Raw genomic sequence first — 55,904 nt, 5'->3', positions numbered from 1 at the left:
GCGATTCGCTCTCCGTCGGCTCGATCATGAGCGCGCCGGGAACGATGAGCGGGAACGATGTGGTGTAGGGGTGAAAGCCATAGTCGATGAGGCGCTTGGCGATGTCGCCGGTCTTTATGCCGTTTTTTGTCTGGCGTTTGTCGCTGAAGACAACCTCGTGCATCGAAGGCGTGGGATAGGGCAGCTCGTAGAGGTCTTCGAGCTTTTTGCGGATGTAGTTCGCATTGAGCACGGCGTCTTCCGTGGTCTGGCGCAGACCGTCGGGGCCGTTCGCGAGAATGTAGGCCAGCGCACGGACAAACATGCCGAAGTTGCCGTAGAACATGCGGACGCGGCCGACGGAGTCCGGGCGGTCGTAGTTGAAGTGGAGCACACCGTCGCCGTCCTGCTCAACGACAGGAACGGGCAGGAAAGGCTCGAGGATTTTTTTGCACGCGACCGGGCCGGAGCCGGGACCTCCGCCGCCGTGGGGCGTGGAGAAGGTCTTGTGCAGATTGAGGTGCATGACATCGACACCGAAGTCGCCGGGGCGGGTCTTGCCGCAGAGGGCGTTCATGTTGGCGCCGTCCATATAGAGGAGCGCGCCTTTGGCGTGGAGGATGTCGGCGATTTTGTGGATCTGATGCTCGAAGACACCGATGGTCGATGGGTTGGTGAGCATCAGCACGGCGGTCTCTTCGGTGACGAGCTGTTCGAGCGCGGCGACGTCGACGCCGCCCTGCGCATTCGATTTGATATTGATGACTTCATAGCCGCAGACGGCGGCTGTGGCAGGATTGGTGCCATGCGCGGAGTCGGGGATGAGGACATGTTTGCGCGGATTGCCCTTCGACTGATGGTAAGCGCGGGCGAGCAGGATGCCGGTGAATTCGCCGTGCGCGCCGGCGGCGGGCTGGAGCGTGATTGCGTCCATGCCGGTGATTTCGAGGAGGCAGTCCTGTAACTGGCGGATGATGGCGAGCGAGCCCTGCGAGAGTGATTCCGGCTGGTACGGATGGGCTTCGGCGATGCCCTCAAGACGCGAGACGAATTCGTTGACGCGCGGGTTGTACTTCATGGTGCAGCTGCCGAGCGGATACATGCCGAGATCGATGGCGTAGTTCCAGGTGGAGAGACGCGTGAAGTGGCGGATGATCTCGATCTCGCTTAACTCAGGCAACACGCCGGTATCTTCGCGCGCGGCTTCGCCCAACAGAGACGCGGGGTCGACTTCGGGCACGTCGAGCGGGGGCAGCCTGTACGCCTTCTTGCCGGGTGAGGATTTTTCGAAGCTGAGCGCTTCGTTCTGCGTGAGGTGCGCGGTGACTTTGCGCGGCGTTCCGATGAATCCGTTTGCCATGGTTCCAGTCTCTTCAGGAAACTTCACCACAGAGCACAGAGGACACAGAGAAAACGTGCTGCTGCGGGGAAAAGCTTTTATCGCGCGGCTGCAGTCACGGGAGCGTTTGCCAGGACTGAAGCTGCAGTGTCGATCTGATCTTTTGTGGTGAGCTCGGTGGCGCACCAGAGCGTAGCGTTGCCCAATTCGGGGTACCACTTCTTCAGCGCGACGCCGGCGATGATTTTGCTTTCAAGCAGACGCGCACTGAGCTGCTCCGGAGCCTCGCCGGTTTCGAGAATGAACTCGTTGAAGCGCGGCGTTTCCGCGAAGAGCAGTCTGCCGCCACCGTTGAGGCTTCCGCTGAGCGTCTTCGCGGCATACTGCGCTTTGGCCAGGTTCTGCAGGGCCAGCTCTTTGATGCCCTCTTTACCGTAGACGGTCATGAAAATGGTCGCCATCAGTGCAACGAGCGCCTGGTTGGTGCAGATGTTGGAGGTCGCCTTCTCGCGGCGGATATGCTGCTCGCGCGTGGAGAGCGTGAGGACGAAGCCGCGGCGTCCCTGCGTGTCTTTCGTTTCGCCGACGAGGCGTCCCGGCATCTGGCGGAGATATTTTTCTTTTGCCGCAAGGACGCCGCAGTAAGGTCCACCGTAGCTGAGGGCGACTCCAAACGATTGCGCTTCGAGCGAGACGATGTCGGCCTCTTTCGGTGGCCGTACGATGCCGAGCGAGACGGCTTCGGCGATGGAGACGATGAGCAGCGCGCCCTTTTTATGGGCGATGCCGGCGATAGCCGGGATGTCCTCGACGATGCCGAAGAAGTTCGGCGACTGGACGAGGATGCAGGCGGTTTCGCCGGTCAGGGACTGCTCCAGCGCGGCCAGATCGAGCCGTCCGTCGGGCCCGTAGTTCACTTCGCGCGCGGTGTGCCCCTGATGCTGCGCGTAGGTGTGCATGACCTCGCGGTATTCCGGATGCGTGGTGCGGGCGACGAGAACGTCGTCGCGGCCGGTGATGCGGATGGCCATCATCACGGCTTCGGCTGCGCCGGTCGAGCCGTCGTACATGGAGGCATTGGCGATGTCCATGCCGGTGAGCTCGCAGATCATGGTCTGGAACTCGAAGATGGCCTGGAGGGTGCCCTGGGTGATCTCCGCCTGATAGGGCGTGTAGGAGGTGAGGAATTCGCCGCGCTGTACGAGCGAGTCGATGACCACCGGCCGATAGTGTTTGTAGACGCCTGCGCCGAGGAAGCTGGTGTAGCCGTTGGCGTTCTTCAGGGAGGCAGCTTTGAAGTGGTCGACAATCTCGGATTCGCCCATCTGCCGTGGAATGTCGAGGTCGCGCTGCAGGCGGTACTCTTCGGGAATGATGGCGAAGAGGTCGTCGATCGACGATGCGCCGATGTCGCGCAGCATCTCCGTTCGTTCGGCGGGCGATTTGGGTAGATAGCGCATGTCTGATCCTTACTGCATGAAAAGATGAAAAGCTGACCGCAAAAGATGCGGAGAGCGCAGAAGCGCGCGGGGAGTCACTCCAGAGGACCCAGGCGCTGAACGGGGAATCACCACAGAGAACACGGAGGGCACAGAGGAAGGATGACTGGTTCCCTTCCGCGCAAGTGAGACAGCTTTAATGACCCGTCTCCTCTTTGATGAACTTCTCGTAGTCTTCGACGCTGAGAAGTGAGTCAACTTCAGACGGATCGCTCAGCTCGATCTTCATGATCCATGCCGTATGCGCGTCGGTGTTGATCTTCTCGGGCGAGCCGGCGAGCTCCTCATTGATGGCGGTGACGGTGCCGGAGACGGGCGCGAAGAGGTCCGATACAGCTTTTACGGACTCGACGCTGCCGAAGACCTTGCCCTTTTCGACTTTGTCGCCGACTTTGGGGGATTCGACGAAGACGATGTCGCCGAGGGAGTTCTGGGCATAGTCGGTGATGCCGACGGTGCCGGCGGAGCCGTTGACTTCGATCCACTCATGCTCGCGGGTGTAGCGATAATTTGCAGGGTAAGCCATGGTGCGGTGATCTCCCTTTCAGTGTGCGGGCAAATGGTTTTACATCCTGCCGGTTGTCAGGCCTGCTTTTTCGGTTTGCGGTAAAACGGAATCGGAACGACGCGTGCTTTTACAGGGCTGTTTCGGATTTCAACGGAGACTTCGCGGCCGGGCACATCATATTCGCGGGGAACGTAAGCGAGCGCAATGTTCTTTTTGAGGAACGGCGCGGGCGAGCCGCTGGTGACATAGCCGATGGGGCTGCGGCCTTCGAGGTCGAGGACGCGGTAGCCGTCGCGGGCGATGCCGCGCTCGATGACTTCGAGGCCGACAAGTCTTTTCTGCGGGCCGCCCTCGGCGAGGACCTTCTGCAGCGCGCCGGAGCCGATGAATGGACCCTTGTCCAGCTTGCAGAAGCGGTCGAGTCCGGCTTCAAAGACATTCAGGGATTCCGAGATTTCGTGGCCGTAAAGGGAGAGCGCGGATTCAAGGCGCAGGGTATTGCGCGCACCGAGGCCGCAGGGCAGAATGCCGAACTCTTTACCGGCCTCGATGACTTCGTTCCAGACGCGCTCACTGGTGGCTTCGTCGGAGGGGATGTAGATTTCGAAGCCGTCTTCGCCGGTGTAGCCGGTGCGGGCAATGAGGGTATTGGGCAGGCCGCAGACGGTTCCCCATCTGAACCAGTAGAACTTTATCGTCGAGAGGTCGATGCTGGTGAGCTTCTGCAGGGTTTCGGCGGCCCTCGGTCCCTGGATGGCGAGCTGCGTGTAGTAGTCGCTGTAGTCGCTGACGTGAGAACGGAACTTCGAGACGCCGGCGCGAATCCAGTCGTAGTCCTTTTCGCGGGTTCCGGCGTTGATGACGATGAGGTAGTCGTTTTCACCGAGCTTATGGACGATGACGTCATCGACGAAGGTGCCTTCGGGATACAGCATGGCCGAGTACTGCGCCTGGCCGACCTGGAGGCGTGAAGCGTCGTTCATGCAGAGGTGCTGGATGGCGTCGAGCGAGCCGGGGCCGCGGAGCTGCATGTCGCCCATGTGGCTGACATCGAAGAGTCCGACGCTGTTGCGGACGGTGAGGTGCTCGGCGATGAGGCCGGAGTATTCGACGGGCATATCCCAGCCGCCGAAGTCGACCATCTTCGCGCCGAGGCGGCGGTGAAGGGCATTGAGCGGGGTCTTGCGCAGCGCGAGGGAAGCGGCCGGGGTCGACACGATAAATCCTTTACGGAAATGCGAAAAAATGGCTGCCACTTTAAATTACGAAAATGGCTGCAACTACAGCATACCGAAGAGTGGCTGCAACCCCTTTACGGTACAACCAGCCTGGGTGGGGGTCAATCGGCGGCCTGGCGGCGCACAGTAGCTGAAGCCGCTGTGTTTTTGGCTGATGACGGCACGGCCGAAGCCGCGCCCTGATATGAAGGGAAAAAGATAGAGCGCGAAAGGAGGTGTTCCCCACATATGCCAAAGAGGGTTGTGGAGAACACCTCTGCCGGGATGGCTACGGGCGCAGCTGTACGTCGTGTTTCATGCGGTAGACGATGCCGACCGAGAGGGCGAACTGCTCGCGGATGCTGCCGCCGAAGTTGACCAGGGTGGCATCGGGCGAGATGCGGAAGACGAGGCGTGGCGAGCGGTTGAGATCGATGGAACCGCCGATGGCGCTGCCGAAGGTGAGCTGATTGGAATAGAGGCCGAGGTTGCCGGGCGGGATATCGCCGATGGCGTGCTGGAAGTTGCCGTAGGCTCCGCCGAAGAGGGCATGGAACATCATGGAGACATGCTGGTTCGAGGGGCCGCGGTATTCGGGGCCACCGAGGAACATGTGCTCGCTGACGAAGGGGCCTTTGATGCCGTCAGAATTGGCGACGACACCGCTGGTGCCGTAGTAGCCGCGGACATTGGCGGCGGCGGCCCAGCGCTTGGTGAAGAAGTAGGCAGCCTGCGCGTCAAATCCGCCGAGGTTGGCGCCCTGGAGAAGGTTCGGGCCGGCATCGAAGTGCGAATAGGCGGGACCGCCGTAGATCTCCCAGCGATAGTCGTAGCGTACGCCGGCGAGCGGAGCGGGGGCAGGCAGGCGAGGATTGGGCGGAGGACTTTGTACCTGGGCGAGAGCCGCGGGGCTGAGTGTGCAAAGAAGAGCGGCAAGGGCCGCCAGTCCAAACCAGAAACAACGCTTGCCGTTCAACAGATCAAACCTCCGAAACAGACAAAACAGGAAGCTCCGCGGGACAAAGCTCCACAACCTTTCAAGATACATGGTGGGGCGGGTTCCTGTCCTGAGCGATGGCCGGCAGCCGGTCGGGAACAGGTGAGGCATGCCGGGGTTCCGGTAAGCTGGAGGGGATGAGCGGAAGAGATGTAACGGCGGGGCGCACCTTCAATTCTCTGGGAGCGATGATGCAGGCGTGGGCCGATGAGGCGGTGCGCGTGGCCCAGGAAGAGTACGGGATGGAGCTGGACTACGCGGAGGAGTCGGTTGCAAAGCTGGATACGGTGCTGGCTGCGCGGATTCCTGTGGCGGCCGACAGGCTGGACCGCGAAACGCGGATGTGGGGCGGCTATTTCGGAGAGATCTTCCGGCGGCGATACGACGCGGAATGGATCATGGCGATGTATCCGAACAAAGAAGGCCGGAACGAGATGGCGATGCCGGCGCTCGATGTGGATGGGTCCCAGGTGTATCCGCTGCTGAAGGTGGACCGCAGGCTTACTATGGGGCCGGCGGAGGAGCTGAACGGCTTTTTTGTGCGGGTGACGAAGGCTCTGGACGGCCGGACACAAAAGAGCTAAATGCACAGGGAGTGCGGCATAAAGATGTAAAAATTTCATGCCCATAAAACCGGTGATTCTGTAACTCCCCTGTTTTCCTGGGGGATTCCGGCATGCGTTTTGGCATACGGCTTGCGATTCGGGAAGATATGACGAAGCCGATGGCAAAGCTAGAACGTTGGGCGGTCGTGGACAGCATAGCCTCGCAGAGCTTCCGGGAGTTACAGCCGGGGCAGCATCTTACGGGCTATATCCCTGGCGGTGCGAATCTTCCGAACGCAAAGTTCATTTACACCTCTGTGATCATCCATGCCGATGTGGTTCGGGGCGTGGTGGAAACGCTGAATACGCTGTATGAACTGGGCAAGCCAAGCGAGGAGTACAGGGTCTGGGACGAGGAGCGGCGGCGATCGACTGCAGCGTAAGAGGTCGAACCGATCGTCGAAGCAATGGTGGAAGTACGAACGGTGATGGGAGTGACAGGCGTCACGGCGATGGATTCGCCGAAGCGGTTCTGTTCTTTAGGCCGGCTGGCAGGGTAGATAGAGTAGATTGTGGGTGGAAGGCCGGTATGCCGAAGGCAAATGAAGGACGGGCAGCAGGCAGCGGAATTCATGGCGGTGTGCAGTCGCTTCCGCCACGCAAAATCAGACTGATTGGAGTACCGCTCGATCTGGGAGCTTCGCGCCGCGGCGTGGATATGGGACCGTCGGCGGTGCGGGTGGCGGGCCTTGAAAAGCGGCTGGAAGCGCTGGGGCACGAGGTCACCGACGGCGGCAACATCCTGGTTGCCCTTGCCGAAACGAAGCAGGCCGGTGAGCTGACGGCCAAATATCTGAACGAAATTACGGAGACATGCACCCGCGCGGCGGAGATGGTGGAAGAGGTCCTCGAAGAGGGGATGACGCCGGTGATCCTGGGCGGTGACCACTCGGTTGCGGCGGGGTCGGTTTCGGGTGTGGCGGAGTTTTACCGGCGCCGGCAGCAGAAGGTCGGCCTGATCTGGATCGATGCGCACTCGGATATGAATACGCCGGAGACTTCGCCGAGCGGCAATGTGCACGGCATGCCGCTGGCGGCGCTGCTGGGGCTGGGGCCGGAGGCGCTGACGCATATCTTCGGGTTCTCGCCGAAGGTTAAGCCGGAGAACGCGGTTCTGGTGGGCGTGCGGGATATCGATGCCACGGAAAAGGCCAATATCAAACGCGCGGGCGTGAGCGAGGTGTACACGATGCGCGACATTGACGAGCGCGGCATGCGTGCGGTGATGGAAGAGGCGCTGCGCGCGGCGGGATGCGGCACGGCGGGCTATCATGTTTCGCTCGATATGGACTGGATCGACCCGGAAGATGCGCCGGGCGTGGGCACGCCGGTGCGCGGCGGGGCGACGTATCGCGAGGCGCACCTGGCGATGGAGATCATCGCCGATCATGGCCGCATGGTGAGCCTGGAGGTAGTCGAGGTGAACCCGGTGATCGATGAGCATAATCGCACGGCGGATCTGGCGGTGGAGCTGATCTCGTCTGCGTTCGGGAAGAAGATTCTCTGAGGGGATTCGGGAGAAAATGCACTGACGCGGGTTATGCGCCGGTGCGCTGGCGCGGTCCGAAGATCTCGAGCAGGAGCACGGGAATGACCAGCGCGGCCGGCAGCAGCAGCGCCCGCAGCGCGAAGAGATGGCTGCCGATGGCTCCCACGACGGCTCCGGTGCCGTAGGCGGTCCATGCGATGATGAGCGCGCCGATCTGCAGGCGGCGCTCCCGCTCCTTCTTTACGCCTTCGACGGGTGTGGTGAGGATGCTGCCGAGCTTCTCGATATTGCCGGTGAGAAATGTGGTGTTGAGATTGACGGGGCCGATTTGCTGGAAGGCATCGTTCTGCAGGCCCATGGTCCAGGCAAGGATGAGCAGCAGAGTGACACGCAGGTTGCCTTCGACACCGAGGAAGGCGAGGGTGCAGAGGATAAAGAACTCGATCATGAGACTGGCGACGGCGGGGTTGATGCGGAGGCGGTCGGCCCTGATCCATCGCCGCATGAGGTGGTCGGTGACGACACCGGCAAAGTAGGTCAGGATCAGGCCCATGCGCAGCGCGGCATCGGCCCACTGGCGCTGTTCGGCGTGCCAGGCGAGCAGCACGGTATTGCCGGTGAGATTGGCGACGAAGACGCCGCCCAGACGGATGTAGCCGAGGGTGTCGACGGCTCCGGCGATGGAGCAGAGCAGAGCCACGAGCAGGAAGACGTGCGGCATGGTGCGGTGCCGCGCTGCGGGAACCAGAGTGGTCATTTGTTCTGCCCGGTGCGCATATCTGCGTTCGATGCGGACACGATACACTCGGGTCAGTCGTTATGCCAAAACTTCGCGTGGGTGTACTCTTTGGCGGGCGCAGCGGAGAGCATGAGGTTTCTCTGCTGTCGGCGGCCTCGGTTCTGAAGGCAATTGACCGCAAAAAATATGAGGTGGTGCCGATCGGCATTACCAAAGAAGGCCGCTGGGTGACGGCGGGCGATGCCGAACGTCTGCTGAGCAACGGGGACGCCGGCGGCGTGAAGAAGCATCTGCGGGCGGGCGATCCGGGCGCGACGCCGTCGGCCGCTGTGCTCGCAAAAGGCGAGTCAGTGATTGTGCCGCCGGTGCCGCACACGGGAAAGGCCAGGGGCACGGCCGCGCTGATGCCCTTCGAGAGCGAGGCTAAGGCACTTGATCTTCATGCGAGCGCAGGCGGGAGCCAGGCGCTGCATCTGGATGTGATCTTTCCGGTGCTGCACGGCACGTTCGGAGAGGACGGCACCATTCAGGGGCTACTGGAACTGGCGGGGATTGCATACGTCGGGTCGGGCGTGCTGGGCTCGGCGACGGGCATGGACAAGGATGTGATGAAGCGGCTGTTCGCGTCAGCGAAGCTGCCCATCACGAAGCATGTGACCTTCCTGCGCAGCGAATGGCAGAAGAGCGCGCGGAAGACGGTTGCGAAGATCGAGGCCGCGCTGAAGTATCCGCTGTTTGTGAAGCCAGCGAATCTGGGGTCTTCGGTCGGCATTACGAAGGCGCATGACCGGAAGGAGCTGGCTCCGGCAATCGAAGAGGCGGCGCGGTACGACCGCAGGATTGTCGTGGAGCAGGGCGTGGGCGGCAGGCGCGGCAAGGCGCGCGAGCTGGAGGTCGCGGTGCTGGGCAACGACGATCCGGAAGCGTCGGTGGTAGGCGAGATCATTCCCGGCAAGGAGTTTTACGACTACGAGGCGAAGTATCTGACGGAAGGCTCGGTTCCGGTGATTCCCGCAAAATTAACAAAGCAGCAGTCGAAGCAGGTGCGGGAGATGGCAGTAGCGGCCTTCAGGGCGTGCGACTGCGCGGGACTGGCGCGCGTGGATTTTCTGATGGAGCCGGGGAAGGCGGGAAAGATCTACCTGAACGAGATCAACACACTGCCGGGTTTTACATCGATCAGCATGTATCCGAAGCTGTGGGAGGCATCGGGCGTGGCCTATCCAAAGCTGATCGACCGGCTGATTGCGCTGGCGATGGAGCGCCGCGCGGAGCAGGACAAAAACCGCTACAGCCGCTGAGGGGCTGACTGTCCTGGTGATTGCATCTTCGACGCCGGGAAACCAAAGGGCCTTCGGCGGTGTCAGAATGGGTGAGGGGATTTTGTCTTCTGCCCCGAAAGGAGTCACGCTCAACGATGACCCTGCTGGATGCTCCGAAGTACAATGCGCGGCGTGCCGCGATCATTCGTAACGTTTCAATTACTCTGCTGGTGGTTCTGGTTGTGGGCGCGGTGCTGTCGTGGTTTATGTGGGACTGGCCGGAAGAGCATCGCGTGAACCGCTTCTTCGCCGCCGTGGAAGCCAGCGATATGCAGAAGGCTTACGGTATCTGGAATCACGATGACGACTGGCAGCAGCACCCCGATCGTTACAAGCCCTACGACTTTACCCAGTTTCAGAAAGACTGGGGCATCTCGAGCGACTACGGGAAGATTCACAGCCACAGGATCATCATGGCGAAGACGGTCGGCAACGGCGTGGTGATGGGGCTGGATATCAACGGCGGCAAGACCCCGATTTTTCTTCGCGTGGATCACTCGACGAAGCAGATCGGGTTTTCGCCGGTCGAGCTCTACGTCGGTCCCTGAGGATTACTGACAGCGCATGGCTCTTTTGTGCGTTCACTGGTCCGGCCTGGGGCCGGAGCAGAGCTGAAACGACAACACAACCGAATCTCATGAGGAGAAGCTGATGATGCAGCAGCGCCGCCTGGGCACGCAGGGCCTTTCCGTTTCCTCCATTGGGCTGGGATGCATGGGCATGTCGGAGTTTTACGGACCAGGCGACGAAGCGGAGTCGATTGCGACGCTGCATCGCTCGATCGAGCTGGGCATGACGTTTCTCGATACGTCGGATGTTTATGGTCCGCACACGAACGAGATGCTGCTGGGCCGCGCGCTGCGGGGACGGCGCGATGAGGTGACGATTGCGACCAAGTTCGGCATTGTGCGCGATGCCGACGGCACACGTCACGGCATCAGCGGACGGCCGGAGTATGTTCGCGCTGCCTGCGACGCCAGCTTTGAGCGTCTGGGGATCGAGACGATCGATCTGTACTACCAGCATCGTGTTGATCCGAATACGCCGATTGAAGAGACGGTGGGCGCGATGGCGGAGCTGGTGAAGGCGGGCAAGGTGCGGTATCTGGGGCTGTCCGAGGCGGGACCGGATACGATCCGGAGGGCGCACGCGGTGCATCCGATCAGCGCGCTGCAGACGGAGTATTCGCTGTGGAGCCGCGATCCGGAAGAGGAGATTCTGCCCGTTGTGCGGGAGCTGGGCATTGGATTTGTTGCGTACTCGCCGCTGGGGCGTGGCTTTCTGACGGGACAGATACAGTCGCCGGGCGATCTGGCGGCGGATGACTGGCGGCTGGCGAATCCGCGTTTTCAGGGAGAGAATTTTCAGAAGAACCTGGATCTGGTGGCGAAGATTCGCGAGATTGCAGAGCGGAAGGGCTGCACGCCGTCGCAGCTGGCGCTGGCATGGGTGCTGGCGCAGGGCGAGGAGATAGTACCGATCCCGGGAACGAAGCGGCGAAAGTATCTCGAAGAGAATGCGGGAGCCGTTACGGTTCAGCTCACGGCAGACGATCTGAAGGAGATTGAGGCGATCGCTCCGAAGGGCGCCGTGGCCGGTGAGCGCTACGACGCGGGCGGAATGAGAGCGGTGAATCTGTAAGGACAGGCCGTCCGGGCAACGCGCCCTGCGGCGCTCATTGCATCACGAACCCGGAGTCTGCAATGCGGCCAGCGCCTTTTCCAGGCTGGCTTCGTCTTCAACATTCAAACAGGTCTGGCCGCGGTCGATCTGGCGCATGAGGCCACAGAGCACTTTGCCTGGGCCGACTTCAATGAAGTGCGTCGGCTGCTCGGCGATGAGCAGGCGCATGGATTCGACCCAGCGGACGGCTCCCGTGACCTGACGGATGAGCGCGTTGCGCAGCTGATCTGCGTCCGTGACGAGCGCGGCATCGGCATTGACAGCGACAGGCACGGAAGGCGTGGCGAAGGCGAGCGCGTTCAGCAATGTTGCGAGGCGGTCCTGCGCGGGCTGCATGAGAGCGCAGTGGAAGGGCGCGCTGACCTTCAGCGGCACAGTCTTTTTTGCGCCGGCCTCTTTGCAGAGCGCAACGGCGCGGTCGACACCAGCGGCATCGCCGGAGATGACGGTCTGTTCGGGCGAGTTGAGATTGGCGGGCGAGACGATGGCTCCTGTCTCGGCGGCTGCATCGGCGCAGGCTTTGGTGGCGGCTTCGCTGCTCAATCCCAGGATGGCGGCCATCGCGCCCTGGCCTGCGGGCACGGCCTCCTGCATGTAGAGGCCGCGGTTGCGGACGGTGCGGACGGCGTCGGCGAGCGAGAGGGTTCCGGCGGCGACGTTGGCGGCGTATTCGCCCAGAGAGTGCCCAGCGACAAAGGTGGGCGCGATGCCCTTCTCGGCGAGAATGCGCAGCGCGGCGACGGAGACGGTGCAGATGGCGGGCTGCTGATACTCGGTGAGGCGAAGCTGATCTTCGGGGCCCTCAAAGCAGAGCTTCGAGATGGAGAAGCCGAGAGCGTCGTCGGCTTCCTCGAATGCCTGACGGGCGACGGCGAACTTTTCGGAGAGATCGCGGCCCATGCCGACGGCCTGCGATCCCTGGCCGGGAAAGAGAAAGACGAACCTGTGATTGCTCATGCAGGTTGTATTTCAAATGATTGCAGGGGTGAGGTGCAAGGGAGGGAGCGAGCGGAAAAGCGGTCAGCAGTCAGTGATAAAGCGGTCGGCTGAAAAGCAGTCAGGGATGAAACGGCCAGCAGCAGCAGAATATTTTGCTGTTACTGGCCGTTTCGTTACTGGCCGTCTTTTCGCTGACTGCTGACGTCTGCTGCTTACTTCGTACGCACCTCGAGCACGTTGACGGAGTAGGGCGCGAAGGTGTGGTGAATGGTTGAGCCGAGTCCGGTGATGGGACGGGTGACGGGAACGATGTGATCCGGATCGGTGAGGGTGTTGGTGTCGCTGGTGGTTTTGCCCTTGAGCGTGATGAGGCGGCCGGCAGCGGCGATGGATGCGCCGTCGAGCCTGATCTCAAGCGGCTGCGGCTTCGGCGATGCGTTGACCACCTTGAGATAGAAGAGACCCTTTGCGGCATCACGCGTGGCAGACCAGAAGAGCAGAGGGCCGGCGTCCTGTGCGGAAGAGGCCACGACCTCTTCGCCGCGATACTCGCCGAACATGACCTGCGCGTAATAGCTGGGCGAGCCGTAGCTGTGCATGGCGTCGTAGCCGATGAGGTCGGAGCTCCACTGCATGGCGTCGGGATTGACGTTGACGAAGAGCGGCGCATAGCTGGCCATGACCACGATGTCGCTGTTGCGCTCGAGGCCGGTCATCCAGGCGGCGTCGCCGAGGGCCGCACCCATGTTGGGAGTAGGCGAGCCTTCACGCGTGGCCCATTCGCCGACGAAGATCTTCGGTCCGCTGCGATCGGTGTTGTCGTAGTGATGCGTATCGGAGAAGAACTCGTGCGCGCGGCGATAGAAGTGATCGTCGATGACGTCGGGGCGGATGCTCTTTACCGATGTGGTGGCGATGAGCTGGAGATCGGGATATTGCGCTTTGATGGCCTTATGGAACTGCTCGTAGCGGCCGTCGTAGCTGCCGGAGCGATCGAAGAAGTCTTCATTGCCGATTTCGACGTATTTGAGCGGGAAGGGAGCGGGATGTCCGTCCTTTACGCGCTCGGCTCCCCACTTTGTATCGGGGCCGCCGGTGACGTACTGGATTTCATCGAGGGCGTTCTGGACGTAGGGATCGAGATCGGGGCCGGGGGTTACGTGCTCCTGCGCCATGGAGTAGCCGGCGTAGACAGCGAGCACGGGCTGGATGCGCAGATCTTCACACCATTCGAGGAACTCAAGCAGGCCCATACCGTCGGAGGACTGATAGCGCCAGGGACTGGGATGCGTGGGGCGGTCGACGAGCGGGCCGATGGTCTTCTTCCATTCATAGCGCTCGGGGATGTGGTCGCCCTCGAGGTAGTTGCCGCCGGGCAGCCGCAGAAAGGTGGGGTGCATGGCGGCGAGCTTCTCCATTAGATCGACGCGATTGCCGTTGGCGCGATCGCGATAAGTCGGCGGAAAGAGGGAGACGAGCTGCAGCCAGACGGTTCCGGCGTGGGCGACGGTAAGGACGAGGTGGTTATCGATCGAAGCGGCGATGGCGCCGGTGTGCAGGGTGAAGCGGTACTGCTTCCAGTCCTGCGTGAGCGGCGCGGTGACGGCGCGGGCGGCGACGGCTCCGGTGCGATCGTTGACGAGCTCGACGGTGACGGGGCCGATGGAGGCGTCATCGGCCTTTGCGTAGAGCGAGCCCTGATATGTGGTGTCGGGGTGAAGCGGGTATCCCCAGTAGCCATCGTTTTTGACGCCGGCGGGATCGCCGGTATCGGCCTGAGAGACGGTCAGCTTCAGGCTGAGAGGCAGCGCTTCGCTCGGGCCGGTGGTTTTGTCGATGGCGATGGAGATGCCGTTCGCGCTGTTTTCCACGGAGGTCCAGTTTTCGAGACGGCGCGTGGTGAAGGCGCGGTCGCTGACGAGCTCGGCGTAGAGGCCGCCATCGTAGGAGTGGTTGATCTCCTCGGTCATGAGGCCGTAGAGGGTGGGGCTGATGGCGTGAAGGGGCTTGTCGATCCGGACCTGAAGGACGGGCGTGGTTTGAGCGAAGAGGGGCAGAGCGAGGGTGAGTGAGGCGAGGATAATGTGCCTCAGTCTGGGCGTATACACAGCGATTGGCCTCCGTGCGGAAACGTTTACCGGAGCAAGTATACATGCAGCACAAGACCCGGGAGGCGCTGAAAAAAATTGCGGCAGGAACAGCTTTACAGATGCCAGTCCGGGGCCTGACAGACATTTGCATACGCAGAATGGAAGGAGCGCTCCTGCGCAAAAGATGGCTTGACCGGGGCCAGAGGGTATGTTCTACTGCCGTCCGCAATAGTGTGCGGTGCATCCTTCTCTTTAGAACTTCAGAACACAGGATAAGCATTGAATAGTGCGACCATCGGATTTGTCTACAATGCTCCCTGCCCGCTCGCGTGCAACTTCTGCTGTCACACGCAGGAGGTGGTGGGGCCGGGGCGCGCGGAGCCTGCGAATGTGGGCCCGGCGATGGTGCGCTTCGCCATGCAGGAATCCGTGACAGACTTTGCGTTTACGGGCGGCGATCCGTTTGTCTATTACGCGGAGATCATAAAAATCATGGTCGATGTACGCCGAGCAGGCGTGCGGCAGCCTTTCCGCATGGTGACTTCGGGGTTCTGGGCGAAATCACCGGAGATGGCGCTGGAACGGCTTGCTGCGCTGGCCGGTCTGGGCATGAACAACCTGTGCGTGAGTTATGACCACGAGCATGCGCGCTGGGTGAGTTCGGAACAGATTAGATGGATTGCCGGAGCCTGCCGCGAGACGGGCGTCGAATTTTTAGTTTATGGAGTCTTCTGGTCCGAGGGGGAAAAGCTGGAGGAGATGCTGCCCGCTATGCCGGGTGTGAAGATGCACTCGAACCTTGTGACATCGATCGGCCGGGCTCGCGAGCTGGCGGGCGAGGCGCCGCGCTACCATCTGCCAGAGGAAACGAAGTACACCTGCCGCCAGCCGCGGCACTATGACATTACGGTCTACCCCAATGGGGACACGTATCCCTGCTGCTCGGGAGGTTTCAACAAGGAGGCCGGGCTTGGATGCGGCAATGCGTTTACAGAGCCGGCGGAGGCGATTCTGACCCGTGTGTATACGCTCCTGCATGCGCGGATCGCCAAGGAGATTGGCTTCGACCGACTGTATGCGAAGGTGCGCGAGCAGGATAAGGTGCTTTACGAGCGGCTGCCGCGCTTTGCCGATGTGGATTCGGTCTGCCAGATCTGCCGGAATCTGCGTACGCAGCCGGGGCTGCAGGAGGAGCTGGCCGGTATTTACGAAGAGATGGAGATTGAGTATGTGCTCCGATGTGTCGAAGAGCACGACGAGAAGCTGAACCTGTTCCAGACGCAACCATAAAGGAGCGAGAGCATGACAGAGAAAACAGGCACAATCACCAAAGAAGAGCTGCAGAAGAAGCTGGAAACCGATCCGGAGGCGAGGGCTAAGTTTCTGGCAAGCGCTTCGAAGTTTTATGACGAGCTCGGACTGGGCGCCAGTCATGAAGACATTACTGCGTTGAAGACGACGCTGGGGTCGGGCTCGCATCCGCTTCCGACTCCGTATCCAATCGTCATTCTCCTGCCGATCCGGCGTTAGCCTGTGTTCCCGGTGGGCGTCGCCGGCTTTGTGGCGGGAGCCAAAGGCTTCGGCTCTTACCGGGGAGGCTGGAGCGGTTCTCCCGGAATCAGAAAGAGCGGTCGGAAACGGCAGGATTGCCGCATGAGGAGCGTCCGCTTATGCTGAAGGCGGATTTGCCGTTTGACGGCAAAGGAGAAACGCCGCTTGCAGATTCTGATTGTTCACGCCCATCCTGAGCCGCAGAGCTTTTGTTCCTCGCTCGCACGCACGGCCGCAGAGGTTCTGACGCAGCAGGGGCACAGCGTTGCCGTCTCCGACCTGTATGCGCAGCGCTTCGACCCGGTTTCCTGGCGCAGCAATTTCACCACCGTGAAGAATGCGGAGTACTACAAACAGCAGCAGGAGGAGCTGTACGCTACCGAACAGAACAGCTTTGCGCCGGAGCTGGAGGCGGAGATTCGCAAACTGGAGGCGGCGGACCTGCTGATATTTTCCTTTCCGCTGTGGTGGTTTGGTTTGCCGGCGATTCTGAAGGGCTGGGTGGACCGCGCCTTCCCGATGGGCCGGGTGTATGGTGGAGCGAAGCTGTTTGAAGGCGGTCTGGGATCGCTGCGCGGAGCCAGAGCAATGGCACTGATGACCACGGGCGCGCTTCCGGTGGCGTTCAGCGGGCGCGGAGTGAGCCCGGCGTTTACTGCGGTAATGGCACCAATTCAGCATGGCGTCTTCTGGTTCAATGGCTTTCAGCCGCTGGAGCCTTTTGTGGCGTGGGGCGCCGCGCGAGCCAGCGATGACACGCGCGCCGAATATCTCGAAAAGCTGCGGGCACGGCTGCCGGGCATCTTCGACGAAGCGCCGATCGTGCTCCCGCCGTTTCAGGATTTTCCGCAGTGGGGACCAGATACGAAGAAGCGCTTCCGGGTGGTCCTGCGCCGGAAGAACGGCCCCGATCCGGAGCGGGAGACGCTGCTTCCGGCGGAACGCGCGCAGATGGCGGAATTTCGCCGCACGGGGTTCGTGCTGGATGAGGCGTTCACGGCTTCCGATGCAGCAGAGTGGCGCGGATTTTTGACGGTGCGGGCGGGTTCCGCGGACGAGGTTCAGGAGAAGCTGGCGACGCTGCCGCTGGCGCGCAGCCTGGAATTTGAAGTGTTTGAGGTGGGGTGAGCGGGGAGGGGATCACTTTGGCTGTGCGCGAGCTTAGGATTATATTTAACAGAAAAGGGTTAAATACTTTACACATAAAAATGAAGAACGGTTCTATATCTTAGGATTTACTCTGGTCATTTACTGTATCCGTAGAAATACGCCGAACCATTTCATTCATTGTGTAATGAACGAATTCTTTACCAAGATTCGTTAGCACATAAGGCTTTGTGTCTTCAAAAGCAGATTCCAGTGTTGCGGGAGTAGTTCCCTTCCGCACATGCCTGGTCCTCTTGCGTACAAATCGACCAACCGAATTGATATCTCGTTCTTGCCTAATGACACCGCCTGTGCTCAGTTCACGAATCAAGAACTTATATAGATCGGCTGCTGAAGAGTCTTCTCGTGGAATTTCTCCATAAAGCTCAGTCCAAATATCAAAGCGGGTAGAACCCGGATTCTGATATATCTCGCGAATAACTGCAAAATGCACTTCGTTGTAAATCTTGATCCAATCAAGAAAAAGACGAATCACATCATCTGGGCAGACTCTTGTCCCAGCTGCATTTGTAATTACATTAGAAAGTAGACGGCGTTTCTCCTCTGTATCAGATTCATCCCAGATGCGGAATGCTTTGCGTACAAGTGCTAAGTACTCCTCGCTTTGAACACGTTCGTTAATCTCATCGCCAAGGCCATCTAATCGGTTTGCGATTTCCTCCAATGCCTGGCCTAGAATACCGATCTTCTTTTGATGTTCTTTCAGCCATTCCGTTTGAAGATGATTCAGGCGATTTGTTCCCGCTTCCGCTCGGAAGCTTTCAGCCGCACTAAGAAAACCACCCACCCAGGGGATACTACTCAAAGCAGCGAGTAGAAATTTTTCCAGAATCCTCGCGCGTTTTGAGGGTTCTGCTTTTTCAATCTCAGCGCGCAGACCTTCTATTACCTGCGAGTCCTGAGTCAGCGAGTATTTATCCCCATTGTGCATGGCTGAAATATTTAACCATGAGAATACATATTGGCGATGCGAAAAGCAGATCCTTCGACTGTGCGCTTCGCGCTCCGCTCAGGATGACAAATTCAGATGAGGTAGGAATGAAAAGCCCGGCGCGAGGCCGGGCTTTTCGTTTTTGCGGCGAAGCCGCGTGTGTCTCGATGGCTAATCGCCGATGACGGGTTCTTCGGTGGCCGGGGCTTTTGGGGCCGGGGCGATGGAGTTGATGGAGACGAGTCCTTCGACGGGCTTTTCGCCGAGGACGTGCTCGCGATAGAGCTTGGCCATGCGGGCGTTTTCGGCGTCCTGCTTCAGCTTCGCGTCGCGGGCGCGGATCTTTTCTTCGCGGGAGTTCTTCGCGATGCCCGACTTCTCGAAGGTGTCGTTGGCGGCTGAGTTCACATGGGCCTCGTTGAGGACCAGCGTGTGTTCGGCGTTGCCCATACCGACGTTCTTACCGCCGGCGAAGATCTCGTGACGGCCATGCTCCTCGTACCATTTGGTGAGCGTGGAGGTCATGTGCATCTTCTCGATGATGTTGCGCCAGCCCACGCCCGTGTTGTAGGCGCAGAAGCTGATCTCACCTTCCTGCGTGGCATAGGGGATAATGCACTGCTCGGTGCGGCGGAAGTCGTAGTTGAAGAGGTCCTGGAACCACATGCCGGCGATGAAGAGGAAGTTCCAGCGGTCGGCGCGGCGCTGTTCGATGTCGGCCATGGTGCGGTCGGCCTTCACGGAACCATATTTGCGCTTGGTCGAGCCGGAGAACTTGTCGAACTTCTTCAGCAGGTCGGCGATGCGCATGTGCGTCGGCGCCTGGGTGGGATCGTAGTTGCGGAGCAGCGCCAGGGTGATGCCGACGAGCGAGAGGAACTTGCCGCGGGCAGCGTCGTTCACCTTCGCTACGTCCTTCGCCAGGCGGTCGGCGTTCAGGAACTGGGTGACCGGAACGGCTTCCTTCGTTTCCTTGTCGATCATGATCGCCATGCCGATGCCGCAGTTGGGGTGGCATCCGCAGGAGATCTGGCCCCAGTCACGCTCGGGTCCGTGGACCAGATCGGCAAAGTCGGAGAAGGTGGAGATGAAGCTGATGGGGAACCAGTCGCGGGTCGGCTCGCCAATGCCGAGCTGATCCTTCACGTCGTGCGCCAGGTGGCTCAGCGTGTAGCGCTGGGCGGTACGGCGCTCGTCGCTGACTTCCTCGTCGCGGCCGGTGAACGAAACCGGCTGGAAGCTGAGGAAGTTGATCTTCTTGGGGTTGTCGAGGGCGAACTGGATGATGCGGCCCACCTGCTCGTTGTTGATGCCGTTGACGATGGTGGTCACGGGAACGATATCGACGCCGGCCTCGTGCAGATTGTGGATGGCCTGGAGCTTTACGTCGAACGCGTTGCCGACCTTGCGGTGCGAGTTGGCGGCGTTGCCGATGCCGTCGAACTGAAGGTAAGCATAGCGGAGACCGGCTTCGGCGGCGGCGCGGCTGAACTCCTTCGATTTGGCGAACTCGATGCCGTTGGTCGCGGCCTGGACCGACTCGTATCCAACCTTGCGGGCGTAGGCGACGGCGTCAAGGAAGTAGGGCGAGAGGGTCGGCTCGCCGCCCGAGAACTGGACCGACATCTGGCGCTTCGGCTTGATGGTGATCGCGTTGTCGAGCATGGTTTTGATGTCGTCCCAGGTCAGCTCGTGGACGAAGCCTACCTGATTGGCATCCATGAAGCAGGGGTCGCACATCATGTTGCACCGGTTGGTCAGATCGATGGTAAGGACCGATCCGCGGCCATGGGTCACGGTCGATGTTCCGTGGTTGTGCAGCTTTTCGTCGTTGTGCGCCTTGATGTCGCGGCCGGGGAAGACCTCTTCGAGGTGTTTGAAGAACTGGGTGTCGATCGACATCACGTCTTCAAAGTGGCCGTGCTTCGGGCAGTCCTTGACCATCAGGATTTTGCCGTCGCGCTCGATGATCTGCGCCTTGATCTCGCCCACCTTCTCATTCAGAAGGATCTCGTGGGGCAGCTTGCCATCAATGATCTGCTGGCGAATCTCGGGGATGCACTTCGGGCAGAGCGAGTCTGTGGTGCGGGGCCAGCCGAGGGGCGGCTTTTCTTTCTGATATGACTTGAGCAGCGGCTTGTCCGACCACCTGGGGGTGAAGGACGGGTTCGGGCTGATGCGATTGAGCCGCTCAAAGACGGTCCATGCTCCCTGGGCCGCGATGGTGACCGCTCTCTCTGCGTATTTGACGGCTTTTGACATTCCGAATCTCCTGGTGCCGGTCCCACCCGATTCGGTAATGCATTCCGGGGGGAGGGCTAAGCGTTTCGCCTGCTGTCCTGCGGCAGATAACTGATTGCTCTGCGAGGACTTTACCAGCTTCGAGGATATGCCTCCATGAACCCCGGCGAAACCACAGATGACTGAACGGTAAAATTTGGCATCGGGCGGGGGAATGGTCCTGGCGAATGGAAACGCTACCCAACCCGGAGCCGCAGTCAGCCGACTGACTCAGGCGCTTTTTAACCTGCCGATAACACGATCTATTGTAACGATTTGGCTTCACTTTCCACTTTAGAGCAGGCGATACTGTCGCGAGTCTCAGGCAAGGGTTCGACGAGATGGCCGCAGTGTGCCGCCTGTGAACGAAGGGGCGAGCCAATGGCATTATTCGATCTGGTATTTGAGGGCGGGGGCGCTAAGGGAATGGCCTTCGCAGGAGCGCTGAAGGTATTTACCGCAGCCGGACATACACACCGGCGGCTGGTGGGCACTTCAGCAGGGGCCATCACCGCGACACTGGTAGCCGCGGGCTATACGGCGGATGAGCTGCTGGACGCATGCACGCAGCCTGCGCCGGGCACGAACAATCCGATCTTTACGACGTTCATGGATTCACCGGCCTACGGAACGTTCACCGACGACCAGATTGCCGGGAGCGAAACCATGACCCTGCTGCAGGCCGCGCATGTGCCGACGTTCGTCTCGAAGCCGATTTTGAACGAACTGCTGCATGTGGATCTGTACCGCGAGCTTTTCTCCTTTAATGAATGCGGGGGATTTTATGCGGGCGATGCGGCTCTGCAGTGGATTCGCCAGCGGCTGGCGCAGAAGGGGTTGTCTCCCTCGGTGACGTGGGAGGAGTTCGCGGCGGCAAAGAATGTGGATCTTTCGGTCGTGACCACCAATATCACTCTGAAGGAGAGCACGGTTCTGAATGCGCGCACGGCGCCGCACTGCCCGGTGGCGGAGTCGGTCCGCATGTCGATGAGCATTCCTTTTGTGTGGAAAGAGATGGTCTGGCAGCCGATATGGGGCCAGTATCGCGGGGAGGATCTTTCCGGCGATATCTTTGTCGATGGCGGCGTGCTGTCGAACTTCGCTCTGTGGCTGGTGGATGAGAAGACGCCGGAAGTGATCGAGATTATGGGGAACACCGATCCGGATGGAGCGGAGACGATCGGGCTGTATCTCGATGCGAGCCAGCCGGTGCCGGGGGCCGGGATCTCGGATACGCGCAGGCCGCGTCTGCGCTCTGCCGACCGCGTTACGGCGCTGATGGATACCATGACCGACAGCCGCGACCTGGCGGTGATGCGGCAGCATCAGGAGGAGATCTGCCGTATTCCGGTGGGTGGGTACGGGACGACGGAGTTCCGGATGTCGGCAGAGCGGCAGCAGAAGCTCATTGATTCCGGCACGGCGGCGATGACGGCGTATCTGCAGACGCTTAGGGTTTAGCGCAGCAAAAGAAAAGACCGCGGCTACCGAAATCGGAGCGCGCGCTGTCCATCATGGAGAGCTTTCATTACACTGGAGATGTCTCTGGAGGTTCCGGCGCTCTTTATGGTTGAGATGTTCCTGCGCAGGCAGCGCGCTCTCTCTTTTGTTCTGGCGGTTCTGACTTTTGGCGGTCTGGGCGGCGCGGCTCGCGCGCAGGTGGCACAGCAGGTGCTGCGTAACAGCGACGTATCGCTGAGCGCGTTCGGCCAGTTCTCGTCCGACGTGAGCTCGAACGGGATTCAGCAGACGACGACCAAATCGTTAGGCGGACAGGCGGCCTTCCGGCACAGCTATCACTGGTGGCTGGGGTATGAGGCGTCCTACGGATATACGCGCTACGCGGAGCGTTACACCGGACAGGTGTTCTCTTACCAGCACAACGCGCATGAATTTGGCGGCACCTATCTGGTGCAGGGTCCGCATGCGCTGGGTCTGCAGCCCTTTGGCGGGGTGGGTGTGAGTGCGCTGATCTTTTCGCCTTCACTGAATGGCGGGCAACATGCCGAGTGGCAGGGGCGTACGGCGGTGAACTTTACGGTCGGGATCAATCATCCGCTGCTGACGAACCATATCGGCGTGCGTCTGCAATACCGCGGGCTGTACTACAAGGCTCCCGACTTCGGACAGGTGGCTCTGAAGACGAACAGCTTCCGGATTACGTCGGAGCCGACCGTCGGTGTGTATCTGAAGTTCTGACCGGTCCTTCTGCTTCTTTCCTGCCGCATTATCGCCGGTCACGGAGATTTCCGTGGCCGGCGCGCTGTTTATGGCCGGTCAGGTGGCTCCCGGTTGGGAGTTGGTTCCGCAGGATCGATGACCTGTTCAGGAATCAAAACCATGCCGTTCACTAAGCGGGCGTGAGGATTCGCTCCGTCAGGGAGTGCCCGTGCCGCCTTCCTCGACGGCGACGCGGTTGATGATGCGCTGCACGAAGACCACATTGATATTGATGTGGCGCGCCACGTCGGGCAGAAATTCAGTAATGACGTTGCCGATGGGATCGGTCGCCCAGGCGGTGGTGATGCGCTGAGCCGCCGGTCCCCAGCCGACCTGGCGGTACGGCACATACATATTGCTTACTCCCTCATCGGCTACTGTTCCGAAGATGGTCGCGTAGTTGAACATGCCGCGGCCGGTGTCGCTCTGCGTCCAGACGACCTGCGTGAAGCAGTGCGCGATGCGGCGTTTGAGCGAGGCATTGGGCATGCGATGAAAGTGCGGGTCCTGACGGGCGATGGAGGGGATGAGAAAGGTGCCGAAGAATTCGGCAGTCAGGTCCTGGCTGAAGCTGACTCCGGTGAGCTTGCCGAAGCCTTCAAAGCCGGGGCCGTAGGCAGAGCTGGAGTCGGTGGCGATGGTAAGGGCGGAGGAGCCGACGATGGTAAGCAGGTTGAAGGGATCGATGACATCACGTCCGGCGAGATGGAGCTTCTGCCAGGGGGTGAGCGGGTGATTTCCGGTGGCCTGCAGGTAGCGCTGAAAGGGGTCGAGGTATTGCTCGCAGCATGCGTTGCGCTGCGGCAGCGATGAGCAGGAATCGATGGAGCAGGGCCGGGGCGAAGGCAGCGGATTACGCGCAATGCCGGAGAGCGAGCTGCCTGGAGCGGTGCTGTGAATCTCAGGCGGGAAGGAGTTTTGCCCGCCGGGCGGCGCGGGGTCGGAGAAGGAGACTTCCTGCGGGAGAGGAGCATCGGGCAGAGATCCGGACTGCTGCGCGTGCAGGGTCAGCGCCGCCGCAGAGAGGACGAGCAGGAGGAGGATAAGGCGGCTCCGGTGCGGTTCCGGACAGGTGAAAGGCCCCACATGCGTATGAACACCGGTTCCTGCTGCCGGGATGCGCCGTGAGGAGAGCTGCACTCCGATGTCCGCCCGTCTCTACCGCGAGCTTCCGGAATGCCGGTGACGGAAGCGGGTGATTATATCCGGCCAGAACTCGAGGAAGAGGTTGTCGCCGACCCCGCCGGCGACAGCGGTTCCCCAGGTGCGAAGAACGACTCCGCCATTGGCGCTGCGATGAGGATAGTAAGCCATGGTCAGGGCGCTGCCGAGGAGACGTCCGAAGATGTCGGAGACATCGAAGACGCGGCGGCCGTCATCGTTCTGCGCGATGAACATGCGCTCGGTGGCATGCCAGGCGCGCCTGCCATAGCTGCCGGAGGCGAGGCGGTAATAACGCGGATCTTCGTGCGTGACGGCGGGCAGGACACTGTCGGAGAAGAAGCGCATGCTGGCCTGGCGTGCAAGCGCAGCGCCGAAGCGCTCGCCGAAGGCTTCGCCATTTGTGCCGTATTTCGGATCTGAGTCGGTGATGAGGCCGTATTCGGCGGAGACAAGGGCGGGCAGAGGCGAGGCCGGCTGGATCTCTTCGTGCAGCCAGAAGGCCATCTTGTCCGCAGTGGTGAGACGGGGGACGCGCTCACCGGGATCGACGTATGAAGACCACTTGCGCTTCGCATAGGGAGCATGGGCCATGGGGGTTACGGCCTGGGAGCCGGGCGGAGGCGGCGGAACGGGTGTGGTCTGCGCCTGGGGCGGGTCGTCGATCGATGTAACCGGGTCGATCGATGCAATGGTAAGGGGCTGAGGGGCGTCGGGCAGGGAGGCGATGGTCTGCGAGGCGATGCTTTGGGCCGGGGCGGACATTCCGGAGGCCAGGAAGCAGGCGGCAATGGCAAAGAGGCAGATCGGTTTGGGTCGAATCATGAAGTTTTTCGAACTTATCTCGAACTCAGGGGCACGTGCGGCATGTGTGAAGCAGACCGTAGCTTTCACGATCCCGTAACGATTAGAACGGCAAAAGCGCCGCGGAGATGTATCGGGGATGAGGGTAACTGGCAAAACACCTGCTGTCAGTACGCGATTGACCCTTCAACAGGCGGGATAAATACTGAAAATGCGTGTTTATGCAGTTTGGAGACAGAGGTCTGACTTATGGCAGAGCAATCGGGAACGACTTCCGGCTCAGGACGCTTTGAAAACTTTGGCCGCAGGGTCGATGAGCAGGTAGAGAACGCGGTTCCTCGCATCGAGGAGGATCTGAAGAAGCTGATTGCCTGGCTGAACGACGAGGTGGTTCCGGAGGTTCGCCGGAGCTCTTCGAAGGGGCTGCGCACGGCTGCAGAGCAACTGGAACGACTGGCCGCGCACCTTGACCGCCGCGGCGGAAGCGGAATGTAACCGGAAAACGGAATCAGGAAACCGATACGATGCAGCGACACTCCTCCTTTCTCTCTTCGGCGCTGATCTCGGGCATGGCTTTGGCACTGATAACAGGGTGCGGGCACAAACAGCCGCAGGTCGTATATGCGCCACCGCCGCCGGTGCTGGCGCCTCCTCCGGCATCGGCTCCCGCGCCTTCATCTCTGCCGCCTGCAGTGAGCAGCCCGACGGGGCCGGTGGCGGATTCGCAGATGGACGCCGAGTATGTGGCCACGCACTCGCCGGTGTGGACGGAGAGCGGCATGGCGAGCTGGTATGGACCTCCGTACCACAACCACATGGGCGCGAACGGAAAGATCTTCGATCAGAACATGGTCTCGGCGGCGCATCGCACGCTGCCGATGGGGTCGCTGATCAAAGTGACGAATATGAGCACGGGACAGTCGGCGGTGATGCGCGTGACCGACCGCGGCCCGTTCGTTCCGGGGCGCGTGCTGGACCTTTCAGAGGGTGCGGCGAAGGAAGTTGGCGTATGGCGGCCGGGCACTGCGAATGTGCGCATCGACGTATATGAGACGCCGAAGCCGATGGATGAGGGCGGGCGCTGGTGCGTGCAGATTGGCGCCTTCACCCATGAGAAAGAGGCGCTGCGCCTTGAGGAGCATCTGGAGCGGAAGTACCAGACGGCGAACGTGATTGAATTTACCGGGCCGACGGGGCACTGGGTGCGGATTCGGCCGGCGAATGACGACCGGGAGCGCGCTGTGGAGATTGCGCATGAGCTGAAGCCGGTCGAAGGGGATGCGTATCTGGTGAGGCTGGATTAAGAGCGGCCTGGCGGATGGGAATCCGCCAGGGGCGTTTCCAGCGTTTATTTGTCCGCGGGCGGCGAATAGTAGGGCAGCTTGTCGTTGCGGTCATCGGCGCGTTTTACGGTGACATCCTCAATCAGAATGGACGGCGCGAGCACGGTCTGCGGCACGTCGCCAAAGATGTTGTCGACCCAGGTATCACTGCCGGCGGCGCGAATGTCAGCGCGGAGGGTGCGCTGATCGAGATCGTCGAGCGCTGCTCCGCGCACCAGCTCCTTCTTCCCGTCGGCAACCTGAATGCGCCAGAGCAGGCGTGGCGTGAGCTGGGGACCGAAGGTCTCCACCCTATAGACATACTGTAGGCCATCGTCTTTGCCGAGCGCGAGGAGCTTTTTCATCAGCTCGTCGGAGGTCGCTGGCGAGGCGGTTTCGACATGCAGGACGCCGGTTATGGGACGGGCTGGCTGTGCGATGCCGGCGCGGGCGTGTCCGTTGGAGGCGGGGAAGTCTTTCACCGGCTCGCGTCCGATGAGGTAGTTTGTGAGCCGGCCGCTTTCGACGAGCGTGACGGGCTGCGCGGCCACGCCTTCGTCATCGACCTGATAGGCGCCGAGCAGCGGCTTATTGTCGAAGCTGGTGAGACCGGGGTTGTCGGTGACCTTGAGGAAGTCCGGCAGCACGCGCGCCTGGAAGCTTGAAGCATAGGGTCCGCGGGTGCGCTGCGTGGTGCCCATCTCAGGGCGCTGTGCGGCGACGGCCGGCGCGAAGAGCTCGGCGAAGATGTCGGATGAGGCGTCGGCGGAGAAGAGGACCGGCCCGTGGTATTCGTCGGAGATGACGGGAGCGTTTTTGAGATCGTGCAGCGAAAGGAGTACCTTCACCACACCGTCGTGAAACTTCTGCGCGGAGTCGAGTCCGTCAGCCGCAGCGCTGGTGGTGCCGTAGGAGCGATCGATGCGCATACCGTCGGAGGCTTGTGTTCCCAGGGAGACGGTGGCGAGATATTCAGAGGAGCCCTGGCGAACAATGGTGCCTTCGGTGTTGACGAGATAGCGATTCAGCGCACGCGCGCGTACGGAGCCGCTGGAGTACTGCGTGTCGTCTGAGAAGGCCTTTGCCTGCGGATCGGTGCGGTAGAGCGCGGAGGCATCGACGATGCGCTGCTTCCAGGCTTCGCGGTCGAGTACGAGCTTTGCTTCGGGATCGATGGAGATGACGGGCTTTTCAGAGGAGAAGTCGTCGGCCTGGGGCGGCGTCTGTACGGTCTTCAGCTCGGCCTGCTTCTGGGTGTATTCGCGCAGCGCGTTTTTGTAGGCCAGATCGGTGGCGCTCCAGAGCGCGTAGCGGAGGGCGATGGGATCGTCTTCGATGGCGGCGAACTGCAGCGAGCCATCTCCGCGCTCGGTGGAGCTGTCGGTTTTGTAGTCGCCGACGCGCACGGTGACACGAACGACACGGCGATGGCTTTCCTGCTCTCCGGTGAGCGAGCCGTAGTTGGCGGTGGCGGTGTAATCGACGACATCGTCGAGCCGGTACTGAATGAAGAACGGCTTCTGGAAGCCGGGCAGCTGGAGATGATCGCGGCTGCGGCCGAGCTCCTGCAGCATGGCGCTCAGCACCGGATCTTTTTCCGCATCGGCGCGTGTGGTCTGCGCGGAGCAGGGCAGAGACGCGGGCAGGAACAGCATGAGCGCAGAGGCGGCGGCGAGAAAAAGTGCTCTTGTCTTCATCAGTTGGCCTCCACCTTCGTGTTCGCGGCTGGTTTTGCGATGGCATTTATGCCGGGTGGAGGCAGGATGGGTGGACGCGCGGTGCCCTGGGGCTGACGCTGCGTTTCGATCTCGCTGACGAGCATGGCGGGAGCGATGGCCGAGACGGGAATACTGCCGGATTCCGCACCGCACTCGCCGTTGAAGACCTCTTGTTTATCTCCGGTGGCGAGGATGCGCTTCAGTGCGGCCTGCGGCGTGCCGACGATGCTGACACCGCGCACGAGCTCGTCGGGGCGGCCATCGGCATAGACGCGATAGACAATCAGCGGCAGGACCTGAAAGGCCTGGGGCGAAGTGCGCGTGGTGACGGCGAAGCCTGAGGAGATGTCTTCGAAGTAGAGGCCGTAGGGCTTGTTCTGCTTCTTTACTTCGTCGATCAGCATTTTGCGCAATTCGCTCTCCGGCACCTTGTGCGTAGAGGTGACGATGAGATTGCCCTGACGGCCGGTCGGCATGCGTCCCAGCTGCGAGCGGCCGTGACCGTTCGAAGTGGAGAAGCTGGCGATGGGCAGACGCGACATCAGGAAGGTCTGCAGCACGCCGTTTTTAATGAGCTGTACGCGCTCGGCCCGCTGCCCTTCATCGTCATAGGTGTAATAGCCGCTCAGATATGTTCCGTCGAAGGTGGCCTGGGTGGGATCGTCGGCGACGGAGAGAAAATCGGGCAGGATCGGCTTGCCGAGATCTCTGGTGAAGGTTTGTCCTTCTTCATTGCCGCGCTGGCGCTGGCCTTCGAGGCGATGTCCGAGGACCTCATGAAAGAAGACGGCGGCAGCGCGTCCGGAGAGGATGGCGGGGCCATCGAAGGGCTGGGTGACGGGCGCGTTGCGAAGCTGCTCGAGGCTGTCGGCGAGCTGCTTTATGGCGGTGACGAGCTCGGCCTGAGCAGGCAGGCCGGCGGGGGTGCGAGCCTCGAAGGTCTGCGCACGGAAGAGGTCCATGCCGTCGTCGGCGCGGGTGGTGGCGAAGACCACGATGCGCGCAAGCTGATGCGGGTCGGTGACATGCGTGTCTTCAGACGAGACGAAGTAATTTGTATCGTCGGTATTGGTCAGCAGCACGAAGCTGGCATAGACATGCGGGTAATCGTGGAAGACCCCGGACAGCGCACGGATGCGATCGTTCCACTGGCCGCGATCGATCTTTGCCGGAACGGCAGGCTTTTCCTGGGCGCTGACGGCGGGCTCGACGGAGAAATCGGGCGAGGTGTCTTCTTCTTTCGCGCGCACCTGAGTCTCGGTCTTTACCTGCAGCCAGGTCTGGAGCGCATTGCCGTAGCCGCGATTGGTGGCCCACCAGAGGCTGCGGGCAACGGCGCCGGCATCGTCAGAGAGCGGCAGGGGCACGGTGTTGATGGCCGAGGAGCGGTGCGTGCCGTGTGTGTTGTCGAGCTTTGGGTCGCCGACGCGCACGACGACATCGGCGGCGCGGTCATGCGAGCTGTCGGAAGAGACGATGGCGCCCTGCTCGGCCATGATGTTCAGCGAATACTGATCGTGTGCGGAGTAACTGATGTAGTAGGGAGGGGGCTGCCCATCCTTTTGCTTCGCGAGACCGGTCATGGCGCGATGCAGTTCGCCGGTCATGGCGTTCATAAGAGCACCGGAAGACTGTGCAGATGCCGGTGGATTCGAGAAGGCGATGGTGAGCAGCAGCACCAGGAGAACAGCAGAGACACGGAGAGCAGCAGAAAGAGGGCGGCGATTCATTAAAATGGCTCGAGTATGGCCGCAAGTCTAAAAGAAAATCCCGCGGAGCGAAACAGGAATCGCATGACGCTGAAGATACAGCCACGCATGGTATTGCGGCGCGGCCGGATTGGCGGGGCAGCGGCGATGATGCTGGCGCTGCAGACGGCGAGCGGGTTTGCCGAGACGACGCAGCAGGCCGGATCGGCTGGAAAGGCCGTTTATACGCTGCCTCCGGCGAAGCTGGCGAAGGCGATTGCGCTGAGCCATGCGCGCACGGCGCTCCATTTTGGAGGCACGCTGTGGATTGTGCTGGCGCTGGGTCTGCTGGTGTATCTTCGCGCCGGAGACGGGATTCGCGCGTGGGCGGCGGGCGTGACGCATCGCAGGTGGCTGCAGGGACTGCTGGTGTGTCCGGTATGGCTGCTGGCGCTTTCACTGATTGGCCTGCCGCTCGATCTTCTCGACCAGCAGGTGGACCGGCACTTTGGCCTTTCGATCCAGGGATGGCCGGGGTGGTTCGGCGACTGGGGCAAGTCGCTGCTGCTGACGCTTGTTTTCGGCACGCTGGCGCTGAGTGCGGTGTACGCGCTGATGCGGCATTCGCAACGCCGGTGGTGGTTGTGGTTCTGGGTGATCAGTCTTCCGGTCGAGGTGCTGCTGGTGTTTCTTGTGCCGGTAGTGATCGATCCGCTGTTTAATCATTTTTCGCCGCTTGCCGCGTCCGATCCGGCTTTGGTCATACAGCTGGAACGCGTGGCCGCGCGCGGTCATCTGTATATTCCGCCGGAGCGCATGTTTGTGATGGATGCAAGCCGCAAGGTAACTGGTCTGAACGCCTACGTGACGGGTTTTGGCGCAACCAAACGCATTGTGGTGTGGGATAACACGATCCATGAAGCGCCGGCCGATGAGATTCTGTTCATCTACGGGCACGAGCAGGGGCACTATGTGCTGCGCCATATCGCGAAGGGGCTGGTCTTCTATGGCGCGCTGCTGCTGCTTTTTTACTGGGCGGCCTTCCGGCTGATGCGCGGGCTGATTCGCAGGCATGGAGTGCGGTGGCGCATTGCGTTTGTCGACGACTGGGCCTCGGTGGGACTGCTTCTGCTGCTGATCACGGTGCTGGGCTTTCTGGCGGAGCCGGCGGGCAATGCCTTCAGCCGGTGGGAGGAGCATCAGGCCGATGTGTACGGGCAGGAGGTCATTCACGGCCTGGTGGCCGATCCGCAGCGGACGGCGGTGAGCTCGTTTGTGCGCCTCGGCGAGATCTGGCTCGACAACCCGTCGCCCAGCCCGTTTGTGGAGTTCTGGAGCTACAGCCATCCTTCGACCAGCGAACGGGCTGCGTTTGCGGCGCAGTATGATCCGTGGCAACCGGGCAGGCACCCGAAGTATTTCGAAAAAGAGGTTCGTCGGAATCCGTAAGCGGTCAACATATTTATTCGGCCCAGGCGATGGGGAGAGCAGAGGCTTCCTTCCGGTGCTCTGGTTAAATGGTTCTGGAGAATCTGTGCATGGACTGCATCTTCTGCAAAATTGTTGCGGGCGCGATTCCGTCAAAGAAGGTTTTTGAGGACGAGCGTCTTTACGCCTTTTCGGATATCGATCCGAAGGCTCCCGTCCATATTCTGGTGATTCCGAAGCAGCATATCGCGGCGCTGGCGCATGCTACCGCCGGCGACCGCGAGATGCTGGGCCATCTGCTGGGCACGGCGGCCGATATCGCCGCGACCGAGGGATTAAACAAGGGATACCGCGTGGTGATCAACAATGGTCCGGACGGAGGGCAGACGGTCGATCATCTGCACCTGCATCTGCTGGGCGGACGGGCGATGCACTGGCCTCCCGGTTAACCTGCCGTCCGGGGTACACGCGCCTTCAGCGCAAAAGCAGGGGCCGCTCGATGGCGGCCCCTTATCTCTGCTGCAGGTTTGTCAGCAGCACAGTGACAGAACAGATGGTCTGCTCGCTGTTTTATGCTTCAAGCGCTTCGGTCTGATCTTCGTCGGAGCCGTGGCGGCGGAGCAGGTTGGGCAGGTTCTGCGAAAACGCGGAGCGCGGCATCACCATGTCGCATCCGGCTTCGATGGCCTTCACCTTCAGGTCGCCCTGCAGGTGAGAGAGAAAGCCGATGATCGATGTGCCCTTCTTGAGTTTGGCGCGAATCTTCGGGATCAGCGTCATGGGCTTCGCGTTGGCGTTGTTCAGATCGAAGACGATCAGAGAAGGACGCTCTTCCTCGCTGCCGCCGGTGAGCGTAGCGAGCACTTCCTTGTCATTCTTGACGAAGGCGACCTTGATGCCGAGCTTGCGCGCCGTCTCATTGATCTTGGCGAGGAAGAAGAGATCCTCAATGAAGCAGTAGATACGGGTGGGCGCGTCCTCACGCACCGGAGGCGGAGGCGGCTCCCAGGCCACCGGGGCATCGCCATAGTAGGCATTGCCATTGCCGTTTCCGTTGGCGCCGGAGTGACGCAGCTCGATGGTGGAGGGCGGAGCGTCGGCAATATTGCCGTTCGCGGCGCGGTAGCTGTGATCCATCGGGCCGACGAAGACCTGCTGACGGCGTGGCTTGTTACGGCGGCGTCCGCCGCCTCCGCCATTTCCGTTGCCGTTCCCCGCACCATTTCCAGGATTTTTCTGGAAGTAGCGGTTCTGGCTCGATTTTTTCTGTTTGGGGCTCGCCTGGGGCTGAGAGGGCTGCTGGGCGTTCTGTCCGCCGGCCTGGGCTGCTGCAGCGGGCTTGTTGCCTTTTCTTCTTCTGCGTCGGCGGCGATGGCCGCCCTGACCCTGTCCCTGCGATTGTGCCTGGGACCCGGAAACCGGAGCTGGCGCCGATGCGGGCTCGGGCTGGTTCTGTTCTATTGTCATGCCTGCACTTCCTGGTGCGTTAACTGTGGTTTGCAGCGAAATCCGGCTACATTGCTGCGAATTCTGCATTGGGGGGACGCCGGAAATCGTTCTCCTGATTCGCGCGATTCGTCACCGGCTGCATCTGCCGCTTACACGGCAGTCTGGTTTACTCCATAAGTTACGGCTTCCCTCAGCCGCATGAGCCTCGCTTCGCATCGCGAGCCTCACCCGTGTCCTATTTCCGTCTGCGGTTGGATGCACTCGCTGCAGGGAACCAGGCCGGAAGCCATACATATCAGCGGAACGTGATGGAGTGAAATACTCTTTCAACTCAGTCCAAAACAGCCGCTTTCACCTATACATTCCAGGACGGATATTGCACCGTCAGAGGAGCCGCACGATGATTGCCGGTATCGTAAATTCGTAACTCTCGTGAGTAGCGGCGAGCCTCCCGGACCTGAAACCGGGCATCAGCCGCTCGATAGGTAAAGCTAATACTACTCTCCGTGAGATGACCTGACAAGTAGTTTGACGCAGGATTGGGCCTTCGGGTCTCTTAAAAATAAGAGAGCCACCGCACGGGGTGGCTCTTCTTATTCTAATGGCCAATCACTGGCCTCCCTGAAATGCCCTGACTCTTTCGAGGCTGGGACTTATTGTTCCGGCCCGGGCAATGCCTCCTGGGCGTTCGCTCTCGCTGACCGGAACCGATTCGCATGGCTTCTCTCCCGTAGGCGGAAGCCTGTGCGTCGCTGGCTGCCTTCACTAAGAGCAATTGCAGTGCCGTTTCCGGATTTGTTTAGAATCTTTGACTTACGTTGGTTACGCCGAGCTGTTAATTCAGAATCCCGTAGGCCGAACGCTCTGGAAATTCATAAAATCATAAGCACTTCAACTTCTCAGGCTCATTTCTGACAGGTGGGGCAGTAGTGGGTGCCGCGGCCGGCGAGGATGATTCGCCGGATGGGAGTGCCGCAGGCGAGGCAGGGTTCTCCGCCGCGCATATAGACCTTGTGCTCAAGCTGGAAGAAGCCGCGGACGCCGTCGGCATCCACATAATCGGATACGGAGGAGCCTCCCAGGCGGATGGCGTGTCTGAGGACGGTCTGCAGAGCTTTGTGCAGGCGGAAGAGGCGCTCCCGTGGGAGGCGCCCTGCGATGCGGGTGGGACGGATGCCGGCGTGAAAGAGGCTTTCGTCGGCATAGATATTGCCGACGCCATGAAGGAGGGTCTGATTGAGCAGAGCGGCCTTGATCGAAAGCTTCCGTCCGCGGAAGAGATCAGCGAATTCCTCCGGAGAGATGGTCAGCGGCTCGTGGCCCGGGCCTGAGAAGGTGGTTTTCTCCGGACCGGGATGGTGCAGGCCCATGCGGCCGAAGCGACGCGGATCGACAAAGCGCAGCTCGCGGCCGGAGTGAAGGCGCAGGATGCCGTGAGTATGAGGTGGAACAGGGACTTCGGCGGCGGAGACGAGCAGGCGGCCGGTCATGCCGAGGTGGACGATCCACTGGAGGACGATTTCGGGCGCGGCAGATCGGGAGGGCAGGGCAAGGTCGAAGACGATGTGCTTGCCGACGCGGTGAACGCGCTCGATGCGCTTGCCGGTGAGCTCCTGGGCCATTTCGTCGGGGTTGGAGCGGAAGGGCTCCTTATAGAGGCTGAACCAGACGGAGTGGATGCTCTCACCGCGAATGCGCTCGTGGACGCCGCTGGCGACGGTTTCGACCTCGGGAAGCTCAGGCATGAGATAGAAGAACGATCCGTGAAAGAGATGACCTTAGGTAGTGTAACGATGCAGGGGCGCATCTCTTGTGCGGGCAGGGTTCATCTCAACGAATATGATCCGCAAACTTAAATCCGGGGAATATCGCCTGTACTCGCAGAAGAAGAATGAGTCGACGGGCAAGCGCCGCAACCTGGGCACGTTTTCATCGCTGGAAAAGGCGAAGCAGCATGAGAAGGACGTGCAGTATTTCAAGAGACACGGCTGATCGAAAGCGGGGTCGCAGAGCTGGATGATCTTTACCCTTTGCAGGGCTGCTGCGGGCTTGCGAGGGAGGGGTGTGCGCTGCGATTATGCCGTCATGACGCAGGAAGAAAAAACCGTACGATTTCGCGCACTGCATCGCGGGCCGGAGATTCTTGTGCTGCCGAATGCCTGGGATGTTGCGTCCGCCCGCGTATTTGAGGCGGCGGGCTTTCCGGCGATTGCCACGACGAGCGCCGGCATTGCCTTTTCGCGAGGGTATCCGGACGGGCAGGCGATCTCGCGCGATGAGATGCTGGATATGGTCGCCCGCATTGCGTCGGCGGTGAGCGTGCCGGTGACGGCCGATGTGGAGGCAGGCTACGGCGATCCGGTGGCGACGGCGAAGGCCGTGGTGGCCGTGGGCGCGGCAGGGATGAACCTCGAGGACACGGTGGCTGAATCAAGCGGAATGCTGGCCGATCAGGAGACCCAGGCGGCGGTGGTGCGGGAGATTCAGGCTCTGGGGCTGCCGCTGGTGCTGAACGCGCGCACGGATGTTCTGCTGGCAGGCGTCGGCGAGGCGTCTACGCGTGTTGCGCGGACGATCGAGCGGCTGAATGCGTATCTTGTGGCGGGCGCGGACTGCGTCTTCGCGCCGGGGACGGGCGACAGAGAGACGATCGCGACGCTGGTGGCGGAGATTTCCGGCCCGGTAAACGTGCTGGCGACGAAAGGTATGCCGATAGTCAGCGAACTGCAGAGCCTGGGAGTGGCGCGGGTCAGCGTCGGTTCCGGTCCGGCGAGAGCCGCTTTGGGACTCACGCGCCGTATTGCGCAGGAGCTGCGTGCATCGGGAACGTGGGAGACGCTGATGGATGGAGCGATTCCTTATGCGGAGCTGAATGCGCTGCTGCGAGGCGCGAGGCCGTAAACCCGACGGGGACGGCCGTGCCTGTCCCTGTTCCATCTTTTCTTCCGGCTTTCACCGGCAGCCGTCGCGATATATCATGAGATACCGGGCGGGGTGAAAACTCCCGCCGCTCGGCAATCGAGCCGGTCCATCTCCTGAGCAGTCGGACCGGAAGTCCTGCCCGGTATTTCCCTTTTCGCTCCTGCAAATCAGTTGTGCCAATGTCGGAGCAGACGTGTGTGAGGATCATGCGAGCGAAGTCGGCTGTAGTGGTAGGCGCCCAGTGGGGCGATGAGGGCAAGGGCAAGATCGTGGATGTGCTGTCGGAGCGGTTCTCCGTGGTGGCGCGGTATGCGGGCGGCCACAATGCGGGGCATACCGTGATCATCAGCGGCCAGAAGTTTATCCTGCAGCTCATTCCCTGTGGCGTTCTGCGCCCGGATTGCCGCGCGGTGATCGGCAACGGCGTCGTTCTCGATCCGATGGCCTTTCTGAAGGAGACGAACCGGCTGCGCGAGCTGGGCGTGGATGTGGACCGCCAGCTCTTTGTGTCGAACCGCGCACAGGTGATTCTGCCGTACCACCGGATGATCGAACTGGCGGCGGAGAGCGCTCCGGGACGGCGGAAGATCGGCACGACCAGCCGCGGAATCGGTCCGGCCTATGAAGACAAGATGGCGCGCAACGGTCTGCGGGTGGTGGACCTGCTGAACCGCGATCTGCTGAAGACGCACATTGAGAACGCGTGCGGCGAAAAGAATGCGATCGCGCACGCGCTGTTCGGAACCGAACCGCTCGATCCGGCGCAGATGTATGAGGAGTATGCGGCGGCGGCAGAGCTGATCCGGCCGTTTGTCGCGGATTCGTCGGCGCTGCTGAACAAGGCGCTGCACGACGGCGAGAGCGTGATGTTCGAGGGCGCGCAGGGCACGATGCTGGATATCGACCACGGGACCTATCCGTTTGTTACGTCGTCGTCGGCGACTGCGGGCGGGGCGGTGACCGGAACGGGTGTGGGGCCGACGGCGATCGGTACGGTGATCGGCGTGACCAAGGCCTATGTGACGCGCGTGGGCGAAGGTCCGTTCCCGACGGAGATTCACGATGCTTCGGGCGAGGCGCTGCGGGCGCGGGGCCAGGAGTATGGAGCAGTGACGGGACGTCCGCGGCGCTGCGGATGGCTCGACCTGCCGCTGCTGCGCTATTCCAACGAGATCAATGGAACGGAATGGCTGGTGGTGACGAAGCTGGACGTGCTGGACGAACTGGATGAGATTCCGATCTGCGTCGGATACAAAATCGATGGCGAGTCGGTCGAAACGATGCCGGCGGATGTGCGGGGCATTGAGTCCATCGAGCCGCAGTACACGAAGTTGCCGGGCTGGAAGCGCTCCACGGAGGGAATTCGCCGCTTTGAAGAGCTGCCGCTGGAGGCGCAGAAGTACCTCCGCTTCCTCGAGAGCGAATCCGGAGCGCGGATCGGCATGGTGTCGACGGGGCCGGATCGCGATCAGACGATGGAGCTGCCGGACTTCCGCGATGCGATGCGGGAGATCGGCACGGCCGGGCACAGCCGAAAGGCATAAGCACAAGGCGCCGGGGGCGTCAGCAGGTAGACCGGAAATGCAGGGAGCCCGAGAATGATCAGCTTCACGGTACGTATGCGGTTCAAAGGGGAAGAGCGGCAGCAGGTGGATGAAATGCTGCGCGAGCTTGCACTGGCATCCCGGAAGGAGCCGGGATGCGTGACCTATGTGCCGCACAGGGTCGACGGCGATCCTGACAGCGTGGTCATTTACGAGCAATATCACGACCAGGCGGCGCTCGACGCGCATCGCGCAACGGAGCATTTCCACAAATACGCGGTGGGCGGAATTTTCCAGATGATGCGCGACCGCCAGCTTGAAAATTTCATCACCCTTATCTGAATCACGGCGACGGGCTGTGACCTCCGCGCACCATGACGGTCTGAATATGGGATGACTGCGGAATGGGAGAAACGGAGTTGCGGGAGCGGAGGATTCTTCGCGCGGCGCAGCACCTGCATCTCATATCTGAGCGTCTCAGGACACGGAATGGGCCATTTGAAGCGGAATCAAGCTCTCCGGGGCTTTCTCTTTGACTCGCCGCTCGGATGCGATCTACCATCCGATACGCACATGCGCCGCCAACAACCTCGGGAAACGGCTCACCGTCTGAGTGGTTACACTCTTCTTGTCATTTTTATGCTCATCTTCGTGCATGCCGCCGGCGCGCTGCCCCGGCGGGAGAATCATGCCATCCACAAGGAGATCGAAGCGCTGGAGCAGGAGTGGCGGCAGGCGATTGTCGATAACAATGTCAAAGTGATGGACGGCCTGCTGGCCGATGACTATATCGGCATCACTTCGAACGGGACGATCGAGACCAAGGCTCAGGTGCTGGCACAGCGCCGGGCCGGCACGGTGCGGATTACGGCGCTGAACATCAATGATATGCACGTCCGCGTGTACAGCGACACGGCGGTGGTGACCTCGCGGGCGGACCTGACCGGCAGCAACGGCGCCAGCGACATCAGCGGAGAATACCGCTATACGCGGGTCTACAACCGGCGCTTCGGCAAGTGGAAGATCGTGAGCTTCGAGGCCAGCCGTATGCACGACGCGACGGGTAAGCCGGAGAAGCGGTGAAAAAACTAAAGGGCGGGTGGCTGGGACCGGATAGCTGATAAAGCGAGCAGCTGAAGTCCCGATAGCCTGGAACCCAATAACGGGCGAAAACGGCTGCCCGCTCCCTTCACCTGATCCACCAATCTGGTGTTGAGTCCCGGCGACATTGGACCCTGAAAACTCCGTTATCCGCTTTATCGGCTATCTGCCTCCTGGCTGCCCGGTTTCCAGCTACCCGCCTTTTAGCGATATACTGTTCAGGCCCCTTTAGGGCCGTCTGGAGGTGTTTGTTTTGGCAGAGGTTCGTGTACAGGAAGGCGAGCCGCTTGAAAATGCCCTGCGCCGTTTTAAGCGCAAAGTGCAGACCGAGGACATTATCAAGGAAGTCAAGCGTCACTCCTTCTACCTGAAGCCAGGCGAAAAGCGTCGCGTGAAGGAAGCGCTGGCGCGTAAGCGGAATCGTAAAAAGGCTCGCAAAGAGCAGGATTAAAATAACTTAAAGGCAGTCAGAAGATTGCTGATGGTGAAAAGCCGCCTCCCTGAGAGGCGGCTTTTCCTTTTGCAGCGATTGCATGCCGGCAATGCTTTCACCGGGTATTCTTTGGCTTCAATGCAAAAGTCGTGTGATGTCGTTGAAACTAATTTTTCAGCTGCTCCGTCCTCACATGCAAGTCGGCAGACCGGCCGATTCGGATTCCGCAATGGAGCGGTTTCGGCAATGCCTGGTTTCCCTGGACAGGCACTTCGGTAAAACCACCGAAGAGCAGCAAGAGAGCCGCATCGCAAACGGATGCGGCAGTGTGGTTTTTCACGGCAGGTATTCGTTTCAGTCGATCACAACGGCGGCGCGGGCTGATTTTCGCGAGAAGAATGAGCGCCGAAAGCCGAATGTAGCCGATGAGCAGGCCGCGAAAGCCGCAAGGGCCCTTTCGCAAATCGGGTAGCAAGCACGACTGGCAATGCCTGTCGCGCCTGTGCAACGTTCATCGGAATCGCCGCAGCAAAGCAGGCCGCCGTGTTGTCCCCTTACTCACCACCGACCGGCGCATTGAGAGCGGGATTTGCCGTGCCGTCGCAGGTGTGGGAGCGGTGCGGTCAGACGCCCGGGATGGGATTCTCATCCAGGGCAAAGGCCAGGGACACGGATGGAATTCGTCGACAAAGTTCTGAAGTGCGTTGACTGTGGGAATGATTTTGTTTTCACGGCCGGAGAACAGCTTTTCTTCCACGATAAACAGTTCCGGAACGATCCGAAACGCTGCAAGCAGTGCAAGGCAAAGCGCGCATCGGGCGGCAATGTGGTCCGCTCGGAGACGCGCACCGTCTGTTCACAGTGCGGGATGGAGACCACGGTTCCCTTCAAGCCTACGCAGGGGCGTCCCGTGCTTTGCCGACAATGTTTTCAGGAGAAGCGGACTCCGGTTGCGGCTGTTTCGCTGCAGGCACAGGCGAGCTGAAACGTCCTGCCACGCAGGATGTCATCGATACCAGTCAATTAAGGGTTGGCGCGGATTAATGAGCGCCGGCCCGGGTGTTGCCGTTTTTCTGAGGCAGGGCCCCCATCTCCGGCAAACGAACCGCATATTGATCAGAACCGCGTCTTTCCGCGGCTTCGAGCGCCTGTTCGGCGTATCCGAGTAAAAGCTCGGCAGTGGGAGGCGTGCCGGTAAGGAAGGCAGCCGCAGCACCACAACTGCAGGTCAGAGTAAAGGTGCCGGCCTCGGTGGCAATCGTGACATTGGAGATGCTGTTATGCAGTCCAGGCAGGCGGTCCTGGGCAGCACACGGGGTGAGACCGGGGAGGACGGCCAGAAACTCGCCATTGCCGCAGCGTCCCACCTGGTCATAGTCGCGTACGGCGTTACGCAGGATGGCGGCGAACTGAAAGAGCGCCGCATCACCGCTGATGTATCCATAGAGATCGTTAATCGCGCTGAAATTGTCGATGTCGATGAGGACGATGGTCAGCGCGTCACCATTGCGGGCGGCGCGGGCAATTTCGCGATCGAGAACCTTGAGAATACCGTTGCGGTTCAGAAGGCCGGTGAGGTCGTCGTGCAAATTACGGATGCGGAAGGCCTCGCGAGAGAGTTCAAGCTCACGAGTGCGGTCGCGGAGAACCTCCTCAAGCGTGTGCTGCCTGGTTTTGAACTGCAGAGAACGCCCGATATACAGAGCAATCACGCCGACGAGCGCCGCCAGGGCTGCGACCAGGACAGAGAGCAGAAGCGCCAGGTGCGGAGCCGCCGTCGCGGCATAAAACGCGGCGACCGGCGAGCCTGCTGCATGACGGCCAGGAACGGAGCGGGCCAGGAGGTCGTGCCAGAGGGCGGGCAGAATCATTTTGCCGGCCAGAAGCGCGGCGTGGCTTTGACTGCAGAGCTCCGCTACGGAGGGCACGCGCGATCCATGCAGGACCCCGGGCTTCGCATGGGCCTGTGGCAGACAGCAGAGGAGCGCCAGGACCGCGAATTTATAAAACCGCTGGAGAGATGCCATAGGAGCGGTGAAACTGCCCTGTAAACAGGAGCAGGGTTCGATTGCCGTGATGTCTCTGAGGCTGCCGATCGTGCTCTCTGCGGGAGAAGATGGCATGATGTGGAATCTCCTGTCGTGCTGACGGTGAGATTCCTGGCGACGGCCTGTGCTGCCTCCACTGTCGCATATTTGAGGAAAAACGCGACAGAGTTCAATCCAGAAAACATACCTGCTGCGTTTCGCAGCGAACCAGAAGAGCAAAGGGCAGACCCGAAAAGTTCTTTACCGAACTTTTCGGAAAAGAAGCAGAATGCGGCGCCTTTTTTATCGTTAGAAATTTACCGATAGAAACAGGGGACGATCCGATTATGTCCGGACGATTCCATTCGTCAGAGTGTTTCGCGGGATCGAATTTTGAGTCGGTTTTTCTCAGCCGTGGGCCTTGCGTGCTGCCGGCTTTCTGGGGGTGGCTTTTGCGGGAGCGGCGGCGACCAGCGTTTCCAGCTTTTTCTGCTGATCGAGCCGTTTTTTGTCTTCGTGCATGACGAGGAGCGCTTCGATCTGGCGAAGCAGATGCTCGGTGTTCATGGGCTTGACGAGCATTTCATCGGCGCCTTCGTCGCGCCACTCCGAGTCGCTGAGGGGGAAGGCGGTAAGCATGGCAACGGCAGGACGGTAGATGGCCTTCCGGGCGGCGCGGACGACTTCGAGGCCGGCGTTTTCGCTTTCCATCCTCATGTCGGTGATAACCATGTGGTAATTGCCGGATTTGATTTTGGACTTTGCCTCACGTGCCGATGCGGCGGTCTCCACCTCAAAGCCGCTGATTTCGAGGACCGCCTTGAGGGTCAGCAGGATTGCCAGTTCATCGTCCACTAAAAGAATTCGCCGTTCCATAGATGCAAAGCTCTCTTTCTTCCATCCTGATGCTGCGCCTCGCTGCCGATAAGCGAATCACTTCTGCAGGAGAATTACCTGACCCCGAACCGGTTTGCCCGGGGCCGGTTGCTAGACTGGATAACGTGGCAGAATATCACGTTGAAAACTTCGGCTGCCGGGCCAGCCGCTCCGATGGAGAGGCGATTGCTGCCACGCTGAGGCTTCGCGGTTTGGAGCCTGCAGCCAATATGGCGGGCGCCGATGTTTTTATCCTGAATACCTGCAGCGTGACAGAGGAGGCGGACCGTTCGGCCCGCGCATTTCTGCGCCGTATCCGGCGGGAAAATCCGGCTGCGCGCGTGGTGGTGACGGGCTGTTATGCACAGCGATCTGCTGCAGAGGTGGCGGCACTGGCAGGGGTGGATGCCGTTGTCGGGAACAGTCACAAGGCTTTTGTTGCTGAGACGGCGCTGGGGCTGCTCTCCAACGCTGATATGGCGGGGTTTGTGCCGCTGCAGCGCCTGACAGCGGCGATTCAGGTAGACGAATCGTTTGCGCATTCGGAGCTTGCGGCGCTGCCCTTTGCCGCCGATGCACGGCAGACGCGGCCGAATCTGAAGGCGCAGGACGGCTGCGATAACCGTTGCTCCTTCTGCATTATTCCGACGACGCGAGGGCCAGGCCGGTCGGTTGGTCTCGAGCAGTGTGTCGAAGACACGCGACGGTTTGTGAAGGCAGGCGGCAGGGAGCTGGTGCTCTCCGGAATCAACCTTGGGCGGTGGGGTCGCGATCTGCAGCCGCCGCACCGCTTTGAGGATCTGGTTGCCGCGCTTCTGGAGCAGTGCGGCCTGCCGCGTCTGCGGCTGAGCTCGGTCGAGCCGATGGACTGGACGGCCGGTCTGCTGGAGCTCTTTCGCGAGTACGCGGCAGGGGAGCATCCGCGCCTGGCGCGTCATGCGCACCTGCCGCTTCAGTCGGGCTCGGATGCAATTCTGCGGCGGATGCATCGGCGGTACCGGCCCTGGCATTACGCGGAGCGGCTGGCGCAGATTCGCGAGATCATGCCGCAGGCTGCGATCGGCGCCGATGTGATGGTGGGCTTTCCTGGAGAGACGGATGAGCTCTTTGCGGAGAGCTACCGTTTTATCGAGGCGCAGCCATTTACCTATCTGCACCTGTTTCCATTTTCAGCCCGGCCGGGTACGCTGGCGTGGGAGCTGCACCGGGAGAAACCGGTTCCGGCAATGGCGGTAAAAGAGCGCATGGCGGCACTGCGCGGCCTGATGGAAAGGAAGTCCCTGACCTTCCGGAAGGGCTTCGCCGGGCAGCGGCTGTCGGCTGTTACGCTGCAGCCGGATGAAGGGCGTGACGGCACCCCTGCGCTGACGGATAATTTTCTGAAGGTCATGCTCGATGACGAGATGGCAGCCAATGCGCTGATCCATGTGGAAGTTACGGCCGTAACCGAGGCCGGCCTGCGGGGTGTTGCGGAGGCTGTACCGGTGTCCTGACGCCCTGGAAAGGCCTCTTCATGGCCCTGCAACCACTGTGTGTGAGAATCGGACCTCAGCTGTCTGAGGCCGCCGCCGCGGCTCCGTGCGTCCAGTAAAACTGCTTTCGCATCCAATAAAAGGTATGGCTGTTGCTATACTGAGTAGCTACGTGGCAGTGCCACGATTTTCCGGAGGAAACCCATCGATAAGCGTTCGGCCAAGCAGTTTATTCGTACCAATGAAAGAATTCGCGCACGGGAAGTGCGCGTCATCGACGACAGCGGGGAGCAGCTCGGCATCATGCCGCCGTTTGAAGCGCTGAAGATTGCACGTGAGCGCAGCCTTGATCTCGTCGAAATCTCGCCTAATGCCGTTCCGCCGGTGTGCCGCATTCAGGACTACGGCAAGTTCCTGTACGAAAAGGACAAGAGCGAGCGCGCGGCGCGCAAGAAGCAAAAGGTCATCATTCTGAAGGAAGTGAAGTTCTCGGTCACGGTGGATGAGCACGACTACCAGACCAAGAAGAACCAGGCTGTGCGCTTTCTGCAGGACGGCGACAAGGTGAAGGCTTCGCTGCGCTTCAAGGGCCGCCAGATGGCGCACCGCGAGCTGGGCTATGCGATCATCAACCGGCTGATTCAGGATGTAGGCGAAAACGGTATCGTCGAGTTTATGCCGCGCATGGAAGGCACGACGCTGCATGCCATTCTTGCTCCAGGCAAGAAAGAACAGCAGCCGAAGAAGCCCGCTGCTCCGCGACCCGCGACGGGAGCTCCACAGGCACAGACTGTGCAGTAGCGGCATCGCTCAAAAAAAAATTGATTGCGGCGTTTCGTGCGCGAGCCTCCGCCGCTCTGTGTGTGAATCCGGCGACTGAGAGTGCACTCTCGCCGGGGGATTCCTTCCCGCATTTGCCAGGGATGAAGCCCCCTTTCATCGTTCCGACAGGTGCGTGAACCGCTATATTGTTCATGCAGTGTTTTGAGGACGTTCTGCCGATGCCGCAAGCCACAGAGGCTGTCTCAGAGAACAACGATCCGATCTATGCGCGCCTTGAAGATCAGATCGATTGGTATGACCGCAGGAGCCGCTCCGCCCAGCGCATCTTCCGGCGCATGAAGCTGATCGAAATCTTCGCCGCGGCGATGATTCCGTTTCTTTCGCCGCTGAAGATTCCGCATGTCGCTCTGATTACGGGCGGACTTGGCGTGGTGATCACTATTTTTGAGGGCGTTCTGCACCTGAACCAGTATCAGCAGAACTGGACGAGCTATCGCTCGACCTGCGAGATGCTGAAGCATGAGAAGTATCTCTATCTGGCAAAGGCCGGTCCGTATGCCAGCGCTGCTGATCCGCGGGCGATGCTGGCCGAGCGTGTGGAGTCGACGGTATCGCAGGAGCACGCACAGTGGACATCGGTGCAGCAGCAGCAGGTCAAGGTGGAAGAGACGAGCGCGACCGCGTGAACGGGCGCTCTCGGGCTCACTGAGCGCGGACCAGGGTCCACTTGCCCTGTATGTGGCGGTGATCGGGGAAGGTGCTTGCGACCAAAAGATGCAGCACATTGCCAGCGGGAGTGACGGTGACGGTCGTGACGCGGCCCGGCGGATCGTCGGCGAGAGGTTGCGGGAAGTTAAAGGTGGCGGTCCAGGTCTGGCTGTCACTCTGCCCATTTGAGCTGGCGGGCTGTGAGCCCCAGTCACAGCTCGAGCAGGCTCCCCACATATGGAAAGACAACTGGCTGCCCGTTCCGGAGATCTCGAGCTGACGAGGCATGTTCTCGCGGATCTTCGAGCTGGGGTTGGTCCAGGTGCCTGCAAGCGGATCGGCGGCTGCCGGCTGAGCTGACGGGGTGGAGGAAGCGTCCGTGACAGGAACAGCGGGAGTGGTCTGCGCTGCAGACGCAGCGGCAGGGCTTGCTGCGGGTGAGTGATGTGAGGTCACGTAGAAGATGCCGGCGGCGATCAGAACCGCGACGATGATGCCGACTCCCGCGAGCATGGGCAGCTTTGAGCTTTTGGCCGGAGCAGCTTGCTGTGCGCGCACGTGCGGCGGCGGAAGCTGCACCGGGACGGTGGCGTGGACGGGCTCGGTGTTGGTGTAGCCTGACGCGCTCACGTAAGGCGCGAGGGCCTTTGTGAGCAACTGGACATCGGAGTTCCAGCGGGCGTGGGTGATCTCAACGCTGTTGCGGTAGGCCAGATCCTTCAGGTTGTCGGGAAGCTGGTCAGGGTGCGGCATCTTCGCGTCATGTACGAGTACGGGAATAACGGCGATGTTGCGCGCGAGCGCCGAGGCGATCTCAAGCCGGACGAAGTCGTTGGGATCGTCGAGGCGGCACTGTCCGGTGCTGCCGGTGATGGTGGCCCAGGTCGGACCGATCATGGCGAGCAGGACGCCGCAGGCGGCGACACCATCGTCGATTGCTTTGCGAAAATCGATGCCGGGGTTGATGCCCGCGACATCCATGAATACCGAATCGTCGCCGAAGGTACGGACGAGATCGTCAAAGAGCCGTCCCGCCTCGCCTTCGGTGTCATCTCTGCGATAACTGATAAAGATTGCGCGCCCCACCGCACCCTCTCCAAAACCTGGATGAACTGTTCTCCGCCGTTGCCAGAATAGGCGGAAGTTAGTGTTTGGGCAATGCAGAACAGCGCCGGCAGCGGGAAGTCTCTTTGACTTTCCATTACCGGCGCTGCGCGATAAGAGCGATGACTCCGGAAACGATGGTGAAGGCTCAGCCGGCGACGGGAGCCGGATGGCGCAGCCATCCGTAGAGCGGGAACTGCTCGGCCAGCTCCAGCACCTGTCCACGAATCTTCGTCAGCGTCTGCGGGTCGTTCCGGCGGTCGAGGGCTTCGGTGATCCAGCGTCCAATGACACGCATCTCGGCTTCCTTCATGCCGCGCGTGGTGAGCGCGGGAGTACCGATGCGAATGCCGGAGGGCTTGAGCGGCGGATTCGTATCGAAAGGAATGGCATTTTTGTTCACTGTAATGCCCGCCTCGCCGAGTGCCGCTTCGGCCTCGCTGCCGAGAATACCCTTTGCAAAGACATCGATCAGCATAAGGTGGGTGTCGGTGCCGCCGGAGATGACGCGATAGCCTTCGGAGGCCAGCGTTTCGGCGAGCGCCTTCGCATTGGCGACGATCTGCGCCGCATAGACGCGGAAGTCGGGCTGCAGGGCTTCGCGGAAGGCCGCGGCCTTGGCGGCGACGATATGCACGAGCGGTCCGCCCTGCTGGCCGGGGAAGACGCTCTTGTCGATGGCTGCGGCGAACTCCTGTTTGGAGAGGATGAGACCGGCGCGGGGTCCGCGGAGCGTTTTGTGCGTGGTGGTGGTGGAGATGTGCGCGTGGGGCACGGGCGAAGGGTGTACGCCGCCTGCGACCAGGCCGGCAAAGTGCGCCATATCGACGATGAGCAGTGCGCCGGCTTTGTCGGCGATGGCACGCATGCGTGGGAAATCGAAGTGGCGCGGATAAGCGCTGCCGCCGCCGATGATGACCTTCGGCTTCTCGCGCAGGGCAGTCTGTTCGAGCTCATCGTAGTCGATGACTTCGGTATCTTTGCGGACGCCGTAGGAGACGACGCGGAAGAGCTTGCCGGAGAAATTCAGCTTATGTCCGTGGGTGAGGTGGCCGCCGTGGGCCAGATCGAGGCCGAGGATGGTGTCGCCGGGCTGCAGCACGGCCATGTATGCGGAGGCGTTGGCCTGGGAGCCGGAGTGGGGCTGCACGTTCGCATGTTCGGCGCCGAAGAGCTGCTTTGCGCGGTCACGGGCGAGGTTTTCGACGACATCGGCGAACTCGCATCCGCCATAGTAGCGGCGGCCGGGATAGCCTTCAGCATATTTATTGGTGAAGACGGAACCTGCGGCCTCAAGCACTGCCTGGCTGACGAAGTTCTCCGAGGCGATCATCTCAAGACCTTCGTGCTGGCGAAGGACTTCGTGTTCGATGGCGGCGGCGATCTCGGGATCGGACTGGGCAAGCGGCTGCGACATGCGGTCGGACATAGGAAAATTGTAGCGCGTTGACCGGGCAGGGGCCGGGAGATCTGTGGCCGCGGCGGCGGATATTAGAATGGCTGCGGGTCACTGTGCCCGGGAACAGCATGGCTCAGGTTACGCCGGGAATGAAGAAATACGGTTTCGCGGAACGCGCCCAGTCTGTCTGGCAGCGCGTAACCGAGGGGATGCAGCTCAGCGAGCTGTGGTCCCAGTTTCGAACCGATGCCCAGTCGAGCTACCGGCTCTACTCCAAAGAAGTGGACTCCACGCGGGCGGCGGGGATGCCGCAGACGAAGCATTTCTTCCATGTGGTGGCGCAGTATTTCTGGGCAATTGTAGAGAAGCTGTCGCCGGCGCGCCGGGTGCTGCTGCTGGTGGCGCTGGCACTGGTGATTCTTCCGGGCGGCGAGTGGGAGTGGACGACGCGGGCGGGGACGGCAAAGGTCTTCGGGCTGGATTTTCATTTCTACGGCGGCCTGCTGCTGTTTGCTCTGCTGATTCTGGAAGTGGGCGACCGTGTGGTGATGAAGCGCGATCTGCAGATTGCGAAGGAGATTCAGGCATGGCTGCTTCCGGCGAACCCGCCGGAGATTCCGGGGCTGGAGATCGCCTTCACCACACGGCCGGCGAATACGGTCGCCGGAGATTACTACGATGTGTTCGCGCGTCCGTGCTCTTCGCCCGGGGGCGGCACGTTTCTGATTGCGATTGCGGATGTGGCGGGAAAGAGCGTTCCGGCGGCGATGCTGATGGCGACCTTTCAGGCCAGCCTGAAGACGCTGAGCGCGACACCGGGGTCGCTGACGGAGCTGGTGAGCCGGATGAATCAGTACGCGTGCAGCAACAGTCAGAACGGGCGGCGGTTTACGACGGCCTTTATCGCGGAGTTCGATCCGGCGACGCGGCGGCTGGTGTACATCAATGCGGGACACAACGATCCGATCGTTCGGCGCCAGTCAGGTCTGATCGAGCGGCTGGGGACAGGCGGAGTGCCGCTCGGCATTATGAGCGATGCGGCTTATGAGGCCGGCGAAGTAACCATGCAGCCCGGCGACTGGCTGGTGGCCTTTACCGACGGCGTGGTGGAAGCGGAGAACAGCGCGCAGCAGGAGTATGGCGAGCAGCGCTTCCTGATGATGCTGCACTCGGGCACGATGCTGACACCGGCGATGCTGCTGCAGAGCGTGATGCTCGATCTCGACCGCTTTGTGGGGAATACACCGCAGCACGATGATATTACTTGCATGCTGCTGCGGGCGAGTTAAGCGCGGGCACGAATACGTCTGCCTGTTCGGCCCTGACTACGGGAGCTCGATAAATCTCATGCGCCCGGAGTGTGCCACACGCGTTACTGTGTGGCCTTTTGGGGCATTCTCCTGGTTTGCCGGGAAGATCTTCGGCACAAACCTCTGCGGAGCTCTTCCGCGATCGCCGTTCTTCGCGACTACGCCATTAGGGTATGTCACAGCGGGTGTACAATTTGCCACCCTGGAAATGAGGTATCAAAGAAGGGCGAAAGAGGAGGTTCATTCATGCTGGGAGAACAGATCAGCGAATCCAAAGGCAGGAGAATTGTAAGACGGGTCCTTTCCATCGATCCACCTACGGCAGAGGTGTCGTTTGAAGATACGGGCAGCATCCTTGGCATTGCCACAACCGGTATGGGCACCTATACATCGGTGATCCAGCCGGATGGGTCCATTTATGGCGAAGGCCAGGGTATGAACATGACACAGGATGGCCAGATGCTGAGCTGGACGGGATCGGGTTCCGGCAGATTCGGCCCCGGGGGAGCGGTTAGTTATCGCGGCATGCTGTATTTCCGGACCGCTTCACCGCAGTTTGCCCGACTCAGCGGCGCCTGCGGGGCGTTCGAATACGAAGTAGACGCGTCCGGCAACACAACCAGCAAGGTCTGGGAGTGGAAGTAGACGCTGACACGCATAATCTTCGGCCGAGCTCTGTTTGACTGCCGGAAAATCTGACGGATACCCGGGCCCCTGCTTTGAGATCCGGTACTCCAAACCTCCCCCACTCGTAAAGCTGTCTCTGCGATCCCCTCACTCTGCCTTAACCACCGGCAGCTCGATAAGGCTCTCGTGCCCGGGGGTGTGCCAGACGCGCTGCGTGGCCCTCTGATAATCCTGCGGCTTTGCAAGGAAGATATTCGGGACGAAGGTCTGCGGGTTGCGGTCGTAGAGGGGGAACCAGCTGGACTGTACCTGCACCATGATGCGGTGTCCGGGAAGAAAGACGTGGTTCGCGGTGGGGATCTCGAATTTGTATTCGAGCGGGTCGTTGGGCGTGATGGCTTCGGGCTTTGCGAAGCTCTCGCGGTAGCGGCCGCGGAAGATATCGGCCGAGATCATAAGCTGATATCCACCGAGCTCGGGCTCACCGGCGACTTCGTCGGGGTAGACATCGATCAGTTTCACGACCCAGTCGGAGTCGGTGCCGGTGGTGGAGGCGATGAGATGCGCCACGGGCTGCCCGCTGATCTTTATGGGCTCAGTCAGCACTTCGGACTCGTAGGTGAGCACGTCGGGTCTTCCGGAGGCCTCGCGCTGGTCGTCGACGAGCCACCGTGCCCAGGTGAGCCGGCCGGTGTAGCCGATGGGCTGGATGGGCCGCGCACGAAAGGGCACGGGCTTTGAGGGATCGGAGATGTACTCGTCGTACTGCGCAGCGCCGGCGGCTGGTTCGGTGAAGCCGGCCTTCAGACCAGGCTCAAGATAGAGCGGCGTGGGTTGCACGGGGCAGTTTTTTGCGCAGCCTTCGGGCCATGCGGGCAGCTTTTCCCAGTGATTGCGGCCGGTTTCAAAGGCCCACACGGGCGAAAGCTGCGACTGAGGCACATTATTTTTCAGATAGTGGGCGAGAAACGGACGCAGAATGTGCTGCCGGAAGAAGAGTCCGGTATCGCTGCCGAAGCGAATGGGGCCGAGGCTGCTGGCGTCCTCGATCTCCTGTCCGTGATGCCACGGTCCGATGGCGAGATAAACCATGTCGTTCTGCGTGTCTTTTGGCTTGATCGCTTTGTAGACGGCCATGGCGCCGTAGATATCTTCCTGGTCCCAGAGGCTGTCGACGAGGAGGGTGGGCACCTTCAGCGGCTCATTCGCGAGGACCTTGTCGACGGCCTGGTCGCTCCAGAAGGCGTCGTAGCTCGGGTGCTCGATGATCTTTCGCCAGAAGCCGAGCTGATCGAGGCCACGCTCTTTACCGAGCTCGCCGGCTGATCCGGCTTTCATGAACATGTCGTAGTCGTCGTAGTCGCTGGTCCACCACAGCTTTGTGTTGGAGCGGGTGCCATCCTGCTCGTAGATGTAGGGCATGTTCTGCTCGCGGAAGGCACCGTTGTGGAACCAGTCGTCGCCCATCCAGCCGTCGACCATGGGGTTCATGGGGACGGCGACCTTCAGCGCCGGATGCGGGTTGATCAGCGCCATGAGCGGCAGAAAGCCGTCATAGGAAATGCCGAGGATGCCGACCTTTCCGTTGCTTTCCGGGATATTTTTAACAAGCCAGTCGATGGTGTCGTAGGTGTCGGTCGATTCGTCGACCGGCGTCGGGTTCTGCGGGCCATGGATGGGGCGATTCATGATGTAGTCGCCCTCGGAGCCATATTTGCCGCGAATATCCTGCACGACGCGGATGTAGCCGTCGTCGACGATGATGTCGGTTGCGTTGTCGTAACCGTCGAGACTGGAGGCGAGATGCGAGCTGGGACCGTAGCTGGTGAGCGCGGTTGCATCATACGGCGTGCGCGTGAGCAGAATGGGCTCGTCCTTTGCGCCATTCGGAATCAGGATGACGGTGTGCAGCTTCACACCGTCGCGCATGGGGATCATGACGTCGCGGCGCGTGTAGTTGAATCCGTCGGCGGGAGGCTGGAAGTTTGCGGGAGTCTCGCTCGGATAATTCGGGTACTTCGGATGCTCTGTGGTCTGCGCGGATGCCGCTGCGGTAAGAACGCCGGTGAGCAGGACGACGAACAGGCGAATAGGACGGATACGGTTGGGCAGAGGCATGCAGATCCTTTCAGAGGCAGGGATGCAGCGCGAGCTTTTCCACAACGGCGCATGCGCCGGAAAACACACTGGACTGTTTTACAGAGGCTGGACCGGGAAGACAACACCAGATGATGACGGCATTACGCGGAGCATTCATTCGACCGATGCCGTTCAATAAATCTCCGGGCCAGCTGTGCTATTCTGACATCCAAGATTCCAGTTTGTCCTGCAATCCTGTTCCTGTACTGCTTCTGCAGTATGGTGCAGCCGGGGATGCAGAGGCAGTTTTCATCCTGTATGCCCTGCAGAGCCGTGGAAGGCATGCAGGAAAATTCCTGAAGCCAGCACGCAGCGAGTCGATAACGATTTTCCGAAAGGAACGTATGCTCAATCTGTCTTTCATCCGACAGGTCGGCCCGGTTCAGTGGGCAGTCAGATACAGCATGCTGCAGTTTCGCAAACGGATATTAAGGCAGGACAGCACGCTGCGCCTTCCTACCGGGATGCGTATCCGTTTGCCGCGACACAGTGGCTGTGCCACAGAAGTCTATGTAACCAATGGGAACATAGACTGGGGCTCTGAGGCCGTCTTTGTGCAATTTGCCGAGCCCTCCCGTGACTTTCTCGATATTGGTTCACACTTCGGATACTATGCCACTTACTGCGCTCCCCGCGTGCGGCAGGTGTATGCTTTCGAGCCAGGAGCGTGTAATCTCACCGCTCTCCGCCAAAACGCCGCTCTGTCGAGCAATATCCAGATTGTGGAGATGGCGGTCTCCTCCCATGACGGCGAGGCGGACTTTTTCAGTGGAGTAGGCTCGACGGTGGGCAGCCTGAATAATGTGGGCGGAGCGGTCACCAAAGTTCGCATTACGACCGTAGACAGCTTCGTCGAGAATCATCCCGAAATAAATGTCGGGCTCATCAAAACCGACATTGAAGGGCACGATCTTGAAGCACTGCAGGGAATGCATGCAACCGTTGCCAGATTCCAACCTCTTATTCTTACGGAATGCGAATGGTCCCAGGCTCTGCAAAACCTGTGTGCGGCATGGAAATATCGAATCTTCGCCTTCACCCACGACCGCCTTACGGACAAGCCCGGCTATCACGATCTGTCGGACGATGATGTGACAAAGTATTTCTGCAAAATGCTGTTTCTGGTCCCGGAAAAGCTGCAGCCGGCCTTCTCAGGCATCGGGAAAAACTGAAGCTTTTTGCGGACCGATGCTGTTGTCTGCCTAAGGCAGCGGCGATTGCCTCAGTGCGCGGCGAGCTCCAGACCGGCCGGTTTTACCGGAGCGAGGGGATTCTCGGCGAGGGACCGGAAGGCTGAATAGACAAAAGAGCCGAGATACCAGCCGTCGATGAATTTGAAGGGGGTTTCGCCGGTGGTGTAGTGGCCGCAGGGCAGTACCTTCGAGACGTAGTCGATGCCGAGCTCGGAGAAGCTGCGCAGCACTTCTTCGGAATATTCGTGGATAAAGGTGAGGTCATAGGTTGCGTGCACGACCAGAACCTTTTTGGGATGCTGGGCGAAGCGCCGCATATAGGAGACGGGACTGATGGCGCTCCACAGGCGGAAGAGCTGCTGCTGCTTCATGCCGGCCTGCTCAAAAGCGGCGCGAATGTGGCGCGTGCTCTGGCCTGTCCACACGACATCGCCGAAGGCTGTGGAGGCATGGTTAAACGCATTGACCTGCAGCCGCGCGTCGAAGGCGCTGGCGATGAAGGCATAACAGGAGCCGAGGCTGGTTCCGAGAATGCCGAACTGCTCATACCCCTGCGATTCAAGCCAGTCGAGGCAACAGCGGATATCGACGACCGCCTGGCGGCAGGCGGAGATGGTGCGGCCGAGGTTCGAGCTGACTGCATAATCAGAGCGTTCGAGCTCAGCGGGTCTGCGAATGTCGTGATACGGCTTGCTGAGACGCAGGGCGGAGATGCCGAAGCGGTTGAAGAGCGAACAGAGCGCGTTGTGGCTGAAGGCGTCGGCGTTCCACTGAGGCATGACGATAATGGCCTGCTTCGGTTTGTCTCGTGCCGCTTCACGATGCGATGCAGGATACCAGCGGGCGTTGACGAGATCGTTCTCCGGATACGGCGTTCGCACGGGCGAGGTGAAGCGGAGAAAGGGCGCAGTCTTCAATTTGCCGAGGACGGCCTGCTGCTTCAGACGCGCGTCCTGTGCCAGCGTTTCGGGGCGAACATTGGTAGGAAATAACTGCGGGTGGCGCTCTTCGAGGTGGAAATCCGAAGGAGACGTGTAGCCGAAAAAGGCTTCGCTATCGGCGATGATGGCATCATTCAGCGCCAGCATAGTTTCTTCGGATTTTGCCGGATTCTGTTCGGCTTCAAATACCTTTCTGCTGAAGCCGGAGCGATCGATGAAGTCCTGCAGCCAGTCGAAGCCCCACTCCACGGGACGCACGACACGGTTTTCGTCGCGTGTGGTCAGCGCCGTCTCCCATCGGTACATCCAGTGTGCGTAGAGCTTCTGAAACATATCTCTCTTTATGCTAATCGACGGCTGCCGCTCCGATTTTGCCGGCGAGCTCAGCCTGCGGTCGCGTTAATCCACCATCACCCGCGGCACCCGCGCGCTGATGCCGCAGAGGGTTTCGTAAGGGATGGTTCCGGCGAGATCCGCGAGGTCGTATGCGGTAATGGTCTCACCGCCCTGCTGGCCGATGAGCACTGCCTCGTCGCCGATTTCGGCACCGGGTATCTCCGTGACGTCGATCACGGTCTGGTCCATCGAGATGCGCCCCGCGATCGGCGCACGTTTTCCACGGATGAGGACGCCGCCCTTGTTCGAGAGGAGGCGGTTAAGTCCGTCGGCATAGCCGACTGGCAGCAGAGCCAGATGCGTGGGACGGCTGGCGCGAAAGGTGGCGTTGTATCCGGCACTTTCGCCGGCAACGATGGTGCGCATCGACACGATGCGAGTCTTCCACGCGAGCACGGGCTGCAGTGAGGCTGCGGCGGAGGGCTGGGCCGCTCCTGTGAAACGCGGAGCATAGCCGTACAGGGAAAGGCCGGGCCGAATGAGAAGTTGCATGCCATACCTGCGGGCGATATTTGTAATGGTGTCAGTTTCTTTTTGCGCGAGGAGTGTGGCGGAGTTGCCCGCGCTCAGGATTTCCGGCTTCAGCCCGCGCTCATAAATGGTATCAATAACAGATACAAATTTGCCGGTCTGGTCCTGTGTGGCGGAAGCGCCCAGCTCTTCGGGGGAGTGGAAGTGCGTCATAACGCCTTCGAGGCGCAGGGAAGAGCCGGCTGTAAACCGGCGCAGCAGATGATCGAGATTTTCAGGCCGGACACCCTGACGGGACATGCCTGTGTCGATTTCGAGATATACGGGAAAGCCTTCGGGGGCAATGTTCTGCCGGCGCGTTACAGACTCCAGCCATTCGAGATGCCAGGGCTCCCACGCCACAGGGGTCAGGCCGTGCGGAATCAGGGTTTCGGCCTCGTCTTTCCAGATGCCGGACATAACTAGAATCCGGCTGGAGTGAGGGGCGTCAGAGTCCGCAAGCTGGCGAAGAGAGGACCGCAGTGATGTGCCTTCGTCCACGCAGGTGACGCCGAACCAGCGGGCGCCTTCGGCGGCCAGCAGGTTTGCGCAGGCTGTGGTTCCGTGGCCGTAGGCGTTTGCCTTGACGACGGCGAGCAACTCCGTCTCCGCGCCGGCAAGGCCGCGCAGGAGGCGATAGTTGGCGATGAGCCTGTACCGGGAAATCTCAGCCCATACGGGACGTGTGTGCGTCATCAGGAGTGGAAAAGCATCGGCGAATTGAAATGATACTGCGAGGCAGCGCTAATTCTGCGGCGCCGGATTGCTGCCGGGGTCGGGAGCAGGCTGCGTTGATTCGGCACCTTTGTGAAACAGAGGAATGTGAAAGGGCAGCTCGGCGTTGCTTTTGCGCTCAACCTTCGGTTTGGTATCGGCCTGCTGGACGACCGCAGTGCGCTGGGAGTTTACGCAGCTCCAGCGATTGTGCGAGCGCGTGTAGACATGAGTGAAGATGCCGCGCTCCTCGCGGACGGAGCCATTGGCGCGGCGCTTCTCGATATAGGTGCCGCTGACGATGGCGGTGTCGCCGAACTCGCGCACGCTGGCGACCTTCTGCTCCATACTTTGCGGCTCAGTGGCCTTGTCGAAGAGCAGTGAAATCTGCTGATTGCGTGTGGTCACGTCGCCACCGGAGGAGATGCCGACATAGAGAGGCGAGAGCAGCAGGTCCATGGTGAACTGGTCGTTTTTGACCACCGCGTTGCTCCACTGGTCCTCAAGCTGCTGAAACTCCTTGATTTCCGGCGGCTGTGCGGAGCCTGCGTCGGCTGCCTGGATGCGCTGTGCGAGCGCCGGGAGCGACAGGGTGAAAAAGATGACGGCGAGCGCCCAGGCAGGCGTAAGGAAATGCGGTCTACGGATCAATCTCATAACAAAGCCGGGGGTGTTTCCATGATAAATGGATGCCACTGTCCTGGTGTCTGGCAATTGTCTTTTTCAACATATCGTGACCGATTCTCAACAACCGGAAAAATCAGGTGGGGACCTCTGAACCGTCCTACACTTGACCAGGAGCATTCATCGGAACCATGGCCACTACTCCTGATATTGCATTTGAGCGCGGGCTGCCCGCCTCGATTGACGCCGAGCGCTCGATTCTCGGGGCGATTCTGCTCGACAACCATGCCTACAACGAGGCCGCGGAGAAGCTTCGCTCAGAAGATTTTGCCCTGAGCGCCCACCAGCGCGTCTTTGCCCGCATGGCGGAGCTGATCGACGCGGGGCGCGCGGTAGATATTGTCACGCTGAGTGAGGAGTTGGCGAAGCGCAAGGAAGTGGAGGCCATTGGCGGCGTCGCGTATCTGGCGTCGCTGACGGAGGGGCTGCCACGAAGGTTGTCGATTGAGGAGTATGTCCGGATCGTGAAGGACAAATCGCTCCTTCGCCAGCTGATCAATATCTGCTCGTCTGCGATTACCCGCGCGGCCGATCAGAGCGAAGAGGCGCTCGAGGTGCTGAATGCCGCCGAGAGCTCGCTGCTGGAGGTGACGGAGCGAGGCATCACGCGGGGCTTTGCGAGTGTTCCGGAGATCGTCAGCAGCTCGTTCGGAACGATCGACAATCTCTATAAGGAAGGCCGCGAGGTTACGGGGCTGGCCACGCACTTTACGGAATTCGACCGGATGACGAGCGGTCTGCAGAACTCCGAGCTGATTATCATTGCGGCGCGTCCGTCGATGGGCAAGACGGCGTGGGCGATCAATATCGCTCAGAATGCGGCGGTGCAGGGGCAGAAGATTGTCGCGGTTTTTTCGCTCGAAATGTCGAAGGAGTCGCTGCTGCGACGCATGCTG

Annotated in this window: 55 protein-coding genes (2 of these 55 running past the window's edge); 31 read left to right on the top strand and 24 right to left on the bottom strand. The window is 60.7% G+C overall.

The annotated features are described in order from the left end of the window. From gcvPB to D0Y96_RS11555, 5 genes are all read right to left on the bottom strand, one after another. Nucleotides 1-1,339 carry the 5' portion of an aminomethyl-transferring glycine dehydrogenase subunit GcvPB gene (gene gcvPB / locus D0Y96_RS11575; protein ID WP_117300993.1) on the bottom strand. Its footprint begins 209 nt before the window's first position, so the window shows 1,339 of its 1,548 coding nt (coding positions 1-1,339); it begins with the start codon at nt 1,337-1,339; the stop codon falls past the left edge of the window. Between the two features lie 77 nt (nt 1,340-1,416). After that, complete coding sequence (gcvPA, locus tag D0Y96_RS11570; protein ID WP_117300029.1) at nt 1,417-2,778, bottom strand: aminomethyl-transferring glycine dehydrogenase subunit GcvPA; 1,362 nt, start codon at nt 2,776-2,778, stop codon at nt 1,417-1,419. A gap of 175 nt (nt 2,779-2,953) precedes the next feature. After that, nucleotides 2,954-3,343: a glycine cleavage system protein GcvH gene (gene gcvH / locus D0Y96_RS11565; protein WP_117300027.1), complete on the bottom strand. Its 390-nt coding sequence runs from the start codon at nt 3,341-3,343 to the stop codon at nt 2,954-2,956. Between the two features lie 56 nt (nt 3,344-3,399). Further along, nucleotides 3,400-4,542, bottom strand: coding sequence for a glycine cleavage system aminomethyltransferase GcvT (gene gcvT, locus D0Y96_RS11560; RefSeq protein ID WP_117300991.1), 1,143 nt, complete (start codon nt 4,540-4,542; stop codon nt 3,400-3,402). A gap of 289 nt (nt 4,543-4,831) precedes the next feature. Further along, a complete protein-coding gene (locus tag D0Y96_RS11555) occupies nt 4,832-5,518 on the bottom strand; it encodes a hypothetical protein (protein ID WP_117300025.1) in 687 nt (228 codons plus the stop codon). Between the two features lie 158 nt (nt 5,519-5,676). On the opposite strand from D0Y96_RS11555, the gene D0Y96_RS11550 reads away from it, so the two are divergent. The 3 genes from D0Y96_RS11550 (at nt 5,677) to rocF (ending at nt 7,651) form a co-directional block, all read left to right on the top strand. Then, nucleotides 5,677-6,123, top strand: a complete 447-nt coding sequence (locus D0Y96_RS11550; RefSeq protein ID WP_117300023.1) for a hypothetical protein — start codon at nt 5,677-5,679, stop codon at nt 6,121-6,123. A gap of 128 nt (nt 6,124-6,251) precedes the next feature. After that, entirely contained in the window at nt 6,252-6,527 is a 276-nt protein-coding gene (locus D0Y96_RS11545; protein WP_117300020.1) for a hypothetical protein, read from the top strand. 146 nt (nt 6,528-6,673) lie between these two features. Beyond that, on the top strand, nt 6,674-7,651 hold the full coding sequence (rocF, locus tag D0Y96_RS11540) for an arginase (RefSeq protein ID WP_117300018.1): 978 nt from the start codon (nt 6,674-6,676) through the stop codon (nt 7,649-7,651). Between the two features lie 31 nt (nt 7,652-7,682). On the opposite strand, the gene D0Y96_RS11535 is transcribed toward rocF, so the two are convergent. Then, on the bottom strand, nt 7,683-8,390 hold the full coding sequence (locus tag D0Y96_RS11535) for a YoaK family protein (RefSeq protein ID WP_117300016.1): 708 nt from the start codon (nt 8,388-8,390) through the stop codon (nt 7,683-7,685). A gap of 62 nt (nt 8,391-8,452) precedes the next feature. On the opposite strand from D0Y96_RS11535, the gene D0Y96_RS11530 reads away from it, so the two are divergent. The 3 genes from D0Y96_RS11530 (at nt 8,453) to D0Y96_RS11520 (ending at nt 11,335) form a co-directional block, all read left to right on the top strand. Continuing rightward, complete coding sequence (locus tag D0Y96_RS11530; protein ID WP_117300014.1) at nt 8,453-9,673, top strand: D-alanine--D-alanine ligase family protein; 1,221 nt, start codon at nt 8,453-8,455, stop codon at nt 9,671-9,673. A gap of 116 nt (nt 9,674-9,789) precedes the next feature. Further along, nucleotides 9,790-10,242, top strand: coding sequence for a hypothetical protein (locus D0Y96_RS11525; protein ID WP_117300012.1), 453 nt, complete (start codon nt 9,790-9,792; stop codon nt 10,240-10,242). Between the two features lie 103 nt (nt 10,243-10,345). After that, nucleotides 10,346-11,335 carry an aldo/keto reductase gene (locus D0Y96_RS11520; RefSeq protein WP_350449043.1) on the top strand — a complete coding sequence of 330 codons (990 nt, stop codon included), beginning with the start codon at nt 10,346-10,348 and terminating at the stop codon, nt 11,333-11,335. Nucleotides 11,336-11,377: 42 nt separating this feature from the next. On the opposite strand, the gene fabD is transcribed toward D0Y96_RS11520, so the two are convergent. Together fabD and D0Y96_RS11510 are read right to left on the bottom strand one after the other, a co-directional pair. Next, a complete protein-coding gene (gene fabD, locus D0Y96_RS11515; RefSeq protein WP_117300010.1) occupies nt 11,378-12,334 on the bottom strand; it encodes an ACP S-malonyltransferase in 957 nt (318 codons plus the stop codon). A gap of 194 nt (nt 12,335-12,528) precedes the next feature. Then, nucleotides 12,529-14,424, bottom strand: coding sequence for an alpha-L-arabinofuranosidase family protein (locus D0Y96_RS11510; RefSeq protein WP_350449042.1), 1,896 nt, complete (start codon nt 14,422-14,424; stop codon nt 12,529-12,531). 261 nt (nt 14,425-14,685) lie between these two features. Between D0Y96_RS11510 and D0Y96_RS11505 the strand changes: the two genes are divergently transcribed. The 3 genes from D0Y96_RS11505 (at nt 14,686) to D0Y96_RS11495 (ending at nt 17,085) form a co-directional block, all read left to right on the top strand. Next, entirely contained in the window at nt 14,686-15,696 is a 1,011-nt protein-coding gene (locus D0Y96_RS11505; RefSeq protein ID WP_117300008.1) for a radical SAM family protein, read from the top strand. Between the two features lie 12 nt (nt 15,697-15,708). Continuing rightward, nucleotides 15,709-15,936, top strand: a complete 228-nt coding sequence (locus tag D0Y96_RS11500; RefSeq protein WP_117300006.1) for a hypothetical protein — start codon at nt 15,709-15,711, stop codon at nt 15,934-15,936. A gap of 186 nt (nt 15,937-16,122) precedes the next feature. Continuing rightward, on the top strand, nt 16,123-17,085 hold the full coding sequence (locus D0Y96_RS11495) for an NAD(P)H-dependent oxidoreductase (protein WP_117300967.1): 963 nt from the start codon (nt 16,123-16,125) through the stop codon (nt 17,083-17,085). Between the two features lie 100 nt (nt 17,086-17,185). On the opposite strand, the gene D0Y96_RS11490 is transcribed toward D0Y96_RS11495, so the two are convergent. Continuing rightward, nucleotides 17,186-18,055 (bottom strand): hypothetical protein, encoded by an 870-nt coding sequence (locus D0Y96_RS11490; protein WP_117300004.1) that lies wholly within the window; start codon nt 18,053-18,055, stop codon nt 17,186-17,188. Nucleotides 18,056-18,226: 171 nt separating this feature from the next. Further along, on the bottom strand, nt 18,227-20,317 hold the full coding sequence (locus D0Y96_RS11485) for a radical SAM protein (RefSeq protein WP_117300002.1): 2,091 nt from the start codon (nt 20,315-20,317) through the stop codon (nt 18,227-18,229). A 399-nt stretch (nt 20,318-20,716) separates the two neighbouring features. Here D0Y96_RS11485 and D0Y96_RS11480 point away from each other — a divergent pair, with 399 nt between their 5' ends. Beyond that, complete coding sequence (locus D0Y96_RS11480; RefSeq protein ID WP_117300000.1) at nt 20,717-21,796, top strand: patatin-like phospholipase family protein; 1,080 nt, start codon at nt 20,717-20,719, stop codon at nt 21,794-21,796. 105 nt (nt 21,797-21,901) lie between these two features. Beyond that, on the top strand, nt 21,902-22,534 hold the full coding sequence (locus D0Y96_RS11475; protein ID WP_147325033.1) for a porin family protein: 633 nt from the start codon (nt 21,902-21,904) through the stop codon (nt 22,532-22,534). 177 nt (nt 22,535-22,711) lie between these two features. On the opposite strand, the gene D0Y96_RS11470 is transcribed toward D0Y96_RS11475, so the two are convergent. Beyond that, nucleotides 22,712-23,695 carry a hypothetical protein gene (locus D0Y96_RS11470; RefSeq protein ID WP_117299997.1) on the bottom strand — a complete coding sequence of 328 codons (984 nt, stop codon included), beginning with the start codon at nt 23,693-23,695 and terminating at the stop codon, nt 22,712-22,714. Nucleotides 23,696-23,713: 18 nt separating this feature from the next. After that, nucleotides 23,714-24,541, bottom strand: a complete 828-nt coding sequence (locus D0Y96_RS11465; protein ID WP_117299995.1) for a hypothetical protein — start codon at nt 24,539-24,541, stop codon at nt 23,714-23,716. Between the two features lie 228 nt (nt 24,542-24,769). Here D0Y96_RS11465 and D0Y96_RS11460 point away from each other — a divergent pair, with 228 nt between their 5' ends. Both D0Y96_RS11460 and D0Y96_RS11455 read left to right on the top strand, forming a co-directional pair. Beyond that, nucleotides 24,770-25,015, top strand: coding sequence for a hypothetical protein (locus D0Y96_RS11460; RefSeq protein ID WP_117299993.1), 246 nt, complete (start codon nt 24,770-24,772; stop codon nt 25,013-25,015). A 29-nt stretch (nt 25,016-25,044) separates the two neighbouring features. After that, the gene (locus tag D0Y96_RS11455; protein ID WP_252263722.1) at nt 25,045-25,824 is read left to right on the top strand and encodes a septal ring lytic transglycosylase RlpA family protein; all 780 of its coding nucleotides are present in this window, start codon (nt 25,045-25,047) and stop codon (nt 25,822-25,824) included. Nucleotides 25,825-25,868: 44 nt separating this feature from the next. Here the strand turns inward: D0Y96_RS11455 and D0Y96_RS11450 are convergent, their stop codons facing one another. Both D0Y96_RS11450 and D0Y96_RS11445 read right to left on the bottom strand, forming a co-directional pair. Then, nucleotides 25,869-27,539: a metallopeptidase TldD-related protein gene (locus D0Y96_RS11450; protein WP_117299991.1), complete on the bottom strand. Its 1,671-nt coding sequence runs from the start codon at nt 27,537-27,539 to the stop codon at nt 25,869-25,871. Next, nucleotides 27,539-29,290: a metallopeptidase TldD-related protein gene (locus tag D0Y96_RS11445; RefSeq protein ID WP_117299989.1), complete on the bottom strand. Its 1,752-nt coding sequence runs from the start codon at nt 29,288-29,290 to the stop codon at nt 27,539-27,541. The genes D0Y96_RS11450 and D0Y96_RS11445 overlap by 1 nt, the downstream gene beginning before the upstream one ends. Before the next feature lie 63 nt (nt 29,291-29,353). Here D0Y96_RS11445 and D0Y96_RS11440 point away from each other — a divergent pair, with 63 nt between their 5' ends. Together D0Y96_RS11440 and D0Y96_RS11435 are read left to right on the top strand one after the other, a co-directional pair. After that, entirely contained in the window at nt 29,354-30,697 is a 1,344-nt protein-coding gene (locus D0Y96_RS11440; protein WP_158562359.1) for a M48 family metallopeptidase, read from the top strand. 89 nt (nt 30,698-30,786) lie between these two features. Next, entirely contained in the window at nt 30,787-31,125 is a 339-nt protein-coding gene (locus tag D0Y96_RS11435; protein WP_117300961.1) for a histidine triad nucleotide-binding protein, read from the top strand. Nucleotides 31,126-31,246: 121 nt separating this feature from the next. Here the strand turns inward: D0Y96_RS11435 and D0Y96_RS11430 are convergent, their stop codons facing one another. Together D0Y96_RS11430 and D0Y96_RS11425 are read right to left on the bottom strand one after the other, a co-directional pair. Beyond that, nucleotides 31,247-32,143, bottom strand: coding sequence for a response regulator (locus D0Y96_RS11430; RefSeq protein ID WP_199480257.1), 897 nt, complete (start codon nt 32,141-32,143; stop codon nt 31,247-31,249). A gap of 887 nt (nt 32,144-33,030) precedes the next feature. After that, nucleotides 33,031-33,870, bottom strand: a complete 840-nt coding sequence (locus D0Y96_RS11425) for a DNA-formamidopyrimidine glycosylase (protein WP_117299985.1) — start codon at nt 33,868-33,870, stop codon at nt 33,031-33,033. Nucleotides 33,871-33,964: 94 nt separating this feature from the next. Here D0Y96_RS11425 and D0Y96_RS11420 point away from each other — a divergent pair, with 94 nt between their 5' ends. The 8 genes from D0Y96_RS11420 (at nt 33,965) to D0Y96_RS11385 (ending at nt 39,110) form a co-directional block, all read left to right on the top strand. Further along, nucleotides 33,965-34,117 carry a hypothetical protein gene (locus tag D0Y96_RS11420; RefSeq protein WP_199480255.1) on the top strand — a complete coding sequence of 51 codons (153 nt, stop codon included), beginning with the start codon at nt 33,965-33,967 and terminating at the stop codon, nt 34,115-34,117. A gap of 72 nt (nt 34,118-34,189) precedes the next feature. Beyond that, nucleotides 34,190-35,026, top strand: a complete 837-nt coding sequence (locus tag D0Y96_RS11415; RefSeq protein ID WP_199480254.1) for an isocitrate lyase/PEP mutase family protein — start codon at nt 34,190-34,192, stop codon at nt 35,024-35,026. 227 nt (nt 35,027-35,253) lie between these two features. Next, complete coding sequence (locus D0Y96_RS11410; protein WP_117299983.1) at nt 35,254-36,591, top strand: adenylosuccinate synthase; 1,338 nt, start codon at nt 35,254-35,256, stop codon at nt 36,589-36,591. Nucleotides 36,592-36,645: 54 nt separating this feature from the next. Beyond that, nucleotides 36,646-36,933: a putative quinol monooxygenase gene (locus D0Y96_RS11405; protein WP_117299981.1), complete on the top strand. Its 288-nt coding sequence runs from the start codon at nt 36,646-36,648 to the stop codon at nt 36,931-36,933. 297 nt (nt 36,934-37,230) lie between these two features. Further along, nucleotides 37,231-37,674: a nuclear transport factor 2 family protein gene (locus D0Y96_RS11400; protein WP_158562358.1), complete on the top strand. Its 444-nt coding sequence runs from the start codon at nt 37,231-37,233 to the stop codon at nt 37,672-37,674. Between the two features lie 271 nt (nt 37,675-37,945). Continuing rightward, nucleotides 37,946-38,143, top strand: a complete 198-nt coding sequence (gene rpsU / locus D0Y96_RS11395) for a 30S ribosomal protein S21 (RefSeq protein ID WP_117299977.1) — start codon at nt 37,946-37,948, stop codon at nt 38,141-38,143. Nucleotides 38,144-38,225: 82 nt separating this feature from the next. Continuing rightward, the gene (locus tag D0Y96_RS11390; RefSeq protein ID WP_147325032.1) at nt 38,226-38,597 is read left to right on the top strand and encodes a hypothetical protein; all 372 of its coding nucleotides are present in this window, start codon (nt 38,226-38,228) and stop codon (nt 38,595-38,597) included. A gap of 201 nt (nt 38,598-38,798) precedes the next feature. Next, nucleotides 38,799-39,110, top strand: coding sequence for a zinc-ribbon domain containing protein (locus D0Y96_RS11385; protein ID WP_117299973.1), 312 nt, complete (start codon nt 38,799-38,801; stop codon nt 39,108-39,110). 55 nt (nt 39,111-39,165) lie between these two features. On the opposite strand, the gene D0Y96_RS11380 is transcribed toward D0Y96_RS11385, so the two are convergent. After that, nucleotides 39,166-40,152 (bottom strand): GGDEF domain-containing protein, encoded by a 987-nt coding sequence (locus D0Y96_RS11380; protein WP_158562357.1) that lies wholly within the window; start codon nt 40,150-40,152, stop codon nt 39,166-39,168. Between the two features lie 99 nt (nt 40,153-40,251). Here D0Y96_RS11380 and D0Y96_RS11375 point away from each other — a divergent pair, with 99 nt between their 5' ends. Beyond that, entirely contained in the window at nt 40,252-40,479 is a 228-nt protein-coding gene (locus D0Y96_RS11375) for a hypothetical protein (protein WP_147325031.1), read from the top strand. A gap of 81 nt (nt 40,480-40,560) precedes the next feature. On the opposite strand, the gene D0Y96_RS11370 is transcribed toward D0Y96_RS11375, so the two are convergent. Then, nucleotides 40,561-41,028: a response regulator gene (locus D0Y96_RS11370; protein ID WP_117299969.1), complete on the bottom strand. Its 468-nt coding sequence runs from the start codon at nt 41,026-41,028 to the stop codon at nt 40,561-40,563. A gap of 125 nt (nt 41,029-41,153) precedes the next feature. On the opposite strand from D0Y96_RS11370, the gene D0Y96_RS11365 reads away from it, so the two are divergent. From D0Y96_RS11365 to D0Y96_RS11355, 3 genes are all read left to right on the top strand, one after another. Then, complete coding sequence (locus tag D0Y96_RS11365; protein ID WP_199480252.1) at nt 41,154-42,521, top strand: MiaB/RimO family radical SAM methylthiotransferase; 1,368 nt, start codon at nt 41,154-41,156, stop codon at nt 42,519-42,521. Nucleotides 42,522-42,686: 165 nt separating this feature from the next. Beyond that, on the top strand, nt 42,687-43,301 hold the full coding sequence (gene infC, locus D0Y96_RS11360) for a translation initiation factor IF-3 (protein ID WP_199480303.1): 615 nt from the start codon (nt 42,687-42,689) through the stop codon (nt 43,299-43,301). Between the two features lie 200 nt (nt 43,302-43,501). Then, nucleotides 43,502-43,969 carry a DUF4231 domain-containing protein gene (locus tag D0Y96_RS11355; RefSeq protein WP_117299965.1) on the top strand — a complete coding sequence of 156 codons (468 nt, stop codon included), beginning with the start codon at nt 43,502-43,504 and terminating at the stop codon, nt 43,967-43,969. A gap of 16 nt (nt 43,970-43,985) precedes the next feature. Here the strand turns inward: D0Y96_RS11355 and D0Y96_RS11350 are convergent, their stop codons facing one another. Both D0Y96_RS11350 and glyA read right to left on the bottom strand, forming a co-directional pair. Continuing rightward, nucleotides 43,986-45,077 carry a toll/interleukin-1 receptor domain-containing protein gene (locus D0Y96_RS11350; RefSeq protein WP_117299963.1) on the bottom strand — a complete coding sequence of 364 codons (1,092 nt, stop codon included), beginning with the start codon at nt 45,075-45,077 and terminating at the stop codon, nt 43,986-43,988. 166 nt (nt 45,078-45,243) lie between these two features. Then, nucleotides 45,244-46,524, bottom strand: a complete 1,281-nt coding sequence (glyA, locus tag D0Y96_RS11345; protein WP_117299960.1) for a serine hydroxymethyltransferase — start codon at nt 46,522-46,524, stop codon at nt 45,244-45,246. Nucleotides 46,525-46,622: 98 nt separating this feature from the next. Here glyA and D0Y96_RS11340 point away from each other — a divergent pair, with 98 nt between their 5' ends. Further along, nucleotides 46,623-47,783 (top strand): PP2C family protein-serine/threonine phosphatase, encoded by a 1,161-nt coding sequence (locus D0Y96_RS11340; RefSeq protein WP_117299959.1) that lies wholly within the window; start codon nt 46,623-46,625, stop codon nt 47,781-47,783. Nucleotides 47,784-48,050: 267 nt separating this feature from the next. Then, nucleotides 48,051-48,449, top strand: coding sequence for a hypothetical protein (locus D0Y96_RS11335; protein WP_117299957.1), 399 nt, complete (start codon nt 48,051-48,053; stop codon nt 48,447-48,449). Between the two features lie 129 nt (nt 48,450-48,578). Here the strand turns inward: D0Y96_RS11335 and D0Y96_RS11330 are convergent, their stop codons facing one another. Beyond that, nucleotides 48,579-50,549, bottom strand: coding sequence for a CocE/NonD family hydrolase (locus tag D0Y96_RS11330; protein ID WP_117299955.1), 1,971 nt, complete (start codon nt 50,547-50,549; stop codon nt 48,579-48,581). A 110-nt stretch (nt 50,550-50,659) separates the two neighbouring features. On the opposite strand from D0Y96_RS11330, the gene D0Y96_RS11325 reads away from it, so the two are divergent. Next, nucleotides 50,660-51,742 (top strand): FkbM family methyltransferase, encoded by a 1,083-nt coding sequence (locus tag D0Y96_RS11325; protein WP_117299953.1) that lies wholly within the window; start codon nt 50,660-50,662, stop codon nt 51,740-51,742. A 50-nt stretch (nt 51,743-51,792) separates the two neighbouring features. Here the strand turns inward: D0Y96_RS11325 and D0Y96_RS11320 are convergent, their stop codons facing one another. From D0Y96_RS11320 to D0Y96_RS11310, 3 genes are all read right to left on the bottom strand, one after another. Then, nucleotides 51,793-53,037, bottom strand: coding sequence for an alpha/beta hydrolase family protein (locus tag D0Y96_RS11320; protein WP_117299951.1), 1,245 nt, complete (start codon nt 53,035-53,037; stop codon nt 51,793-51,795). Nucleotides 53,038-53,103: 66 nt separating this feature from the next. Next, complete coding sequence (gene alr, locus D0Y96_RS11315) at nt 53,104-54,306, bottom strand: alanine racemase (RefSeq protein ID WP_117299949.1); 1,203 nt, start codon at nt 54,304-54,306, stop codon at nt 53,104-53,106. A 48-nt stretch (nt 54,307-54,354) separates the two neighbouring features. Beyond that, nucleotides 54,355-54,981, bottom strand: a complete 627-nt coding sequence (locus tag D0Y96_RS11310; RefSeq protein ID WP_147325030.1) for a nuclear transport factor 2 family protein — start codon at nt 54,979-54,981, stop codon at nt 54,355-54,357. Between the two features lie 158 nt (nt 54,982-55,139). Here D0Y96_RS11310 and dnaB point away from each other — a divergent pair, with 158 nt between their 5' ends. Then, on the top strand, nt 55,140-55,904 hold the 5' portion of the coding sequence (gene dnaB, locus D0Y96_RS11305) for a replicative DNA helicase (protein WP_117299945.1). 636 nt of this gene lie beyond the right edge of the window; 765 of the gene's 1,401 nt are visible here — the first part of the coding sequence; the start codon lies at nt 55,140-55,142; the stop codon falls past the right edge of the window.

It is taken from the genome of Paracidobacterium acidisoli, from assembly GCF_003428625.2.
In the GTDB taxonomy this organism is placed as follows: Bacteria; Acidobacteriota; Terriglobia; order Terriglobales; family Acidobacteriaceae; genus Paracidobacterium; species Paracidobacterium acidisoli.
The sequence above is the reverse complement of the archived record's forward strand: the minus strand, read 5'-3'. Positions and strand labels throughout refer to the sequence as shown.

Excerpts from the sequence above, each read along its gene's own strand:
- D0Y96_RS11425 (WP_117299985.1), bottom strand. The coding sequence starts at position 33,870 with ATGCCTGAGCTTCCCGAGGTCGAAACCGTCGCCAGCGGCGTCCACGAG.
- D0Y96_RS11450 (WP_117299991.1), bottom strand. The coding sequence starts at position 27,539 with ATGAAGACAAGAGCACTTTTTCTCGCCGCCGCCTCTGCGCTCATGCTG.
- D0Y96_RS11455 (WP_252263722.1), top strand. The coding sequence starts at position 25,045 with ATGCAGCGACACTCCTCCTTTCTCTCTTCGGCGCTGATCTCGGGCATG.
- D0Y96_RS11485 (WP_117300002.1), bottom strand. The coding sequence starts at position 20,317 with ATGTCAAAAGCCGTCAAATACGCAGAGAGAGCGGTCACCATCGCGGCC.
- D0Y96_RS11460 (WP_117299993.1), top strand. The coding sequence starts at position 24,770 with ATGGCAGAGCAATCGGGAACGACTTCCGGCTCAGGACGCTTTGAAAAC.
- gcvH (WP_117300027.1), bottom strand. The coding sequence starts at position 3,343 with ATGGCTTACCCTGCAAATTATCGCTACACCCGCGAGCATGAGTGGATC.
- D0Y96_RS11535 (WP_117300016.1), bottom strand. The coding sequence starts at position 8,390 with ATGACCACTCTGGTTCCCGCAGCGCGGCACCGCACCATGCCGCACGTC.
- alr (WP_117299949.1), bottom strand. The coding sequence starts at position 54,306 with ATGACGCACACACGTCCCGTATGGGCTGAGATTTCCCGGTACAGGCTC.
- D0Y96_RS11480 (WP_117300000.1), top strand. The coding sequence starts at position 20,717 with ATGGCATTATTCGATCTGGTATTTGAGGGCGGGGGCGCTAAGGGAATG.
- D0Y96_RS11380 (WP_158562357.1), bottom strand. The coding sequence starts at position 40,152 with ATGGCATCTCTCCAGCGGTTTTATAAATTCGCGGTCCTGGCGCTCCTC.
- fabD (WP_117300010.1), bottom strand. The coding sequence starts at position 12,334 with ATGAGCAATCACAGGTTCGTCTTTCTCTTTCCCGGCCAGGGATCGCAG.
- D0Y96_RS11370 (WP_117299969.1), bottom strand. The coding sequence starts at position 41,028 with ATGGAACGGCGAATTCTTTTAGTGGACGATGAACTGGCAATCCTGCTG.
- D0Y96_RS11385 (WP_117299973.1), top strand. The coding sequence starts at position 38,799 with ATGGAATTCGTCGACAAAGTTCTGAAGTGCGTTGACTGTGGGAATGAT.
- D0Y96_RS11405 (WP_117299981.1), top strand. The coding sequence starts at position 36,646 with ATGATCAGCTTCACGGTACGTATGCGGTTCAAAGGGGAAGAGCGGCAG.
- D0Y96_RS11330 (WP_117299955.1), bottom strand. The coding sequence starts at position 50,549 with ATGCCTCTGCCCAACCGTATCCGTCCTATTCGCCTGTTCGTCGTCCTG.
- D0Y96_RS11435 (WP_117300961.1), top strand. The coding sequence starts at position 30,787 with ATGGACTGCATCTTCTGCAAAATTGTTGCGGGCGCGATTCCGTCAAAG.
- rocF (WP_117300018.1), top strand. The coding sequence starts at position 6,674 with ATGCCGAAGGCAAATGAAGGACGGGCAGCAGGCAGCGGAATTCATGGC.
- D0Y96_RS11400 (WP_158562358.1), top strand. The coding sequence starts at position 37,231 with ATGCTCATCTTCGTGCATGCCGCCGGCGCGCTGCCCCGGCGGGAGAAT.
- D0Y96_RS11325 (WP_117299953.1), top strand. The coding sequence starts at position 50,660 with ATGATGACGGCATTACGCGGAGCATTCATTCGACCGATGCCGTTCAAT.
- D0Y96_RS11440 (WP_158562359.1), top strand. The coding sequence starts at position 29,354 with ATGACGCTGAAGATACAGCCACGCATGGTATTGCGGCGCGGCCGGATT.
- D0Y96_RS11335 (WP_117299957.1), top strand. The coding sequence starts at position 48,051 with ATGCTGGGAGAACAGATCAGCGAATCCAAAGGCAGGAGAATTGTAAGA.
- D0Y96_RS11410 (WP_117299983.1), top strand. The coding sequence starts at position 35,254 with ATGCGAGCGAAGTCGGCTGTAGTGGTAGGCGCCCAGTGGGGCGATGAG.
- D0Y96_RS11355 (WP_117299965.1), top strand. The coding sequence starts at position 43,502 with ATGCCGCAAGCCACAGAGGCTGTCTCAGAGAACAACGATCCGATCTAT.
- D0Y96_RS11500 (WP_117300006.1), top strand. The coding sequence starts at position 15,709 with ATGACAGAGAAAACAGGCACAATCACCAAAGAAGAGCTGCAGAAGAAG.
- D0Y96_RS11320 (WP_117299951.1), bottom strand. The coding sequence starts at position 53,037 with ATGTTTCAGAAGCTCTACGCACACTGGATGTACCGATGGGAGACGGCG.
- D0Y96_RS11520 (WP_350449043.1), top strand. The coding sequence starts at position 10,346 with ATGATGCAGCAGCGCCGCCTGGGCACGCAGGGCCTTTCCGTTTCCTCC.
- D0Y96_RS11445 (WP_117299989.1), bottom strand. The coding sequence starts at position 29,290 with ATGAATCGCCGCCCTCTTTCTGCTGCTCTCCGTGTCTCTGCTGTTCTC.
- D0Y96_RS11430 (WP_199480257.1), bottom strand. The coding sequence starts at position 32,143 with ATGACAATAGAACAGAACCAGCCCGAGCCCGCATCGGCGCCAGCTCCG.
- D0Y96_RS11310 (WP_147325030.1), bottom strand. The coding sequence starts at position 54,981 with ATGAGATTGATCCGTAGACCGCATTTCCTTACGCCTGCCTGGGCGCTC.
- D0Y96_RS11550 (WP_117300023.1), top strand. The coding sequence starts at position 5,677 with ATGAGCGGAAGAGATGTAACGGCGGGGCGCACCTTCAATTCTCTGGGA.
- D0Y96_RS11465 (WP_117299995.1), bottom strand. The coding sequence starts at position 24,541 with ATGATTCGACCCAAACCGATCTGCCTCTTTGCCATTGCCGCCTGCTTC.
- D0Y96_RS11340 (WP_117299959.1), top strand. The coding sequence starts at position 46,623 with ATGGCTCAGGTTACGCCGGGAATGAAGAAATACGGTTTCGCGGAACGC.
- D0Y96_RS11420 (WP_199480255.1), top strand. The coding sequence starts at position 33,965 with ATGATCCGCAAACTTAAATCCGGGGAATATCGCCTGTACTCGCAGAAG.
- D0Y96_RS11390 (WP_147325032.1), top strand. The coding sequence starts at position 38,226 with ATGCCGGCAATGCTTTCACCGGGTATTCTTTGGCTTCAATGCAAAAGT.
- glyA (WP_117299960.1), bottom strand. The coding sequence starts at position 46,524 with ATGTCCGACCGCATGTCGCAGCCGCTTGCCCAGTCCGATCCCGAGATC.
- D0Y96_RS11530 (WP_117300014.1), top strand. The coding sequence starts at position 8,453 with ATGCCAAAACTTCGCGTGGGTGTACTCTTTGGCGGGCGCAGCGGAGAG.
- gcvPA (WP_117300029.1), bottom strand. The coding sequence starts at position 2,778 with ATGCGCTATCTACCCAAATCGCCCGCCGAACGAACGGAGATGCTGCGC.
- D0Y96_RS11490 (WP_117300004.1), bottom strand. The coding sequence starts at position 18,055 with ATGCACAATGGGGATAAATACTCGCTGACTCAGGACTCGCAGGTAATA.
- D0Y96_RS11475 (WP_147325033.1), top strand. The coding sequence starts at position 21,902 with ATGGTTGAGATGTTCCTGCGCAGGCAGCGCGCTCTCTCTTTTGTTCTG.
- D0Y96_RS11525 (WP_117300012.1), top strand. The coding sequence starts at position 9,790 with ATGACCCTGCTGGATGCTCCGAAGTACAATGCGCGGCGTGCCGCGATC.
- D0Y96_RS11545 (WP_117300020.1), top strand. The coding sequence starts at position 6,252 with ATGACGAAGCCGATGGCAAAGCTAGAACGTTGGGCGGTCGTGGACAGC.